We start from the raw sequence: 55,442 nt of genomic DNA on the forward strand, positions 1-55,442 counted from the left end.
GGTGTCGTAGAGTTCGCGGCCCATGCCGTGTTGTTGGGCGCCTTGGCCGGTGAACAGGAACGCGGTCTTCCCGGTCCGGACCTTTTCGTGGATGAGGTTGTTGGTGAGGGCGTGGCGGAGGTCGTCGATCGTGGTGCCGATGGCGGCGGCGCGGTGGTCGAAGTGGGTGCGGGTGGTGGCCAGGGAGTAGGCCACCTGGGCCGGATCCAGGTCCGGGTTGTTCTCGATCAGTTCCAACAGTTGTGCTGTCTGGGCTTGGAGGGCTGGTTCCGACTTCGCGGAGATCACCCAGGGCACGGGCGCACTGGTCGGTTCAATGGGTTCGGTCGGGTCTGCTGCGGGTGGTTGTTCGAGGATGAGGTGGGCGTTGGTGCCGCTGATTCCGAACGAGGACACTCCGGCTCGGCGGGGATGGCCGTTCTCGGGCCAGGGGGTGGGCTCGGTGAGGAGCGAGACCGCGCCCTGCGTCCAGTCCACGTGCGGGGTTGGTTCGTCCACGTGCAAGGTCTGCGGCAGGACGCCGTGCCGCATCGCCTCGATCATCTTGATGACACCCGCGACGCCCGCACCCGCCTGGCTGTGCCCGATGTTGGACTTGATCGAGCCCAGCCACAAGGGACGGTCCTCGGGACGATCCTGCCCGTAAGTGTTGATCAAAGCCTGGGCCTCAATGGGGTCGCCGAGGCTGGTGCCGGTCCCATGGGCCTCGACGGCGTCCACATCGGCAGGGGTGAGTTGGGCGTTGGCCAGAGCTTGCTGGATGACGCGTTCCTGGGACGGGCCGTTGGGCGCGGTCAACCCGTTGGAAGCCCCGTCCTGGTTGATGGCACTGCCCCGCACGATCGCCAGGACGCGGTGGCCGTTGCGTTCGGCGTCCGACAACCGTTCCAGCATCACCAGTCCGGCGCCGTCGGAGATCCCGGTGCCGTCCGCCGATCCCGCGAAGGCCTTGCAGCGACCGTCGAGGGCGAGTCCGCGCTGGCGGCTGAACTCCACGAAGGCGCCCGGAGTGGCCATCAGCGTCACGCCGCCCGCGAGGGCCAGGTCGCACTCACCGTTCCGGAGCGCCTGGATGGCGAGGTGCATCGCGACCAGGGAGGACGAGCAGGCCGTGTCGACCGTGACCGCCGGGCCCTCCAGGCCGAGGGTGTAGGAGAGCCTGCCGGACGCGACGCTGCTGGTCATTCCGGTGAGCAGGTAGCCTTCGAGGGCTTCTGGCGTCTCGTGGTGACGCGGGCCGTAGTCCTGCGCGATGACGCCGGTGAACACTCCAGTGCGGCTGCCGCGCAGGGTGTCGGCGCTGATTCCGGCGCGTTCGACGGTCTCCCAGGCGAGTTCCAGGAGGAGCCGCTGCTGCGGGTCCATGGCGGTCGCCTCACGTGGCGAGATCCCGAAGAACGCCGCGTCGAACTCGTCGGCGTCGTGCAGGAACCCGCCGACGTTGGCGTAGGAGGTCCCGGGGTGTTCGGGGTCGGGGTCGTAGAGCGCGTCGAGGTCCCAGCCGCGGTTGGTGGGGAACGGGGTGATCGCGTCGGTGCCGCCCGCGACCAGCCGCCACAGGTCGTCGGGGGTACGGACGTCGCCGGGGTAGCGGCAGGCCGTCGACACGATCACGATCGGGTCGTCGGTGGTGGCGCGGACCGGTGCCGGTGCCGCCGTGGCGGTGGCGGAGCCGCTGCCGAGGACGCGTTCCAGCAGGAAGTCCGCCATGGCCGCGACGGTCGGGTGGTCGAAGACGACCGTGGCGGGCAGCCGTAGGCCGGTGGCGGTGGTGATCCGGTTCCGGAGTTCGACCGCGGTCAGTGAGTCGAAGCCGAGGTCCTTGAAGGCGCGGGCCGGGTCGACCGATTCGGGGGTGGCGTGGCCGAGAACCGTGGCGGCGTGCGCGCGCACCATGGCGACGACCGCGTCGCGGCGTTCGGTGTCGGGCAGGTCGAGGACGCGCCGAGTCCACGCGGAGGCGCCTTCGGCGGCCGCCTGCGCCACGCGGCGGGACGGTGCCCGGACGAGGCCGCGCAGTGGCGCGGGCAGGGTGCCCGCCTCCGCTTGGGCGCGCAACGCCGTGTGGTCGAGTCGGACCGGTACGAGGGTGGCGTCGGGGGAGCCGAGGGCGGCGTCGAAGAGCGCGAGCCCTTCGGCGTCGGACAGGGCGGCGACGCCGGTGCGGCGCATCCGGGCGCGGTCGGTGGCGCCGAGCGGCCCGGTGGTGCCGCCGGTCTGCGACCACAGTCCCCAGGCGAGTGAGGTGGCGGGCAGGCCGTTCGCGCGGCGGTGGTGGGCGAGCGCGTCGAGGAAGGTGTTCGCGGCGGCGTAGTTGCCCTGCCCCGGGCCTCCGAGGGTGCCGGAGAGCGAAGAGAACAGCACGAACGCCGACAGGTTCAGGTCGCGCGTCAGTTCGTGGAGATGCCAGGCCGCGTCCGCCTTAGGGCGGAGCGCCGTGTCGATCCGCTCCCCGGTGAGGGACTCGATCGTTCCGTCGTCGAGCACGACCGCCGTGTGGACGACGGCGTCCAACGGATGCTCCGCAGGAATGCTGTCGAGCAGGCTGGCCAGGGCGTCGCGGTCGGCGATGTCGCAGGCGGTGATGGTGACGTTGGCGCCGAGTCCGGTGAGTTCGGCGGCCAGGTCGTGGGCGCCGGGTGCGTCGGGGCCGCGGCGGCTGGTGAGCAGGAGGTTGCGGGCGCCGTGTCGGGTGACCAGGTGGCGGGCGATGAGGGCGCCGAGGGTGCCGGTGCCGCCGGTGATCAGGACGGTGCCGTCAGGGTCGAGGGTCGGCGGGAGGGTGAGGGCGAGTTTCCCGACGTGGCGGGCCTGTTGCAGGAACCGGAACGCCTGGGGAGCCTGCCGGACGTCCCAGGACTTGATCTGCGGATGCTCGAACGCCCCCTCCTCGAAAAGGCGGACGACCGTGGTGAGCATTTCCTGGATGTGCTCGGGCGTGGGCTCAGCGAGATCGTAGGGGCGGTAGTGGATTCCGGGGTGGTGGGTTTCGATCTCTGCGGGGTCGCGGAGGTCGGTTTTGCCCATGTCGAGGAAGTGGCCGCCGGGTTTGAGGAGGGTGAGGGAGGCGTCGGTGAGGGGTCCGGCGAGGGAGTTGAGGATGGTGTCGAAGTCGGTGGGGAAGTGTTGGGTGAAGTGGGTGGTGCGGGAGTTGGCGATGTGGGTGGTGGGGTAGCCGAGGGTGTGGAGGGTGGGCCATTTGGTGGGGTGGGCGGTGGCGTAGGGTTCGGCGCCGATGTGGCGGGCGATGTGGGTGGCGGCGGTGCCGACGCCTCCGGTGGCGGTGTGGATGAGGATTTTGTGGCCGGGTTGGAGGTCGGCGAGGTGGATGAGGCCGTAGTAGGCGGTGAGGTAGACGACGGGGACGGTGGCGGCTTGGGTGTAGGTCCAGTCGTCGGGGATGGTGGTGATGAGGCGACGGTCGGTGATCGCCACCGGCCCGAACGACCCGGCGATGAACCCCATCACCCGGTCCCCGGGCGCCAGGTCCGTGACCCCTGGGCCGGTCTCCATGACCACCCCGGCTCCTTCGGCGCCGATCACCGGGTCCCCGGGATACATGCCGAGGGTGATGAGGACGTCGCGGAAGTTGAGGCCTCCGGCGCGCATGGCGACGCGCACCTCCCCGTCCGCGAGCGGGCGGGCGGAGTCGGGATCGTCCCGCAGGACGAGGTTGTCGATCGTGCCGATCTCGGTGACGTCCAGGCGCCACCGCGGGCTGTCGGGCAGTGACAGGGATTCGGTGTCCTGGAGGCGGGGGGTGTAGGTGGTGCCGTCGCGGAGGGCGAGTTGAGGTTCACCGGTCGCGACGGCGTCGGCGATCGAAACCCCCTGCGGGGCGTCCAGCAGGACGAACCGACCAGGGTGCTCGGCCTGCGCCGCCCGCACCAGCCCCCACACCGGAGCCTGCGCGGGGTCAACGTCCTCAACCTCGTCGACCGCCACCGCCCGATCGGTGACGATCACCAACCGGGACTCACCGAACCGCTCCTCGGCCAACCACCCCTGCACCAGGTCCAACGCCCGATGCGTCACCTCCCGCGCCGCGTCGGCGACGTCACCGCCACCGGACGGCACAGGGCAACGCACCGCCACCACATCCGGCACGGGCGAGCCACCGTCCGCCACGGCGCTGGTCAATGCCGCCAGGTCCGGGTGCTCGGCGGCGCCCGGCACCATGCCCGCCCCCGCGCCGAGGATCGCCCACTGGTCGGCGGCGCTCGGCGCGGGGGCGGTGGGCAGGCCGGTCCAGCCGAGGCGGTAGAGCGGCCGGTCGGCGGCCGGGGACGGGGCGGCGAGCCGGTTGGCGGAGACCATCCGGGTGACGAGGGACTCGATGGTCGCGACCGGGGCGCCGGTGCCGTCGGCGACGGTCAGTCGGAACGTGTCCGGTCCGGCGGGGGAGATCCGGACGCGCAGCGCGGTGGCTCCGGTGGCGTGCAGCCGCACCCCGCTCCACGCGAACGGCAGACCCACCTGCCCGTCGCCGAGCCTCGCCAGCACGCTGAGCACCAGCGGGTGGAGCGCGGCGTCCAGCAGCGCGGGGTGAAGGACGAACCCGGCGCCGGACACCGCGTCGGGCAACTCGACCTCGCCGTAGAGGTCGTCGCCGAGCCGCCACGCGCGGCGGAGCCCCTGGAAGGCGGGGCCGTACTCGTAGCCGGCGGCGGCGAGTCGCTCGTAGGCGCCGTCGGTCTCGACGGGGGACGCTCCGGGCGGGGGCCACGCCGGGCCCGGGTCCTCGGGCGTCTCGGTGTCGGCCGGTGCCAGGGAACCGGTCGCGTGCCGGGTCCAGGGGAGACCGCCCGGGTCCTGCGGGTCGTGGGGCCGTGAGTGGATCGTGACGGGACGCCGTCCCGCGCCGTCCGGGGCGCCCACGGCGACCTGGAGCTGTACCGCCGCGTCACCGGCGAGCACGAGCGGCGCCTCCAGCGTGAGGTCCTCCAGCAGTTCGCAGCCGACCCGGTCACCGGCCTGGACGGCCATCTCGACGAACGCGGTCCCGGGCAGCAGGACGGTGCCGAACGCCGCGTGGTGGGCGACCCACGGGTGGGTTCGTGCCGACAGCCGCCCGGTGATCAGGAGGCCGTCGTCGTCGGCGACGCCGACGACGGCGCCGAGCAGCGGGTGCTCGGCGGCCTCCAGCCCGGCGGACGACACGTCGCCCAGGCCGGGCGTCGTCTGCCAGTACGAGCCGCGCTGGAACGCGTAGGTCGGCAGGTCGACGCGCCGCGCGCCGGGCAGCAGCGCGGCCCAGTCGACGTGCGCGCCGTGCGCGTACGCCTCGGCGACGGAGGTGAGGAACCGGTCCCAGCCGCCCTCGTCGCGGCGCAGCGACCCGACGGCGGCACCGGGACGGTCCGCGTCGTCGAGGTTGTCCTGGACGCTCGTCGCGAGGACCGGGTGCGGGCTGACCTCGATGAACAGCCGGTGACCGGTCTCCAGCAGGGCGCCCGTCGCCGGGGCGAAGTGCACCGTGTCGCGGATGTTGCGGTACCAGTAGTCGGCGTCCAGGGCGGCGGTGTCGAGCGCCTCACCGGTCACCGTGGAGTAGAACGGCAGGTCGGACGTGACGGGCGTGACCGTGGCGAGTCCGGTGAGCAGCTCGTCGCGGAGTTCCTCCACCTGCGGGGAGTGCCCGGCGGTGGCGGTGGCGAGGATCTTGCGGACCCGGACGCCGTCGGCCTCCAACGCCGCCGCGAGCGCGTCGACCGCCTCCGGGTCGCCGGACACGGCCACCGACCGTGGTCCGTTGGCGGCGGCGACGGCGATCCGGTCCCGCCAGGGCTCCAGCCGCGGCAGGACCTCGTCCGCCGGAAGCGACACCGACAGCATCGCGCCGCGCCCGGCCAGCCGGGTCAGGGCCCGGCTGCGGACCGCGATGATCCGCGCGGCGTCGTCCAGGGTGAGCGCGCCCGCGACATGCGCCGCCGCGATCTCCCCCTGGGAGTGGCCCACCACCGCGTCGGGCCGCACGCCCACCGACCGCCACACGGCCGCCAACGACACCATGATCGCGAACAGGGTGGGCTGGACGACGTCGATGCGTTCCAGCGAGGGGGCGTCCGGCTCCCCGCGCAGCACGCCCTCCAGCGACCAGTCGATGTAGGGGGCGAGCGCCTCGGCGCACGCCGCCATGCGCTCGCGGAAAACGGGCGAGGAGTCGAGCAGTTCCAGCGCCATGCCCGTCCACTGGGAGCCCTGGCCGGGGAACACGAACACGGTCCTGCCGTCGCCCGCGGTGCCGCGCACCAGCCCCGGTGCGGGCTCGCCCTCGGCCAGCGAGGTCAGGCCGGCGCGGAGACCGGCCCGGTCCCCGGCCACGACGACCGCGCGTTCGGCGAAGGCCGCGCGTGTGGTGGCCAGCGAGAAACCGACGTCGGCGGGGTCCAGGTCCGGGTCGGCGTCGGTGAACGCGACCAGCCGCTCGGCCTGGGCGCGCAGGGCGGCGTCGGTCTTGGCGGACACCGGCCACGCCAGTACGGCGGGCGCGTCGGCTCCCTGGGCGGGGGCCTCACCGCCCGCCGTGTCGTCCGTCGTGTCGTCGGCCGGGGCCTGCTCCAGGATGAGGTGGGCGTTGGTGCCGCTGATCCCGAACGAGGAGACGCCCGCCCGGCGCGGGTGACCGTTCTCCGGCCAGGGCCGCGCGTCCTGGAGCAGCGCCAGGGCGCCCGAGCTCCAGTCGATGTGCGGGGACGGTTCCCCCGCGTGCAGGGTGCGCGGCAGCACACCCGCCCGCATCGCCATGATCATTTTGATCATGCCGCCGATTCCGGCGGCGGCCTGCGCGTGCCCGATGTTGGACTTGATCGAGCCCAGCCAGAGCGGCCGGTCCGGGGTCCGGTCCCGGCCGTAGGTGGCGAGCAGCGCGTGCGCCTCGATGGGGTCGCCGAGCGCGGTGCCGGTGCCGTGCGCCTCGACGGCGTCCACGTCCCCGCCCGACAGCCCGGCGTTCGCCAGCGCCCGCCGGATGACCTTCTCCTGCGCGGGGCCGTTCGGGGCGGTCAGCCCGTTGCTGGCGCCGTCCTGGTTGACGGCGCTGCCGCGGATGACCGCGAACACCGGGTGACCGGCCTCCCTCGCCCGCGACAGCGGCTCCAGCACCAGCACGCCCGCGCCCTCCGACAGCCCGGTGCCGTCGGCGCCCGCGCCGAACGACTTGCAGCGGCCGTCGGGGGCGAGGCCGCGCTGCTGGCTGACCTCGATGAACCCGGTGGGCGCGGCGAGCACCGTCACACCGCCCGCGAGCGCCATCGTGCACTCGCCGAGCCGCAGCGCCTGGCACGCCAGATGCACCGCCACCAGCGACGACGAGCACGCGGTGTCGACGCTGACGGCCGGTCCCTCCAGCCCGAGCGTGTACGCGACGCGGCCCGAGGCGACGCTGCCGGCGCTGGCGCCGCCGTAGTCGTGGTACATCACGCCGGTGAACACGCCGGTGGGGCTGCCGTGCAGCGTGCCCGGGTCGATCCCGGCGCGCTCCAGCGCCTCCCACGCGGTCTCCAGCATCAGCCGCTGCTGCGGGTCCATCGCGACGGCCTCGCGGGGGCTGATGCCGAAGAACTCGGGGTCGAACTCGTCGGCGTCGTAGAGGAACCCGCCCGTGCCGACGTAGGTCTTGCCGGGCCGTCCCGGTTCCGGGTCGAACAGGTCGGGGTCCCAGCCACGGCCCGTGGGGAACGCGCCGATCGCGTCGCTCCCGGCGGCGAGCAGGTCCCACAGCTCCTCGGGCGTGCCGGCGCCGCCGGGGAACCGGCAGCCGATGCCGACGATCGCGATGGGCTCGTCCGTCGCGGTGGCGGCGACCGGCACGGCCTCGGCGGGACGCGCCGCGGCGTCGCCCGGCACGTGGCTCAGCAGATGATCGGCCAACGCAGTGATCGTCGGATGGTCGAAGACCAGTGTCGCGGGCAGCCGCAGCCCGGTTGCGGCTCCGAGCCGGTTGCGCAGCTCGACGGCGGTGAGCGAGTCGAACCCCAGCTCCTTGAGCGCCCGCGTCGTGTCGATGGTGTCGGACGTCGCGTGGCCGAGCACGGTCGCGACCTGTGTCCGGACGAGGTCCACGGCGGCGTCGCGCCGGTCCGGTTCCGGCAGGGCGGCGAGCCGCTCGGCCCACGCGCCGGAGTTCCCGCCCGCGCCGGCCACCCCGCGGGTCGACGCGCGCACCAGGTCGCGGAGGACGGTCGGCAGCGCACCGGCCGCCGCCTGCCCGCGCAGCGCCGCGTGGTCGAGCCGGACGGGCACCACATGCGGGCGGGCCGCCGCGAGCGCGGCGTCGAAGAGCGCGAGCCCCTCCTCCGGGGCGAGGGCCGTGACGCCGGTGCGGCGGACGCGCGCCAGGTCGGCCCGGTCCAGGTGGGCGGTCATGCCGGTGGCGTTGGACCACAGCCCCCAGGCGAGCGACGTGCCGGGGAGGCCGAGGGCGCGGCGGTGGTGGGCCAGCGCGTCGAGGAACGTGTTGGCGGCGGCGTAGTTCGCCTGGCCCGACCCGCCGATCGTGCCGGAGAGGGAGGAGAACAGCACGAACGCGGCCAGGTCGTGGCCCCGGGTGAGGTGGTGCAGGTTCCAGGCGGCGTCGACCTTGGGGCGCAGCACGGCGGTGAGCTGCTCCTCGGTCATCGCGGTGACGACGCTGTCGTCCAGGACCCCGGCGGCGTGGACGACGGCGGTGAGGCGGCGGCCCTCCAGGACGGCGGCGAGCGCGTCCCGGTCGGCCGCGTCGCAGGCGGCGACCGTGACGTCCGCGCCCAGGGCGGTGAGCTCCGCCACCAGGTCCCCGGCGCCGTCGGAGTCGGGGCCGCTGCGGCTGGTGAGCAGGACGTGCCGGGCGCCGTGCCGGGTGACGAGATGCCGGGCGACCACCCCGCCGAGGGCTCCGGTGCCGCCCGTGACGAGCACCGTCCCGTCGGGGTCGAGGGCGGGACCGTCCCCGCCGGGCTCGTCGGCGACGCGGGCGAGCCGCGGCGCGAGGAGCGTCCCCGCGCGGACGGCGAGTTGCGGTTCGTCGGACGCGACGGCGGCGGGGATCAGCGCGCGTCCCGCGCCGTCGATGCCGTCGACGTCGAGGAGCGCGATCCGGCCCGGGTGCTCGGTCTGCGCGCTTCTGACGAGACCCCAGGCGGGGGCGGCGGTGAGGGCGCGCACGTCCTCGTCGGCGCCGGTGGCCACCGCGCCGGATGTCACCACCACCAGCCGGGCGGTGGCGAAACGGTCGTCGTCCAGCCAATCCTGGACGATCCCCAGCAGCCGCGCCGCCGACGACCGCACGGCCTCGGCCAGGTCCCCCGGCTCGCCGGGCTCGCCGACGTCGGGGGTCCAGGGCAGCAGCACGATCTCGGGGACCTCGGCCCCGTCGTCCATGGCCGCGCGCAGATCGTCCAGCCCGGCGTGCACCGGACCGCCCAGCCCCAGGTCGTCGTCGCCGAGGACGGCCGTGGCGGCGCCGTGGGCGGCGGGCGCGGTGACCTCCGTCCACCGCACGGCGTGCAGCGGGGAGGCGGGCGCGGTGAGACGCCGCGGGTCGACCGGACGCAACGCCAGACCTTCGGCGGTGAGGACCGGAGCCCCGTCCGGGTCGGTGGCGGCCAGTTCGTAGACACCGGCGCCGGTCGCGGTCAGGCGCACCCGCAGCGTCGTCGCGCCGGTCGCGTGCAGCCGCACCCCGCTCCAGGCGAACGGCAGGTCGAGCCGCCCCCCGGATTCCCCGGCCCCCGATCCGGCCGCGTCCAGCGCGAGCGTGTGCAGCGCGGCGTCGAACAGCGCCGGGTGGATCCCGAAGAGGCCGGGTTCGGCGTCCCCGCCGAGCCGCACCTCGGCGTACAGGGAGTCGTCGCCGCGCCAGGCCCCCCGCAGGCCCTGGAAGACCGGCCCGTACCCGTAGCCGAGGTCGGCGAGGCGCGGGTAGACGTCGGCGAGGTCGACGGCCCGCGCCCCGGGCGGCGGCCACGACGCCGGGGCGGACGGGTCGTCGGCGGGCCCGCCCTCGGCGAGCACGCCCGTGGCGTGCCGGGTCCACGGCTCGTCGACGGCGCCGGACGGCCGCGAGTAGACCGCCACGGAGTACTGCCCGTCCTCACCCGCCGGGGTGACGATGACCTGGACCGCGACCGCGCCGGTCGGGGGCAGCACCAGCGGCGCCTCCAGCGTGAGGTCGTCCACCAGGTCGCAGCCCACCTGGTCACCGGCCCGCAACGCCAGCTCGACGAAACCGGTGCCGGGGAACAGGGCGGTCCCGGCGACGGCGTGGTCGGACAGCCACGGCTGCGCGTGCCGCGACAGCCGTCCGCTGAGCACCCGGCCCTGCCCGTCGCCGAGTTCCACGACCGCGCCGAGCACCGGATGCCCGGCGGGGACGAGCCCGGCCGCGCCCAGGTCGGCGGTCAGCTCGGGGCCGCGCAGCCAGTACGGGCGGCGCTGGAACGGGTAGGTGGGCAGCGCGACGCGGCGCGGGTTCAGCCCTTCGAAGAAGCGGCCGAGATCGACGTCCACGCCGTGGACATGCGCTTCCAGCAGGGACGTGTGGAAGCGTTCCAGCGTGCCCTCGTCACGGCGCAGCGAACCGAGCGCCACACCCGGGGACTCCGCGTCCTCCAGGGCACCGGAGATGGCGGCCGTCATCACGGGATGCGGGCCGGTCTCGATGAAGACGCCGTGCCCGTGCGCGATGAGAGCTTGCGTCGCCTCATGGAACCTGACCGTGCCGCGAAGGTTCCGGTACCAGTAGTCGGCGTCCAGCCCGGTCGTGTCGAACCGGTCCCCGGTGAGGGTGGAGTAGAAGGCGACCTCGGCGGCCCGTGGCTCGATCCCGTCGAGCAGCTCCAGCAACTCGTCCCGCAACGGCTCGATGTGCGGGGTGTGCGACGCGTAGTCGACGTCGATGACGCGGGCGCGCAGACCGTCGTCCTTGCACGCGTCGACCAGGCGGTGGACCGGCTCGACGTCCCCGGCCACGACCGTCGAGGACGGCCCGTTCACCGCCGCGACGTGCACGGCCCCGTCCGCGTCGCCGAGCAGCTCCCGCACCCGCTCCACCGGAAGCGGGATCGATGCCATGGCACCGGTCCCGGCGATCGCGGTGATGGCGCGGCTGCGCAGCGCCACGACCTTCGCGGCGTCCTCCAGGGACAGCGCGCCGGCGACGCACGCCGCGGCGATCTCGCCCTGCGAGTGCCCGATGACGGCGTCCGGCCGCACCCCGTACGACCGCCACAGCCCCGCGAGCGACACCATGATCGCCCAGAGCGCGGGCTGGACGACGTCGACACGGTCCGCCGGAGGCGTTCCGGGCACGCCGCGCAGGACGTCGAGCAGGGACCAGTCGACGTGCGGGGCCAGCGCCTCCGCGCACCGGGTCATGTGGTCGAGGAAGACCGGCGAGGAGTCCAGCAGGTCGACGGCCATGCCGGTCCACTGCGAACCCTGACCGGGGAAGACGAACACGGTCCGGCCGCCCACGGCCGTCCCCGTGACGCACCCCGCCGGGACGTCCCCCTCGCTGAGGGCGCGCAGCGCGTCGGCGAAATCGACGCCGCCGCCCCCGACGACGGCGGCGCGGTGGTCGAAACGGGTGCGGGTCGCGGCCAGGGAGTACGCGACGTCCACGGGGTTCTCGCCGGACAGTTCGAGGAGCCGGGCGGCCTGCGCCCGCAGCGCCGGCTCGGTCCTGGCCGACAGCACCCACGGGACGGACACGTCCGCGGCGGGCCCGGCCGCCGGCTCGGCGGGCTCCGGCGCGGGCGGCTGTTCGAGGATGAGATGGGCGTTGGTGCCGCTGATCCCGAAGGAGGAGACCGCGGCGCGGCGGGGACGGCCGGTGGCTGGCCAGGGGGTGGCCCTGGTCAGGAGCTCGACGGTTCCTTGCGTCCAGTCGACATGGGAGGTAGGCCGGTCGACGTGGAGGGTAGAGGGCAGGGTGCCGTGTCGCAGGGCCATGATCATTTTTATGATCCCCGCCGCGCCGGCGGCGGCTTGGGTGTGTCCGATGTTGGACTTGATGGAGCCGAGCCACAGGGGCCGGTCGCCCGGCCGCTGCCGCCCGTAGGTGTTGATGAGGGCCTGGGCCTCGATCGGGTCGCCGAGCGCGGTCCCGGTGCCGTGCGCCTCGACGGCGTCCACGTCCGCGGGCGTCAACCGGGCGTTCGCCAGGGCCTGGCGGATGACGCGCTCCTGGGACGGGCCGTTCGGCGCGGTCAGGCCGTGGCTCGCGCCGTCCTGGTTGACGGCGCTGCCGCGGATCACCGCGAGCACGTCGTGGCCGTTGCGTTCGGCGTCCGACAGCCGCTCCAGCACCAGCAGACCCACGCCCTCGGCCCAGCCGAGACCGTCCGCGTCCGCGCTGAACGCCTTGCAGCGGCCGTCCGGCGCGAGCCCGCGCTGACGGCTGAACTCGATGAAGACCCCCGGCGTCGCCATCACGGTGACACCGCCCGCCAACGCCATGTCGCACTCGCCGTTCCGCAGCGCCTGCACGGCGAGATGCGCGGCGACCAGCGACGACGAGCACGCCGTGTCGACGGTGACCGCGGGCCCCTCGAAACCGAACGTGTACGACAACCGTCCCGACGCGACACTGCCCGCGCTGCCGGTGCCGAGGTAACCCTCGAACTCCTCCGGCGGCGGCGCCAACCGCGACGCGTAGTCGTCGTACATCACGCCCGTGAACACGCCGGTGCGGCTCCCGCGCAACTCGTCCGGGACGAGACCCGCCCCTTCGAGCGCCTCCCACGCGGTCTCCAGGAGCAGACGCTGCTGCGGGTCCATCGCCAGCGCCTCACGCGGCGAAACCCCGAAGAACGCCGGGTCGAACTCGTCGGCGTCGTACAGGAACCCGCCGGTGTTCACATACGACCGGCCCGCCCGCTCCGGATCCGGGTCGTACAGCTCGTCCAGGTCCCAACCGCGGTTCACGGGGAAACCGCCGATGGCGTCGCCGCCGGCGTCGACCAGCCGCCACAGATCCTCGGCCGAACGCACACCGCCCGGGAAACGGCAGCCCGTCCCGACGATCGCGATGGGCTCACCGGCGGCCTCGGTGAGCCGCCTGTTCGTCCGCCGCAGCCGCTCGTTCTCCTTCAGCGAGGCACGCAGCGCCTGTACGAGCTGGCCGTCAGAGTCCGGCATGGGAGTTCTCCTCAAGAAAGGTCGTCGTCCAAGGCCATGCGGATGAGGTCGTCGGTCCCCATCGCGTCGATGTCGTGCGCCGTGTCCCCGGCGTCGTCGGTGCCGTCGGTGTCGCGGGCGTCGTCGGCGTGGGCGTCCGCCTCGCCGTCCGAGCCGTCCCGGCCGTCGAACCCGAGCAGGTCGTGCAGATGCTGCGCCAGCGCGGTCGGCGTCGGATGGTCGAACACCAGCGTGGCGGGCAGCTGAAGGGTGGTGGCGGCCGCGAGCCGGTTGCGCAGCTCCACGGTCATCAACGAGTCGAACCCCAGCTCGCGGAACGGGCGGCCCGGATCGATGATGTGGGACGGATGGTCGGTGACCGTGGCGATCTGCCCGACGACCAGGTCCACCAGCCGCCGCTCCCGCTCCGGCGCCGGGACCGCGCGAAGCTCCGCGCCGAGATCCGCCGTCCGCGGCGCCGCCCGCTCCGCCGCCACCGGACGCGGGGCCCTGCGGACCAGGTCCTGGAGGAGCGCCGGAACCGCCGTCCCCGCGCCACCGAGCCGTGTCTCGTCCAACCGGGCGGGCATCACCGCGGGCAGGCCCGACTCCCGCGCCGTGTCCAGCAACGCCAACGCCTCCGGCGTCGGCAGCGGACTCATCCCGCCCCGCACGATGCGCCGCAGATCGGCGTGGTCCAGATGCGCGGTGATCCCGCTCGGCTGCTCCCACAGGCCCCAGGCCAGCGACAGGACGGGCAGGCCGAGCGCGCGCCTGTGGTGGGCGAGACCGTCCAGGAAAGCGTTCGCGGCGGCGTAGTTCCCCTGACCGGGACCGCCCAACACCCCCGCCGCCGCCGAGAACAGCACGAACTCCGCGACGTCCAAGTCCCGGGTCAGCTCGTGCAGATGCCACGCCGCGTCCACCTTGGGCCGCAGCACCCGGTCGAGCCGCTCGTCGTCCAACTCGGTGATCACCGAATCGTCGAGGACACCGGCGGTGTGCACGACCGCCGTCAGCGGACGGTCGGCGGGCAGCCCCGCCAGCAACTCCGCCAACGCGTCCCGGTCCGCGGCGTCGCAGGCCGCGACGGTCACCCGCGCCCCCAGCGACGTCAGCTCCTCCACCAGCGCGTCCGCGCCCTCCGCGGCACGGCCCCGGCGGCTCGTCAGCAGCAGCTCACGCGCGCCGCCGCGCTCCACCAGATGCCGGGCCACCAGCCCGCCGAGCGTCCCCGTCCCACCGGTGATCAGCACGGTTCCGGAGGGGTCGAACACGGGCGCCGGGGACGCCGCCGCCGTCGCGGGCACGCGCGCCAGGCGCGGCACGAACCCCTGACCGGCGCGGACCGCGAGCTGCGGCTCGGCCCCGACCGGAAGATCCGCCACCGCCCGCGCCGACTCCGGCTCCTCGTCGAGGTCGACGAGGGTGACCCGGCCCGGCTGCTCCGTCTGCGCGGAGCGGACCAACCCCCACACCGCCGACTGCGCCGGATCGACCCGCGTCCCGTCCCCCGGACCGGCGACGGCGCCACGGGTGACGATCACGAGCCGGGACGACGCGGTCTCCGGCGCCGCCAGCCACTCACGCGTCAACGCCAGCACCCGCCGGGCCGCCGCGTGCGCGGCCACCGCGCGGTCCTCGGCGGAACCTTCGGGCGGGACCTCGAACAGCACCGCGTCCGGTGCCCGCTCACCGTCGGCGAGCGCCCGCCGAAGCGAACGGAGATCGTCGTGGACGGTGCCGGGGAGGGCGGGATCGCCGCCGCCGATCCGCGCCCACGCCCGCGGCGCCCCGTCCGCCGCGACCAGCGGATTCCAGCCGACCTGGAAGAGCGACTCGTGCCGGGGCGCGGTCAACGAACTCCGCAACTGCTCCATCGAGATCGGCAACATGACGAACGACTCGATGGACGCGACCAGCCGCCCGGCGTGGTCGGCCAGCGTCACCGAAACCCCCTCCGTCGGCGAGACGACCATCCGGACCCGCAGCGCCCGCACCCCCTCGCCGCGCAGCCGGACACTCCGCCACGCGAACGGGATCCGGGGCCGCTCCCCGTCCTCGCCCGGGTCGGCGACCAGCGGCGTCAACTCCGCCGGGGCGTTCCGCAACCCGAGGGCGTGCATGGACGCGTCCAGGAAGGCCGGGTGCAGATCGAACCCGCCCGCGTCCGCGCCCTGCGGGAACCGCACCTCCGCGAACAGCTCCGCGCCGCGCCGCCACGCCGACCGCAGCGACCGGAACACCGGCCCCCACCGGTAGAAGCCCTGATCGGCGTACCGCTCGTAGAAGCCGCCGGTGTCGAGCGGCTCCGCGCCCTCCGGAGGCCAGACGCCCAACTCCGCCGGAGCCCGGTCGCCGTCCACCGGAACACCGGCCCCCAAGATCCCATGGGCGAGCGCCACCCACTGCGGACGCGACGTCGCGTCCTCCAGTCGGCAACGCAACGTCACCACCCGGCGGTCCGAGTCGTCCGCGGGCCCCAGGCGCAACTGAAGCTCGACCGTGCGGCCCTCGGGCAACATCAGCGGCGACTCGTGGGTCAGCTCGACCAACTCGTCGCAACCGACTTCACGACCGGCCCACGCGATGAGTTCCACCCACGTCGTGCCCGGCACGACCACATCACCGAAGACGACATGGTCGGCCAACCACGGCTGCGAACGCACCGACAGCCGACCCGTGTAGAGCAGACCGCCGTCGTCCAACTCGATGAGCTGGTCGACCAGGGGATGCTCGACCGTCCCGGCGGGATCGACACGATCCGTCGCCCCCGAGTCCAGCCAGAGCCGCCTCCGCTCGAACGGGTAGGTCGGCAACTCCACCGAAGCGCCGGTCCCTTCCCCGTAGAAGGCCGCCCAGTCGACGGGGATGCCTTGGGTGTGTGCGGTGGCCAGGGCGGTGACGGCGGTTTCGGCTTCTGGTTGGTTGCGGCGCAGGAGCGGGATGCCTGGCTCGTTGGTGAGTGCGGACAGGACCGCGTCAGGTCCGAGTTCCAGGTAAGTGGTGACGTCGTGTTCGGTCAGGGTGGTGGTGCCGGTGTGGAAGTTGACGGGTTCGCGGATGAGGCGTGTCCAGTAGCCGGGGGAGGTGAGCTGTTCAGCGGTGGCGATGGTCCCGGTCAGGTTGGACACGATCGGGATCGTCGGCGGATGGAACTGCACGCTTTGGGCGACCGCGTGGAAGTCGTCCAGGATCGGGTCCATGTGGGGGGAGTGGAACGCGTGACTGACCGTCAGGTTTCGGGTCTTGCGTCCTTGTTCGGCGAACCGTGCCGCTAGCTCGTGGACGGCGTCGCGGTCGCCGGAGATGACGGTGGAGTGGGCGCCGTTGATGGCCGCGATCGCGACATGGTCGCTCAGGTGCGGAGTGATTTCGTCGGGGGTGGCTTGGATGGCGGTCATGGCGCCGGTGGCGGGTAGCTCTTGCATCAGGCGTGCGCGGGTGGTGACCAGCCGTGCGGCGTCTTCGAGGGTGAGGACGCCTGCGGTGTGGGCGGCGGTGAGTTCGCCGATGGAGTGTCCGAGTAGGTAGTGCGGGGTGATGCCCCAACGCGAGAGGAGCCGGAACAGCGCGGTTTCGAGCGCGAACAGTGCGGGTTGGGTGTACTGGGTTTGGTGCAGCCGCTCATCATCGGGTTGGGCCCACATGACCTCGCGCAGCGGCAGGTCGAAGGCTGCGATGGCTTGGTCGAGGGCGTCGGCGAAGGCGGGGAAGGTGTCGTAGAGTTCGCGGCCCATGCCGTGTTGTTGGGCGCCTTGGCCGGTGAACAGGAACGCGGTCTTCCCGGTCCGGACCTTTTCGTGGATGAGGTTGTTGGTGAGGGCGTGGCGGAGGTCGTCGAGGGTGGTGCCGATGGCGGCGGCGCGGTGGTCGAAGTGGGTGCGGGTGGTGGCCAGTGTGCGCGCGACTTCCGCACGGCTCAGCTCGGGATTGGCTTCGATCAGGTCCAGCAGTTGCGTGGCCTGGACCTGAAGTGCGGATTCGGTTTTGGCTGACAGCACCCATGGGACTGGAATGTCGCTGGGTTGAGCGGGTTCGGTGGGGTCGGCTGCGGGTGGTTGTTCGAGGATGATGTGGGCGTTGGTGCCGCTGATCCCGAACGAGGACACTCCGGCCCGGCGGGGGCGTCCGGTCTCCGGCCAGGTGACCGGCTCGGTGAGGAGCGAGACAGCGCCTTGTGCCCAGTCCACGTGCGGGGTGGGTTCGTCCACGTGCAAGGTCTGCGGGAGGACGCCGTGGCGCATGGCCTCGATCATCTTGATGACTCCGGCGACACCTGCGGCGGCTTGGGTGTGCCCGATGTTGGACTTGATGGACCCGAGCCAGAGGGGGCGGTCGTCAGGGCGCTGCTGGCCATAGGTGTTGATGAGGGCTTGGGCTTCGATGGGGTCGCCGAGGGTGGTGCCGGTGCCATGGGCCTCGACGGCGTCCACGTCGGCGGGGGTGAGTTGGGCGTTGGCCAGAGCTTGCTGGATGACACGTTCCTGGGACGGGCCGTTGGGCGCGGTCAACCCGTTGGAAGCCCCGTCCTGGTTGACGGCACTGCCCCGCACGATCGCCAGGACGCGGTGGCCGTTGCGGTGGGCGTCCGACAACCGTTCGAGCAGGACGAGCCCGGCGCCTTCGCCCCACCCCGTGCCGTCGGCGGCTCCGGCGAAGGGCTTGCAACGTCCATCGGGGGCCAGGCCGCGCTGGCGGCTGAACTCCAGGAAGACCCCCGGAGTCGCCATGACGGTGACCCCGCCCGCCAGGGCCAGGTCGCACTCGCCCGAACGCAGCGCTTGACCGGCCAGGTGCATCGCGACCAGGGAGGACGAGCAGGCCGTGTCGATCGTGACGGCGGGCCCGTGCAGGCCCAGGGTGAAGGCGATCCGGCCGGATGCGACGCTGCCCGCCCCGCCCGTCGCGAGGTGACCGCCCGCCTCCTCGGAGGCGTGGCCGAGTCCGCCGCCGTACTCCTGCGCCCACGTTCCGGCGAAGACGCCGGTGTTGCTTCCACGTAGTGAGGTCGGGTCGATGCCCGCACGCTCGAACGTTTCCCAGGCGGTTTCCAGCAGGAGCCGCTGCTGCGGATCCATCGCCAGGGCTTCACGCGGAGAGATGCCGAAGAACGCGGGGTCGAAGTCCGCGGCGGTGTACAGGAACCCGCCACGGTCGGTGTACGAGGTTCCGGCATGCTCGGGGTTCGGGTCGTACAGGCGGTCGATGTCCCAGCCCCGGTCGGTCGGGAAGCTGCCGACCGCGTCGCCGCCTTCGACGACGAGCCGCCACAGCTCGTCGGCCGAACGGACCCCGCCCGGGAACCGGCAAGCCATCCCGACCACCGCGATGGGATCGTCGATGGGCGACGTGGCCGCGTGGAACACCGCCGGTGCGGCACGTTCGCCCGTCAGCAGAGCGTCCAGCCGCCGGGCGGCCTCGTCCGGGCTCGGATAGTCGAACGCGAACGTGGTGGGAAGGTCGAGACCGGTGGCGGCGACGAGCCTGCCACGGAGTTCGACGGCCATGAGCGAGTCGAAACCACGTGCGCGGAAGGGACGCTGCGGGTCGGACGTCTGTTCGTCGTCCCGCCCCGTGACCGCGGCGGTCTCCGCGTTCACCAACTCCAGAAGGCGTGCCCGCCGGTCCGCGGGCGGCAGGTCGGCCAGTCGGTTCCGCAGGTCCGGTTCGGCGTCCGACCGCTTCTCCTCGGTGGATCGTGCCTCGGGGAGTTCGTCCATGAGCGGGCGTGGGCGTGCGGCGGTGAAAGCGGTGAGGAAGCGCCGCCAATCCATGTCGGCGACGGTGACGGCGGTGTCGTCGTGGTCCAAGGAGTGTTGAAGCGCGGTGATGGCCAGGTCGGGGGCCATCGCGCGAATCCCGTACCGGTTGAGTCGTTTCTGGACGCCGCTCTGGGCGCCCATGCCCTCACCGGCCCACAGTCCCCAGGCCACCGCCGTCGCGGTGCCGCCCTGGGCACGTCGCCGCTCGGCCAGCGCGTCCAGGTGCGCGTTGGCCGCCGCGTACACGGCCTGGCCTCCGCTGCCCCAGACACCGGCGATCGACGAGAACAGCACGAACCCGTCCAGTTCCTCGCCGTCGAACAGGTCGCTGAGATGAGAGGCCGCGACGGCCTTGACGTTGACCTCGGTCAACTCGTCGACAGAGGTTTCGACGATCGGTGTGTCCTGAGCGAGCCCCGCCGCGTGGACGACCGTCCGGATCGGCCCGTGATCGGCTCGTACCCGATCGAGCAGGTCGCTCAGGGCGTCACGATCGGCGATGTCGCAGGCGGCGATGGTCACACCGCAGCCGCGATCCGCGAGCTCGGCCTCCAGGTCCGCCGCGCCGGGCGCCTCGGGCCCACGACGGCTGACGAGTACCAGATGCTCGGCCCCGGCGGTCGCCAACCACCGGGCGACATGGGCGCCCAGCCCGCCCGTGCCACCCGTGATCAGAGCGGTGCCATGGGTCGTCCACGTCCGGGGCATGGGAGCCGCGCCGGTCGCCGCGGGAATCAGGCGCCGCGCAAGGAGTCCCTGCGCGCGGACGGCCAACTGGTCTTCGCCGCCTGGCGCGGCCAGCGCCGACCGCAACCTCGCCAGAGCACGCGGCTCCACGGTCGAAGGCAGATCCAGCAGACCACCCCAGAACCGGGGATGCTCCAGACCGGCGGCTCGCCCCAGCCCCCAGATCTGCGCCTGCGCGGGATCCACCGGCTCATCGAGCCGACTCACGCTCACCGCGCCGTTCGTGACCAGCCACAACGGTATGGACGACTCGATATCGGCCATTGCCTGCACCAGGGACAGCGTCGCGGCCAGCGGTTCGTCCGCAAGGCCGAGCAGAGACACGACCCCCGAAAGGGACTGCTCGGCCATGGCGACGCGCAGGCGCTCCGCGAGGACGACGCGGTCTGTCTCGGCGGCCCCGAGCGTCAGCGGCACCACCTGAGCGCCGCCCTCGGTCAGACTCTCGGCCACCGCCGTGGACCACTCGTCCCGGGCATGCCCTGCCGGAACGAGAAGCAGCCATGTCTCGTCGGCGTGTGTCTCCGCCACGTCGCCGACCGGCCGCCAGACGATCCGGTATCGCCAGTCGTCGACGACGGAGCGCGCACGGTTCCGCTCGTGCCATTCCGACAGCAGCGGCAGGACTGCTTCAAGCGACTCAGCCGCGTCGTCAGTGACCCGCAACGTCCGCGCAAGGGACTGGAGATCCCCGTCGTCCACTGCGGCCCAGAACTGAGCCTCGTCAGAATTCGCCGTCGCCCCCACTGGGGAGGACCGAACCCAATAGCTCTCCCTCTGGAAGGGGTAGGTGGGCAGGTCGATGGTCGGGGCTTGGGGGAGGGCGGCGTCCCAGTTGACGGGGATGCCTTGGGTGTGTGCGGTGGCCAGGGCGGTGACGATGGTGTGGGTTTCTGGTTGGTTGCGGCGTAGGAGCGGGATGCCGGGTTGGTCGGTGAGCGCGGACAGGACCGCGTCCGGGCCGAGTTCTAGGTAGGTGGTGACGTCGTGTTCGGTCAGAGTGGTAGCGCCCGCGTGGAACTGGACGGGTTCGCGGATGAGGCGGGTCCAGTAGCCGGGTGAGGTGAGTTGCTCGACGGTGGCTACGGTCCCGGTCAGGTTGGACACGATCGGGATCGTCGGCGGATGGTACTGCACGCTTTCGGCGACCGCATGGAAGTCATCCAGGATCGGGTCCATGTGCGGTGAGTGGAACGCATGACTGACCGTCAGGTTCCGGGTCTTGCGTCCCTGTTCGGCGAACCGGCCCGCTAGTTCGTGGACCGCTGCGGCGTCCCCGGAGATGACGGTGGAGTGGGCGCCGTTGATGGCCGCAATGGCGACTCCGTCACCCAGGTGCGGAGCGACTTCGTCGGGGGTGGCTTGGATGGCGGTCATGGCGCCCGTGGCGGGCAGCTCTTGCATCAGGCGTGCGCGGGTGGTGACCAGCCGTGCGGCGTCTTCGAGGGTGAGGACGCCTGCGGTGTGGGCGGCGGTGAGTTCGCCGATGGAGTGTCCGAGTAGGTAGTGCGGGGTGATGCCCCAATGCCGGAGCAGGTGGAACAGTGCGGTTTCCAGGGCGAACAGTGCGGGTTGGGTGTACTGGGTCTGGTGCAGCCGCTCATCGTTGGGGTCGGTCGCCCACATGACCTCGCGCAGCGGCAGATCGAAGGCTGCGATCGCTTGGTCGAGGGCGTCGGCGAAGGCGGGGAAGGTGTCGTAGAGCTCGCGGCCCATTCCTAGGCGTTGGGCGCCTTGGCCAGTGAACAGGAACGCGGTCTTCCCGGTCCGCCTCATGTCCTGCACGAGGTTGTTGGTGAGGGCGCGGCGGAGGTCGTCGATCGTGGTGCCGATGGCGGCGGCGCGGTGGTCGAAGTGGGTGCGGGTGGTGGCCAGGGAGTAGGCCACCTGGGCCGGGTCCAACTCCGGGTTGTTCTCGATCAGGTCCAACAGTTGTGCGGCCTGGGCCTTGAGGGCTGGTTCCGACTTCGCGGAGATCACCCATGGGACTGGGACGTCACTGGGTTCGGGTGAGTCGGTGGGTTGTGGGATCGGTGGTTGTTCGAGGATGAGGTGGGCGTTGGTGCCGCTGATCCCGAACGAGGACACTCCGGCTCGGCGGGGATGGCCGTTCTCGGGCCAGGGGGTGGGCTCGGTGAGGAGCGAGACAGCGCCTTGTGCCCAGTCCACGTGCGGGGTGGGTTCGTCCACGTGCAAGGTCTGCGGGAGGACGCCGTGCCGCATCGCCTCGATCATCTTGATGATCCCGGCGACACCTGCGGCGGCTTGGGTGTGTCCGATGTTGGATTTGATCGAGCCCAGCCACAAGGGACGGTCCTCGGGACGATCCTGCCCGTAGGTGTTGATTAGCGCCTGGGCCTCGATCGGATCCCCCAGAGTCGTACCCGTCCCATGGGCCTCGACCGCGTCGACTTCGTGCGGGGCCAGCCGGGCGGCGGCCAAAGCCTGGTGGATGACGCGTTCCTGGGACGGGCCGTTGGGCGCGGTCAGCCCGTTGGAGGCGCCGTCCTGGTTGATGGCACTGCCCCGCACGATCGCCAGGACGCGGTGGCCGTTGCGTTCGGCGTCCGACAACCGTTCGAGCAGGACGAGCCCGACGCCGTCAGAGAAGCCGGTACCGTCGGCGGCCCCGGCGAACGACTTGCAGCGGCCGTCGGGAGCGAGCCCCCGCTGACGACTGAACTCCGTGAACACCAGGGGCGTGGCCATCACGGTGGCGCCACCGGCGAGCGCCAGGTCGCATTCACCGTTCCGTAGCGCCTGTGCCGCCATGTGGGTGGCCACCAGCGAGGACGAGCAGGCGGTGTCGATGGTGACCGCAGGACCTTCGAGGCCCAGAAGGTAGGACACCCTGCCCGAAGCGACGCTGCCGGTCATTCCGGTGAGCAGATAGCCGTCGAGGGCCTCGTCGTTGGGCCGCGACGCGTAGTCCTGGGCGACGACACCGGCGAACACACCCGTGGCGGTGCCGCGCAGGGAGGTCGGGTCGATGCCCGCGCGTTCGAAGGTCTCCCAGGCGGTTTCGAGGAGAAGCCGCTGCTGCGGGTCCATCGCGAGGGCCTCGCGTGGGGAGAGACCGAAGAAGTCGGGGTCGAACCGGGCGGCGTCGTAGAGGAACCCTCCGGTCGACGCATACGTCGTTCCGGGACGCTCGGGATCAGGGTCGAGCAGCGTGTCGAGGTCCCAGCCGCGGTCGGTGGGGAACACGTCGACGGCGTCGGCGCCCTCCGCGACCAGCCGCCACAGAGCCTGCGGGGAGTGCGCCCCGCCCGGGTAGCGGCACGCCATCCCGACGACCACGATCGGGTCGTCGTCCACCTTCACCGGGGCAGTGGACGCCTCGCCTCCGCGTGCCCGCGCGCCCATGGCCGTGCTCAGCAGGAACTCGGCGAGCGCGGTGGTGGTGGGGTGGTCGAAGATCAGGGTGGCGGGGAGCTGAAGCCCTGTCGCCGCGGCCAGGCGGTTGCGCAGCTCCACGGCGGTGAGCGAATCGAAACCGAGTTCTCTGAAGGCCCGCTGCGGGTCGATGGTGTCCACCGCGGAGTGTCCGAGGACGGCGGCCGCGTGCGCGCGGATGTCGGCTTCGGCCGCCTGCCGGCGTTCGGATTCGGGCAGCGCCGTGAGTTTCCGGGCCCAGGTCGACGCGCCGTCCGCGGTCCTTCTGGAGATCGCACGGTTCGCGGGGACGAGATCGCGCAGGACCGGCGAGACGGTCTGTGCGCGGAGGGCGTCCCGGTCGAGGGGGGCGGGCATCAGCTGGGCGTGGCCGGACGCGAGCGCCAGGTCGAAGAGCGCCAGGCCGTCTCCGGCGGACATCGGGCTCAACCCGGTTCGGCGGAGCCGGGCTAGGTCGGCCTGGTCGAGGTGACCGGTCATGCCGCTGCTGTCGGACCACAGTCCCCAAGCGAGTGAGGTGGCGGGCAGGCCGTTCGCGCGGCGGTGGTGGGCGAGTGCGTCGAGGTAGGTGTTGGCGGCGGCGTAGTTGGCTTGTCCGGGGTTGCCGAGGGTGCCGGCGGCGGAGGAGAACAGGATGAACGCGGCCAGGTCGTGGCCCTGGGTGTGGTGGTGCAGGTTCCAGGCGGCGTCGACCTTGGGTCGGAGCACGGTGTGGAGTTGCTCGGGCCGTAGGGCGGTGATGGTGGCGTCGTCCAGGACCCCTGCCGCGTGAACGACGGCGGTCAACCGGACGCCGTCGAGTAGGTCCGCTAGGGCGTCGGGGTCGGTGGTGTCGCAGGCGGTGATGGTGACGTTGGCGCCGAGTCCGGTGAGTTCGGTGGCGAGGTCGTGGGCGCCGGGCGCGTCTAGGCCGCGGCGGCTGGTGAGCAGGAGGTTGCGGGCGCCGTGTCGGGTGACCAGGTGGCGGGCGACCAGAGCGCCGAGGGTCCCGGTACCACCGGTGATCAGGACGGTGCCGTCAGGGTCGAGGACGGGCGGCAGCGTCAGGGCGAGCTTCCCGACGTGGCGGGCCTGCTGAAGATGACGGAACGCCTCCGGTGCCCGCGCCACATCCCAGGTCGTGACCGGTGGCGCCTCCAACGAGCCGTTCTCCAGAAGCGCGACGACCTCGGTGAGCATCCGCTGGATGAGATCCGGCCCGGCCTCGAACAGGTCGTAGGGGCGGTAGTGGATTCCGGGGTGGTGGGTTTCGATCTCTGCGGGGTTGCGGAGGTCGGTTTTGCCCATGTCGAGGAAGTGGCCGCCGGGTTTGAGGAGGGTGAGGGAGGCGTCGGTGAGGGGTCCGGCGAGGGAGTTGAGGATGGTGTCGAAGTCGGTGGGGAAGTGTTGGGTGAAGTGGGTGGTGCGGGAGTTGGCGATGTGGGTGGTGGGGTAGCCGAGGGTGTGGAGGGTGGGCCATTTGGTGGGGTGGGCGGTGGCGTAGGGTTCGGCGCCGATGTGGCGGGCGATGTGGGTGGCGGCGGTGCCGACGCCTCCGGTGGCGGTGTGGATGAGGATTTTGTGGCCGGGTTGGAGGTCGGCGAGGTGGATGAGTCCGTAGTAGGCGGTGAGGTAGACGACGGGGACGGTGGCGGCTTGGGTGTAGGTCCAGTCGTCGGGGATGGTGGTGATGAGGCGACGGTCGGTGATCGCCACCGGCCCGAACGACCCTGGGACGAGGCCCATGACACGGTCGCCCGGCGTGAACTCCGTGACGTCCGCGGCGACCTCCAGCACCACGCCCGCACCCTCCGAGCCGATGTCGGCCTCACCCGGATACATGCCGAGTGTGAGGAGGACGTCGCGGAAGTTGAGGCCCCCGGCGCGCATGGCGATCCGCACCTCCCCGTCCGCGAGCGGGCGGGCGGAGTCGGGATCGTCCCGCAGGACGAGGTTGTCGATCGTGCCGGGTTCCGTCACGTCGAGCCGCCACGGCCCTTCGTCCGGGACGAGAAGCGAACCGCTCGACGCGATGTTCTGGAGGCGGGGTGTGTAGGTGGTGCCGTCGCGGAGGGCGAGTTGAGGTTCACCGGTCGCGACGGCGTCGGCGATCGAAACCCCCCGCGGGGCGTCCAGCAGGACGAACCGACCAGGGTGCTCGGCCTGCGCAGCCCGCACCAGCCCCCACACCGGAGCCTGCGCGGGGTCGACGTCCTCAACCTCGTCGACCGCCACCGCCCGGTCGGTGACGATCACCAACCGGGACTCACCGAACCGCTCCTCGGCCAACCACCCCTGCACCAGGTCCAACGCCCGATGCGTCACCTCCCGCGCCGCGTCGGCGACGTCACCGCCACCGGACGGCACAGGGCAACGCACCGCCACCACATCCGGCACAGGCGAGCCGCCGTCCGCCAACGCGGCACGCGCGGCGTCCAAGTCGGCGTGCACGGACGGTTCGGCGGCACCGGATGGCGTGTCGACGGGCCGCCAGGCCAGGCGGAACAGAGACTCGCGGGCGCTCCCCGCGCCGTCCGCCGTGAGGCGACCGGCGGCGGGACGCAGGGTCAGCGACTCCACGGTCAGGACCGGCTCGCCCGACGCGTCCACGGCGTGGATCCGGAACGAATCCGTACCGGTGCGGGTCAGCCGGACGTGCAGCGACGTCGCGCCGGCCGCGTGCAGCCGCACACCGTTCCACGAGAACGGTAGCTCGACCCCGCCGCCCGGTTCCGCGTCCAGGAGCAGCGCGTGGAGCGCCGCGTCCAGCAGCGCGGGATGGATGCCGAAGCCCGAGGTCGGCGCGTCCTCCGGCAGGAGCACCTCGGCCCACACGTCGTCGCCGAGGCGCCGGGCGGACCGGAGCCCCTGGAACAGGGGGCCGTACTCGTAGCCCGCGTCCGCGAGCCGCGCGTAGGCGTCGGACAGGTCGGCCGGGACGGCTCCGGCGGCAGGCTCCGCCGGCGGCCCCGCGGACGCGGGCGCGTTCTCGGCGCGGGTCAGGAAACCCGTGGCGTGCCGCGTCCACGGCTGTTCCTCGTGCGGCCGGGAGTGGACGGTGAGCCGCCGCCGCCCGGTCTCGTCGGGCGCCTCCACGGCCACCTGGACGTGTCCCGTGGCGCCGTCCGGCAGCACCAGGGGGTTTTCCAGGGTCAGTTCCTCGACCAGGTCGCAGCCGACACGGTCACCGGCCTGGATCGCCATCTCCAGGAACGCCGTGCCGGGCAGCAGGACGGTGCCCTGGACGGCGTGGTCCGCCAACCACGGCTGGACGTCCGGGGACACGGCGCCGGTGAGGACGAGCCGGTCGCCCTCGGCCAGCGACATCACGCCGCCGAGCAGCGGGTGGTCCACGGACGTGAGGGCCGTGCCGCCCGCCGTGTCCGTTCCGGGCCTCGCGCCCGCGTGCCAGTACCGCTCCCGCTGGAACGCGTACGTCGGCAGGTCGGGGACGGTTCCGTGCGGCCCGGGGAACACCCGTTCCCAGTCGGGCGCGGCGCCGTGCGCGTGGGCGTCGGCGAGGGACGTGAGGAACCTGGCGGGGCCGCCGTCGTCGCGCCGCAGGGTGCCGAGGGCGGCGCCGTCGACGGCGTCGCCCGTGAGGTTCTCCTGGACCGCGACCGTGAGGACCGGGTGCGGGCTGGCCTCGATGAACAGCCGGTGTCCCGACTCGAACAGCGCGTGGCAGGCCCGCGCGAACAGCACCGGGTTCCGCAGGTTCCGGTACCAGTAGTCGGCGTCGAGTTCGGTGGTGTCGAGCCGGTCGCCGGTGAGCGTCGAGTAGAACGGGATCTCCGCCTGCCGGGGGGTGACGCCGGAGAGACGTTCCAGCAGTTCGTCGCGCAGGCCCTCGACGGCGGGCGTGTGGGACGCGTAGTCCACCTCGATCCTGCGTGCCCGGACGCCGTCCGCCTCGCAGGACTCGACCAGTTCGGCGACGGCGGCGGACTCGCCGGCGACGACCGCGAGGGCCGGGCCGTTGAGGGCGGCCACGTGCAGCCGTCCGTCCCAGCGGGCGAGGCGCTCGGCGAGCCGGTCGGCGGGCAGCGGCACCGACGCCATGCCCCCGGTCCCGGCCAGGCGCATGATCGCCCGGCTGCGCAGGGCGACGACCCGGGCGGCGTCGTCCAGGGACAGCGCGCCCGCGACGTGCGCGGCGGCGATCTCGCCCTGCGAGTGGCCGAGGACGGCGGCGGGTTCGACCCCGTACGCCCGCCAGACCCCGGCGAGGGACACCATCATCGCGAACAGCGCGGGCTGCACGACGTCGGTGCGGCGCAGCAGTTCGGCGGACTCGGGGCCGGTGCCGGTCAGGACGTCCAGCGGCGACCAGTCCACGTGCGGGGCGAGCGCGTCGGCGCAGGCGGTGAGATGGTCGCGGAACACGGGGGAGGCCGCGGCGAGTTCGCGGGCCATGCCGGTCCACTGGGCGCCCTGGCCGGGGAACACCAGGACCGTCCCACCCGACGCCGCCTCGCCGCGCAGCACGTTCCCGGCGGGGGACCCGTCGGCGAGCGCCGCCAGACCCGCCAGCAGTTCGGCGCGTCCGGTGCCGGTGACCGCGGCCCGGTGCGCGAACGACGTGCGGGTCGTCGCGAGCGCGAACCCGACGTCGGCGGGCCGCAGCCCGGGACGTTCCTCGACGAAGTCGCGCAGCCGCGCGGCCTGGTCCCGGACGGCGTCGCCGGTCGCGCCGGAGATCACCCAGGGGAGCGCGCCGCCGTCCCCGGTCGCGGTGTCCTCGTCGGCGGGCTCCGACGGCAGGGGGTCGCCCGCCTCCAGGATCGCGTGCGCGTTGGTGCCGCTCACACCGAACGACGACACCCCCGCGCGGCGGGGGCGGCCGGTGTCCGGCCACGGGCAGGGCTCCGTCAGCAACGTCACCGCCCCGGCCGACCAGTCGATGTGCGGGGACGGTTCGTCCACGTGCAGCGTCGCGGGCATCACGCCGTGCCGCATCGCCATGACCGTCTTGATCACGCCGGCGAGCCCGGCCGCGGCCTGCGCGTGCCCGATGTTGGACTTCACCGAACCCAGCCGCAGCGGCCGTTCCGGCGGGCGCGCCCGGCCGTAGGTCGCCAGCAGGGACCGCGCCTCGATCGGGTCGCCGAGCGTGGTGCCGGTGCCGTGCGCCTCCACCAGGTCCACGTCGCCGGGTGACAGGCCCGCGTTGGCCAGCGCCTGCGCGATCACCTGCCGCTGCGACGGTCCGCTCGGCGCGGTCAGGCCGTTCGACGCGCCGTCGTGGTTGATCGCGGTGCCGCGGACGACCGCCAGGACCTCGTGCCCGTTGCGGCGGGCGTCCGACAGCCTTTCCAGCAGGACCATGCCGGCGCCCTCGGCGAGCCCGAACCCGTCGGCGGACGCGGCGAACGCCCTGCACCGCCCGTCGGGGGACAGCGCGCGCTGGCGGCTGAACTCCACGAACATGCCGGGCGTGGACATGACGGTGACACCGCCCACCAGCGCCATCGGGCACTCCCCGTTCCGGACGGCCTGGGCCGCCAGGTGCAGCGCCACCAGCGACGACGAGCACGCGGTGTCGACCGTGACGGTCGGGCCCTCAAGCCCGAACGTGTAGGCGAGCCGGCCGGACGCGACGCTGCCGGTCGTGCCGGTCAGCACGTAGCCCTCCTGCTCGGCGGGCGCGCGGTCCATCGGCGGGCCGTAGTCCATGGTCATCGCGCCGACGAACACGCCGATCCGGCTGCCGCGCACCGACGCCGGGACGATCCCGGCGCGTTCGAACGCCTCCCACGCGGTCTCCAGCAGCAGCCGCTGCTGCGGGTCCATCGCGGCGGCCTCGCGCGGGGAGATCCGGAAGAACGCCGGGTCGAACGCGGTGACGTCGAGGACGCCCGCCTCCCGCTGGTAGAACGAACCGGGCTCCGCCGTCCCCGGGTCGCCGAGCGCGCCGAGATCCCAGCCACGGTCGCGGGGCAGGGCGCCGACCGCGTCACGCCCGTCGGCGACCAGCCGCCACAGCTCCTCCGGGCTGTTCGCGCCGCCGGGGAAACGGCAGCTCATCGCCACGATCGCGACGGGTTCGCCGGGGTCGCCCGCCGGACGCGCCGCGACCGCCGGGGCGGCCTCCTCCTCGGCCTCGCCGAGGGTCTCCGCGCGGAGCCGCGCGGCCACCGCCGCCGGGGTCGGATGGTCGTACAGCAGCGTCGCGGGCAGCCGGAGGCCCGTGGCGGCGTTGAGCCGGTTCCGCAGCGTCACGGCCGTCACCGACTCCAGTCCCAGTTCCCGGAACGACGCGTCCGCCGGGAGGTCGCCGGGCCGGTCCAGGTCGAGCAGCGCCGCCGCCTGGGCCCGCACCAGATCGAGCAGGACCCGCTCCTGGTCGGCGGCGGACAGACCGTGCAGGCCGTTCCACGCGTCCCCGGCGTGCCGGAACGGGTAGGTCGGCACGGCCACGGAACGGGCGTTCCGGCCGTCGTAGGCCGCGGCCCAGTCGACGTCGACGCCGCGGACGTGCAGCTCGGCGAGCGACGCCGCGATCCGGTCGGGGCCGCCGTGGTCGCGTCGCAGCGTCCCGACGACCAGCGCGTCCACGCCCGCCCGCGCCGCGACGTCCTCCACCGCGACGGTCAGCACCGGATGCGGGCTGACCTCGACGAAGACGTCGTGACCGGCGTCCATCAGCGCGGCCAGGGCCGCGCCGAACCGGACCGTGCCGCGCAGGTTCCGGTACCAGTACTCGGCGTCCGTCTCGGCGCCGTCCACCCAACGCCCGGCGGTCGTCGAGTAGAACGGCGTCCGCGGAACCCGCGGCGTGATCGGGGCGAGCCCCTCCAGCAGTTCGGAACGCAGCCCCTCGATCTGGGCGGAGTGCGCGGCCAGCCCCACCGGGATCAGCCGCGCCCGCACCCCGCCGGACCGCAGCCGCGCCGCCAACTCCCCGACCGGGCCCGGGTCGCCGGACACCGTGACCCAGCCCGGCCCGTTGACGGCCGCCACGTCCACCCGGCCGTCGAACTCCGCCAGCAGCGGCTCGACGCGCTCCACCGGCGACTGGATCGAGAGCATGTCGCCCCGCCCGGCGAGGGTCGCCTGCGCGCGGCTCCACAGGGCCGCGACGCGGGCGGCGTCGTCGAGCGACAGGGCGCCCGCGACGCACGCGGCGGCGACCTCCCCGAGGCTGTGGCCCACCACCGCGCCGGGCCGCACGCCGAGATCCCGCCACACGTCGGCCAGCGCGACCATCACCGCGAACAGCGCCGGTTGGACGACGTCCGCGCCGTCCAGCGGCGGTGCGCCCGCCGCGCCGTGGAGGACGTCGATCAGCCGCCAGTCCACGTACTGTTCCAGGGCCCGCCCGCACTCCTCGACGCGCTCCGCGAAGACGGCGGACGACTCCAGCAGCTCGGTCGCCATGCCCGGCCACTGCGGGCCATGACCGGGGAACACCATGACGGGCGTGCCGGACGCGACGCCCGCCGTCCCCTTCAGGACGTTCGCCGCCGGTTCGCCGTCGGCGAGGCTGCGCAGCGCGGGCAGGAGGTCGGCACGGTCCCGGCCGAGGATCGCGGCCCGGTGCCCGAAGGCGGTACGTGTCGTCGCCAGCGAGTAGCCGATGTCGATCGGCCGGTCGTGCGGCCTGTCCACGAGGTGGTCGTGCAGCCGCGCGGCCTGCGCTCGCAGGGCGCCTTCCGTCCTGGCGGAGACGAGCCAGGGCAGGCCGAGCGTGCCGCCGTCACCAGCGGCGGGCTCCTCCGGGGCGTTCCGCTCGCCCGGGTCTTCAGACGCGCGGATCGTGTCGACCAGCGTGCGGATCGAGGTCCGCGCGGCGTCCTCGGCGTCCTCGGGGAGGAGACAGCGGATCGGCGCGCCGACCTCCACCGCTCGTGACCGCGGCATGAGGACGAGGACCGCGCCGCCCGCCGTGTCGGCGGCGACGCCTCCGGCCAGGGCGAGCGCGGCCCGCCCTCGGCGCAGGTCCGCGCAGGCCGCCCGGACCGGATCGGCGGCGGCGTCCGGTTGGTCCCGGTCGTCGGGGGCGGCGTCCGGCATCCGCAGGCCGAGGAGGCGCTCCAGGGGGCCGGACACGTCCTCGGGCGACCCCGGAACGCCGGTGCGCACCGCCACGGCGGTGCCGCGCAGGTCCGCCGGGACGACCCGGGCGTCCTCCAGCGCCGTCCAGGCCAGCTCCAGCATGAGCGTCAGGCCGCCCGGCGCGGGCGCGCCGGGCGGCAGGCCGAAGAACTCCCGGTCGAATCGGTCGGGGAGGCCGCCGGAGTCCGGCGCCTCCGCGAACCGGGACGCCAGCCCGACCACGGCGATCGGCTCGTCCCCCGCATCCAATGGCAGCATCACCCTGCCATTTTGTGCGGAGCTACTTAAGCACCCCTTTGCGACCGCTAAAGCGCTATTCGGCGGCGTCGAACGAAATTGCGGAGGACGGGCAGAGATAAATGGCTTCGCGGATTTGGTCGTGGGTTTCCGTGGGGGGATCGGGCCGCAGGACGACGACGGTGCCGTCGTCGTCCTGGTCGAAGACGTCCGGTGCGCTGCGCGCGCACTGCCCCGCGCCGAGGCAGCGGTCCGGGTCGGCGGAGATCCGCGGCGGCCCGCCGCCGTCGCCCGCGCTCACCAGGTCACCGGAAGCTCGAAGACGCCCTGCGCGCCGCCCGCCGGTTTGATCTCCAGCTCCTCGACCGGGACGGCCAGCCGCAGGGTCGGGAGCCGCTCGAACAGCCGGGAGAAGACGATCTCCAGTTCGAGGCGCGCGAGGTGCTGGCCCAGGCACTGGTGCACCCCGTACCCGAACGTGTTGTGGTGCCGGACCGGTGAGCGCCGGACGTCGAACCGGTCCGGGTCCGCGAACGCCGCCGCGTCCCGGTTGATCGCGGCGTTCGGCAGGATCACGCCGTCCCCGGCCCGGATGACATGCCCCGCGATCTCGATGTCGGCGGTCGCGACACGGCTCATCGTGTCGGCCACCGCCGTGTACCGCAGCAGCTCGTCCACCGCCCCGGAGATCAGCTCCGGGTCGGCGCGCAGGGCGTCCAGCTCGGCGGGATGCCGCAGCAGCGTCACCGTCCCCAACGCGATCATGTTGGCGGTGTTCTCGTGCCCGGCCAGCAGCAGCACGATCGACGTGAGGATGATCTCCTCACGGGTCAGGTTCCCGGGCCGCAGCTGCGACTCGATCAGCTCGTCGAGCAGACCGTCGCCGGGATCCTCCTCCTTGGACTTCACCAGCCCGTCGAGGTAGCCGAACAGCTCGCCGAGCGCCGCCATGGCGTCCGTGCGGTCGTTGGCGGAGATCGCGATCCGCCGCGTCTGCCGCTCGAAGAACTCGTGGTCGTCGTAGGGGACGCCGAGCAGCGCGCAGATCACCATCGACGGCACCGGAACCGCGAACTCGCTCACCAGGTCGAGCGGTGGCCGCCGCGCGGTGATGCCGTCCAGCAGCTCGTCCACGACCCGCTCGATCGTGGGCCGCAGCGCGTTGATCTTGCGCAGGGTGAAGCTCGGAATGAGCATCCGCCGGTGCACGTCGTGCTCGGGCGGGTCCATCGTCACGATGGTCCGCTGCCGGGTGGTCGCCGCGCGGGCCTGGCTGAGGAACGGGAAGTCGGGGTTCTGCGTGTCGGCGGAGATGCGGGAGTCGACGAGCAGCGAACGCGCCTCGGCGTGCCCCGTCACCACCCACGCGGTCCGCCCGTCGAACAGCGTGATCTTCGACAGCGGGCCCCTCTCCCTGAGTTCGGCGTAGCCCGGCGGCGGCTCGTACGGGCAGGTCCGCTCCTGCGGGAACGCGGGGGCGTCCAACGCCGCCCCGGTCTCTTCGTTGATCATGCCGGTGTCTCCGTTGTCGTCGATGGCTCTTCGGCTGAGGCAATGAGCAGGAATTCGGTCAGCGCGTCCGGCGTCGGATGGTCGTAGACCACGGTCGTCGGCAATTCGAGGCCGGTCGCCCGGCACAATTGGTTGCGCAGTTCTATCGCGGTGAGCGACGTGAATCCGACCTCCAGGAGCGGGTCGTCCACGGCCACCCCCTCGGGGCCCTCGTGGCCGAGCAGCGCCGCGGCCTTGCCGCGGACGACGTCCAGCAGGATCCGCCGCCGCCCGTCCAGGTCCTCGCCCGCCAGCCGGTCCCGCAGCACGGCCGCCTCGTCGTGGTCCGGGTCGGCGGCGCCGTCCGCGTCCGGTGCCGCCGCGGGCGGGTCGGCGATGACATGGGCGGCGCCGCCGCCGAGCGCGCGGGGCAACCCGTCCAGGGCGTACCGGGGGAGGACGGGACGGTCGCCGTGCAGGTCCCAGCTCAGCGACGTTCCCGCCAGCCCGTCCGCGCGGCGACGCGCGGCCACGGCGTCGTGGTAGCCGACGACCTCCGCTCCGGGGCCGGCGCCGGCGGCCGGACCGGACAGGACGAACGCGCCGGGGGCCCAACGCGCCGTGAGTTCGTGCAGGTTGCGGGCCGCCGCGGCGTTCACCTCCTCGGCGGCCTCGTCCCGGGCGGTGTGGAACACGCCTGTGACGGGACGGTCGTCGGGGACGTCCCCGAGCAGCGCGGCGAGCGCGTCCCGGTCCGCCGGGTCGCATTCGGCGACCGTGACGGTCACGTCCGTCCCCGTGGAATCGCCGGTGGCGCCGAGGTCGGACAGGCCCGTCCCCGGCCGGACGGTGAGCAGGAGCCGCCGCGCGCCGTTCCGGACGAGCCAGCGGGCCACCTCGCCGCCGAGCGCCCCGTCGGCCTCCGTCACCAGCACGGTCCCGTCGACCCAGGAGGCCCGCCCCTGCCCGTCGCCGCCGTGGACGGCGACGAGGCGGCGCCGGTGGAGCCCGTCCGGCCGGACCGCGACATCGTCGTGGCGCCCGGCCAGCGCCCCCGCCACCGACGCGGCGGAGCGGTCGTCGAGATGCTCCGGAAGATCCAGGACCCCGACCCGGCGGGCCGGATACCGCCGCCCGAGCCGATCGGCGAGGCCCCGGCCCCGGGCCCGGTCGGGGTCGGCGACGGGATCGGCCGGTCCCGTGGACACCGCGCCGCAGGTCAGGACCCACAGCGGCGCGTCCGGTCCCAGCGTGTCGAGCGCCTCCTCCACGCCGGGGACCCGCGCGGTGAAGGCGGCGACGAGCACCCCCTCGACGGCGGCGGCGTCCGGCAGGGCGGCGTCGAGCCGGTCGGGTCCGGTGCCGTCCACCTCGACCGGCACGACCTTCGCGCCGCGTGCGGCCAACGCCTCGGTGACCGCCGCGACCGCGGGCCCGGCGTGGCCCGCCGGAACGATCAGCGGCCACACCCCGGAGAACGCGGGCGGCGGCCCCGCCGCCACCAGCTCCCACGCGACCCGGTGCCACCACGAACCGCTGCGCCGCCACGCCGACAGCGCGGGCAGCACCGACCCGAGGACCCGGCGCTGCTCGTCGCCGTCGAGCTGGAGCGCGTCCGCGAGGGCCGCGAGGTCGTGCCGCTCCACCGCCGACCAGAAACCCGAGTCCCGGCCCGCCCCTTCCGGCCCGCGCCCGGACTCCGGCGCGGTGATCCAGTAGCGGCGCCGCTGGAACGCGTAGGTGGGCAGGTCCACCCGGCGGCCACCGCCGACGACCGCCGCCCAGTCGGGGCCGCGACCGCGCAGATGCGTCCGCGCGAGCGCGCCGAGCAGCCCCACCGTCTCCGGCTGCCGACCGTGCGTCACGGGGATCACCGTGGCGCCGTCGCCGAGCGTGTGCGTCGTCGGCTGGGTGAGCGCCGGCTGCGGCGCCAGCTCCACATGGCAGGTGACGCCCTGCCCCGCGAGATGCCGGACGCCGTCGACGTAACGGACGGTGCCGCGCAACTGCGCCACCCAGTAGTCAGGCGAGCAGATCTCCTCCGGCTCGGCGAACCCGCCGGTGCGGTTCGACACGATCGGGATGGCCGGTGGACGCAGATCCAGCCCGGCGACCACGGCCCGGAACTCGTCGAGGATCGGATCCATGTGCGGCGAGTGGAAGGCGTGACTCACCCGCAGTCGCCGGGTCCGCCGACCCCGCTCCGCGAACCCCTCCGCGATCTCCCCGACCGTCGCCTCGTCACCGGACACCACCACCGAGCGCGGATCGTTCACCGCCGCGACGCTCACCAGATGCTCCCGGCCCTCCAAAACCGGCAGCACCTCGTCCTCCGCCGCCTGGATCGCGACCATCGCCCCGCCCGGCGTCGCGGCCTGCATCAGCCGCCCACGCGCGGCGACCAGCGCGCACGCGTCCGGCAGCGACAGGACCCCGGCCACGTGCGCTGCGGTCACCTCGCCGACGGAATGCCCGAGGAGGAAGTCCGGGGCGAGCCCGAAACCGTCGAGCAGCCGGAACAGCGCCGTCTGGAACACCAGCAGCGCCGGTTGCGTGTAGCGGGTCTGATCCAGCAGCGCCGCCTCGGAACTGCCCGGATCGGCGAACATGACGTCCCGCAGCGGCGTCTCCAGAAGCGGATCGAGCACCGCGCACATCTCGTCGACGGCCTCGGCGAACCGCGGATGGGCCTCGTACAGGCGCCGCCCCATGCCGGGACGCTGGCTGCCCTGCCCCGACAGCAGGAACGCCAGCCTGCCCGAATGCGCCGGCGCGACGCCCTGAACGAGTTCCTGCGCGGGCTCGCCGCGGCTCAGCGCGCGCAGCCCGGCCAGCAGTTCAGTCCGGTCCCGGCCCATCACGACCGCGCGGTGCGCGAACGCGGTACGGGTCACGGCGAGGGAATGGGCCACGTCGACGACATCGGCGTCCGGCCGGGCGTCGACGAAGGCGAGCAGCCGCGCCGCCTGGTCCCGCAGCGCCGCCCCCGTCCGCGCGGACACCGGCCACGGCACCGGCGCCGGAAGAACCGCGGAGGCCGGCGGCCCACCCCGCGGATCGCCCTCCTCCTCCACCGGCTCCGGCCCCTGTTCGAGGACGAGGTGCGCGTTGGTGCCGCTGATCCCGAACGACGAGACCCCGGCGCGCCGCGGGTGACCGTTGACCGGCCACGGGACCGGTTCGGTGAGCAGCCGCACCGAACCCGCCGTCCAGTCGACATGCGGCGACGGCGCGTCCGCGTGGAGGGTCGGCGGGAGGACCCCGCGCCGCATCGCCTCCACCATCTTGATGACCCCGGCGACACCCGCCGCGGCCTGCGTGTGCCCGAGATTGGACTTGACCGAACCGAGCCACAGAGGCCGCTCGTCGGACCGGCCCTGCCCGTAGGTACTGAGAAGCGCCTGCGCCTCGATCGGGTCACCGAGGGTGGTGCCGGTGCCGTGCGCCTCGACCGCGTCGACGTCACCGGGGGACAGCCGCGCGTTGACGAGCGCCTGCCGGATGACGCGTTCCTGCGACGGACCGTTCGGCGCGGTCAGACCGTTGGACGCGCCGTCCTGGTTCACGGCACTTCCCCGGACGACCGCCAGGACACGGTGACCGTTGCGTTCGGCGTCCGAAAGCCGCTCCAGCACCAGCATCCCCACCCCCTCGGACAGTCCGGTGCCGTCGGCGTCCGCCGAGAACGCCTTGCACCGTCCGTCGGGGGCGAGACCCCGCTGCCTGCTGAACTCCACGAACACCGCGGGAGTCGCCATGACCGTCGCCCCGCCCGCCAACGCGAGATCACAGTCCCCGTTGCGCAGGGCCTGCCCCGCCAGGTGCATCGCGACGAGCGACGACGAACAGGCCGTGTCGACCGTGACGGCCGGGCCCTGAAGCCCGAACGTGTACGCCACACGACCCGAGGCGATGCTGTTGCTGTTGCCGGTCATCAGGAAGCCGTCCAGATCCTCGGGACGGCTCTCGAACAGGTGGACGCCGTAGTCGCCGCCCATCAACCCCGTGTACACGCCGGTCTTCGTGCCGTGCAACGACCGCGGATCCAGGCCCGCGCGTTCGAACGCCTCCCACGTGGTCTCCAGGAGCAGACGATGCTGCGGGTCCATGGCGACCGCCTCGCGCGGCGAGATGCCGAAGAACGCCGGATCGAACTCGCCCGCGTCGTCCAGGAAACCGCCGCTCGTCGTGTAGACCTTGCCCGAACGGTCGGGGTCCGGGTCGTAGAGGTCGTCGAGATCCCAACCCCGGTCGGCGGGAAACGACCCCATGACGTCCGCGCCGTCCGCGACGACCCGCCAGAGATCCTCCGGCGACCCCACCCCGCCCGGATACCTGCACGCCATCCCCACGATCGCGATCGGCTCGTCGGCGGACGGGGCCGTCGCCGCGGCGGGGAGACCGGAGCCGGCGTCCCGGGCGCCGCCGACCAGCTCGCCCAGCAGATGATCGGCGAGCGCCGTCGCCGTCGGATGGTCGAAGACGACGGTCGGCGCCAGCCGCAGCCCGGTCGCGGCGCCCAACTGGTTGCGGAGCTGGACGGCGGTGAGCGAGTCGAACCCCAGTTCCCGGAACGCCTGCTCCGGCTCGACGGCCTCCGGCTCGGCGTGCCCGAGAACCGCCGCCACATGCGCCAACACCAGATCCAGGACGACCCTCCGCCGCTCGGGCCCCGACCGCCGCGCCAGATCCCGGGCCAGCGACGATGGGTCCGCGCCGTGCGCCAACCGGCGCACCGGAACGCCCGCCAGCCGGTGCAGCAGCCGCGGCAACGCCCCCGTCTCCGCCTGCGCGCGGATCGCCGCCCTGTCCAGCCGCACCGGAACGACCGTGGGAGAACCGGCGGCGAGAGCGGCGTCGAAGAACGCCAGGCCGTCCTCGGCGCTCAACGGAATCATCCCCGTCCGGCGGAGCCGGGCGAGGTCGGCCTGGTCGAGGTGGCCGGTCATGCCGCTGCTGTCGGACCACAGTCCCCAGGCGATGGATGTGGCGGGGAGGTTGTTGGTGTGGCGGTGGTGGGCGAGTGCGTCGAGGTAGGTGTTGGCGGCGGCGTAGTTGGCTTGTCCGGGGTTGCCGAGGGTGCCGGCGGCGGAGGAGAAGAGGATGAACGCGGCGAGGTCGTGGTTTTGGGTGTGGTGGTGGAGGTTCCAGGCGGCGTCGACCTTGGGTCGTAGGACGGTGTGGAGTTGTTGGGGTGTGAGTGCGGTGATGGTGGCGTCGTCCAGGATTCCTGCGGCGTGGATGACGGCGGTCAACTGGATGCCGTCGAGTAGGTCTGCTAGGGCGTGGGGGTCGGTGGTGTCGCAGGCGGTGATGGTGATGTTGGCGCCGAGTTGGGTGAGTTCGGTGGCGAGGTCGTGGGCACCAGGCGCGTCGAGGCCGCGGCGGCTGGTGAGGAGGAGGTTGCGGGCGCCGTGCCTGTTGATCAGGTGCCGGGCGATGAGGGCGCCGAGGGTGCCGGTGCCACCAGTGATAAGGACGGTCCTGTCAGGGTCGAGGTCGGGCGCCTGCTGGTCTTTGCTGGTGGTGGGGGTGAGGCGGGGTGTGTGGAGGGTGTGGTTGCGGATGGCGAGTTGGGGTTCGCCAGTGGCCAGGGCTGCGGGGATGAGGTCTTTGTTGTCGGGATGGTCGGTGTCGATGAGGGTGATCTGCTCGGGGTGCTCGTTTTGTGCGGTGCGCAGCAGACCCCAGGTCGCTGCGGCGGGCAGGTCGTGGATGGGTTCGTCAGGTGTGGTGGCGATGGCGTGGTGGGTGAGGATGATCAGGCGGGTGTCGGGGTTGTTTTGGATGAGGGTGAGGGCTTGTTCGGTGAGGGCGTGGACGTGTTCGGGGTCGTGGGGGCCTTCGCCTTCGGCGCGCAGGGTGACAATCTCCGGCTCGGACGCGTCGCCGCCGTCGGTGGTGGTGGGGATGGGGATCTCCACCCACTCCACCTGAAAGAGCGGGTCGCGTCCGGCTTGGTCGGGTTTCAGCTGGTCGGCCGTGACGGGACGTAGGGCCAGAGACTCGACCGTCGCGACGATCTCTCCTTGCGGGTCGGCGAGCGTCAGCCGGAACGTGTTCGCGCCGGAGGGAGAGACATGGACGCGCAGCGCCGACGCTCCGACCGCGAACAGCCGCACGCCCGTCCAGGCGAAGGGCAACCGGATCTCGTCCGAACCGCCGTCCGCGCTGACGGCGATCGTGTGGAGCGCGGCGTCCAGCAACGCCGGATGGAGACCGAAACCGTCGACGGGAGTGTCCTCCGGCAGACGCACCTCGGCGTACAGGTCGTCGCCCGCCCGCCAGGCGGCCCGTAGCCCCTGGAAGACGGCGCCGTAGCCGTAGCCCGCGTCCGCCAGGCGCGGGTAGAGGTCGGTGACGTCGACGGGTTCCGCTCCGGGCGGCGGCCACGCCTCCGCCGGTGCGCCGCCGGGCGCGGCGGTGGCCGTGGCGGTGGGCGCCATCGAGCCGGTGGCGTGCCGCGTCCAGGGATGCTCGTCGGCGGCGTCGGCCGGACGGGAGTAGATCGCCACCGAGTGGCGGCCCTCGTCCCCTTCGGCGATGGCGGTGACCTGGAGCGTCACCGCCCCGGACGCGGGGATGACCAGGGGGCTTTCGAGCGTGAGTTCTTCGAGGTGGTCGCAGCCGGTGTGGTCGCCCGCGCGCAGCGCCAGTTCCACGAACGCGGTTCCGGGCAGCAGGGTCGTCCCGCCCGCGGCGTGGTCGGCCAGCCAGGGCTGTGCGCGGAGGGACAGCCTGCCGGTGAGCACCGCGCCCGTTCCGTCGCCGAGTCCGAGTGTCGCGCCGAGGAGTTCGTGGTCGGCGGTGGCCAGGCCCGCCGCCGTGACGTCGCCCGTGCCCGCCGGGGCGTCCAGCCAGTAGCGGCGCCGTTGGAACGGGTAGGTGGGCAGGTCGACCGGCCGGTCGTGGGAGGTGTCACGGCCGGGTTCCCAGTCGACGGGGACACCGCTGACCAGCGCTTCGGCGAGCGCGGTGGTGAACTGGGCGGGGCCGCCGTGGTCGCGGCGGAGCGTGCCGATGGCGCGGCCCGCCACCTGACCGGAGTCGATGGTCTCCTGGACCGGGACGGTCAGCACCGGATGCGGGCTGACCTCGATGAAGACCGTGTGACCCAGCTCGGTCAGCGTCTTCGTCGCGTCCGCGAACCGGACCGGGTGACGCAGGTTCCGGAACCAGTACTCGGCGGTCAGTTCGCGCGGGTCCAGCCAGTCGCCGGTCACGGTCGAGAAGAACGGCACGTCGCCCGGCCGCGGGCTGATCGGCGCGAGGTCGCGGAGGAGCGTGTCGCGGAGCTCCTCGACGCCGGGCGCGTGGGAGGCGTAGTCGACGGCGATGCGTTTGGCGCGCACCCCGTCGGCCTGGCACGCCTCGACCAGGGCGTCCAGGGCGTCGTCGGCGCCGGAGACCACAGTGGCGGACGGGCCGTTCACCGCGGCGACGTCGATCCGTCCGGCCCACGGTTCCATCCGGGCGGTGACCTCCTCCGCGGGGAGGGGCACGGAGGCCATCCCGCCGCGGCCGCTGAGCGCGGTGATGGCCTTGCTGCGCAGCGCCACCACCCGGGCGGCGTCCTCCAGCGAGAGCCCGCCCGCGACGCACGCGGCGGCGATCTCGCCCTGCGAGTGGCCGACGACGGCCGCGGGTTCGACGCCGTGCGCCCGCCACAGCCTCGCCAACGCCACCATGATCGCGAACAGGGTGGGTTGGACGACGTCGACGCGTTCCAGCGCGGTGGCGTCGTCGAGGACGTCGAGGACCGACCAGCCGGTGTGCGGGGCCAGCGCCTCGGCGCACGCGGTCAGGCGGTCCCGGAAGTCGGGCGAGGCGCGCAGCAGTTCCGTCGCCATCCCGGTCCACTGGGATCCCTGCCCGGGGAACACGAAGACGACGTTGCGGGCGTTCTCCAGGACGGTGCCCGTGACGACACCGGCGCCGGGCAGTCCACGGCCGATCAGGCCCAGTCCGTCGAGGAGACCGTCGCGGTCGTCGGCGACGACCGCGGCCCGGTGCTCGAACAGCGCCCGCGTCGTGAGAAGCGACCGGCCGATGGTGGCGGGCCGGAGTTCGGGCGCGGCCTCGGCGAAGGCGTGCAACTGCTCGGCGCGGGCCCTTAGCGCCTGCTGCGACCGTCCCGAGATGACCCACGGCAGCGCGAGAGGGCCCGGATCGGCGGAGGCGGCGGGCTCCGCGGGCTCGCCGGCGGGCGGCCGTTCGAGGATGACGTGGGCGTTGGTGCCGCTGATGCCGAACGAGGAGACGGCGGCGCGGCGGGCGCCGTCCCGCTCGGGCCACGGCGTCGGCTCGGTGACCAGCGACACGGCGCCCTGCGACCAGTCGACATGCGGTGACGGGGTCCCGGCGTGGAGGGTCGGCGGCAGGGTCCCGTGCCGCATCGCCTCCATCATCTTCAGGACGCCCGCGATGCCCGCGGCGGCCTGGGTGTGCCCGATGTTGGACTTGACGGAGCCGAGCCAGAGGGGCCGGTCGTCGGGACGATGCCGCCCGTAGGTGTTGAGGAGCGCCTGGGCTTCGATGGGGTCGCCGAGGGTGGTGCCCGTCCCGTGGGCCTCGACGGCGTCGATGTCGGCGGGCGTGAGCCGGGCGTTCGCCAGGGCCTGCCGGATCACGCGTTCCTGCGACGGGCCGTTCGGCGCCGTGAGGCCGTTCGACGCGCCGTCCTGGTTCACGGCGCTGCCGCGAATGATCGCGTGGACGTGGTGGCCGTTGCGTTCGGCGTCCGACAGCCGTTCCAGCAGCACCATGCCGACGCCCTCGCCCCAGCCGGTGCCGTCGGCGTCCGCCGAGAACGCCTTGCACCGGCCGTCGGGCGCGAGACCGCGCTGCCTGCTGAACTCCACGAACACCAGTGGGGTGGCGACCATCGTCGCGCCGCCCGCCAACGCCATGTCGCAGTCGCCGTCGCGCAGGGCCTGGCACGCCAGGTGCAACGCCACCAGGGAGGACGAGCAGGCGGTGTCGACCGTGACGGCGGGGCCCTGCAACCCGAAGGTGTACGCGAGCCGTCCAGACGCGACGCTCGTGCTGTTGCCGGTCATCAGGAAGCCTTCCAGCTCCTCCGGCGTGTGGTGGAACAGCCGGGCGGCGTAGTCGGTCCCGACCAGACCCGTGAACACCCCGACGGACGACCCGCGTGCCGAGTCCGGGTCGACGCCCGCGCGTTCGAACGCCTCCCAGGCCGTCTCCAGCAGCAGGCGCTGCTGCGGGTCCATGGCGATCGCCTCACGCGGAGAGATGCCGAAGAACGCCGGGTCGAAATCTGCCCCGTCGTGAAGGAAACCGCCCTTGAGCGTGTACGTCTTGCCCGGCTTCTCCGGGTCGGGGTCGTAGAGGTCCGCGAGATCCCAGCCGCGGTCCTCCGGGAAGTCGCCGATGGCGTCACCGCCCGACCCGACCAGCCGCCACAGATCCTCGGGGGACGTCACACCGCCGGGGAACCGGCAGCCGGCGCCGACGATCGCGATCGGCTCCCGCTCCGCGGAGTCGACCTCCCGCAGCCGCTGCCGCGCCTCGTACAGCTCGGCCGTGACCCGCTTGAGGTAGTCGAGGAGCCTCTCCTCATTCGCCATCGCGATCAGCACTCCTAAGGCGTTCCGAGCTCGTTGTCGATGAAGTCGAAGATCTCCTCGCCGGTCGCCGCCCGGAGCCGTTCGGCGACGTCCACGCCCGGCTCCGGGACGTCCGCGCCGTGCTCGGTCCCGTTCACGAGCCGCCGCACGAGGTCCTGGAGGCGTGACGCCACCTCGGCCCGGGTCGCCGGGTCGCCCTCGCCGCCGGCGATCGCGTCGGACAGGAGGTCGAGCCCGGCGAGCAGCGGCGAGGCGGCGCCGGTCGCCGCCGCGAGTTCGTCGCGTAGCCGTTCGGCGAGGGCGATCGGGTTGGGATGGTCGAAGACCAGCGTGGCGGGGAGTTGAAGCCCGGTCGCCGTGCCGAGCTGGTTGCGGAGCTGCACGGCGGCGAGCGAGTCGAAGCCCATCTCCTTGAACGGCTGCGTCGCCGTGACCGCGCCGGGCGTGTCATGACCGAGGACCATGGCGACGTTGGCGCGGACGAGATCGAGCAGCAGGCGCTGCTGTTCGGGCACCGGCCGTCCCGCCAGGCGCCGCGCCCACGCGGCCGTCCCGTCCCCCGCCGATCGCGCCGCCCGGCGCCTGCCGCCGCGCACGAGCCGCCCCAGCACGGCGGGCAGCATCCCGATCTCCTGCTGCGCACGCAGCGCCGGCCCGTTCAGACGCGCGGGGACGACGACCGGCAGGCCCGTGGAAAGCGCCGCGTCGAACAGCGCGAGTCCCTCCTCCGACGTGAGGGGGGTGACGCCCGTCCGGCGAATCCGGGCCAGACCGGCCTGGTCGAGCCGCGCGCTCATGCCGCCGTCCCCGTCCCAGGGGCCCCAGGCGATGGATGTGGCGGGGAGACCGTTGGAGTGGCGGTGGTGGGCTAGCGCGTCGAGGTAGGTGTTCGCCGCGGCGTAGTTGCCCTGCCCGGGAGCGCCGATGATGCCCGACAGCGAGGAGTACAGGACGAACGCGGCCAGGTCGTGGTCTCGGGTGAGGTGGTGCAGGTTCCACGCGGCGGCGACCTTGGGGCGCAGGACCGTGGCGAGCTGCCCCGGGGACATCTCGGTGATCACACCGTCGTCCAGGACACCGGCGGCGTGCACGACGGCGGTCAGACGATGCCCGCCGATCACCCGGGCGAGCGCGTCGCGGTCGGCCGCGTCGCACGCGGCGACGGTGACCTCCGCCCCGGACGCGGTGAGCTCGGCGGTGAGGTCGGCGACCCCCGGGGCGTCCGTTCCGCGGCGGCTGGTGAGCAGGAGCCGCCGGACGCCGTGCCGGGCGACCAGATGGCGGGCCAGGAGCGAACCGAGCCCGCCCGTCCCACCGGTGATCAGCACGGTTCCGTCCGGATCGAGGGGACGGGTTCCGGCCGCGGCCGTCGACGCCGGGACCGGCACGAGCCGCGGCGCCCAGAACAGGCCCGCGCGGACGGCGAGCTGCGGCTCCGCACAGGCCAGCGCCCTCGCGACCGGCGAACCGGTCGCCGCGTCGGCGTCAACGAGATCGAGCAGCGAAACCCGGTTCGCGTGCTCGTTCTGCGCGGACCGGACCAGACCCCAGACCGGCGCGGCCGCGAGATCACGGATCCCGTCGCCGTCGCCGTCGCGGGCGGCGACCGCGCCCGAGGTCAGGACGACCAGCCGCGCGTCCGCGAGCCGCTCATCCGCGAGCCAGGAACGCAACAGCGTGAGCGTCTCGACGAGACGCGTCTCGGCGGCGCCCGACGCTTCCGATGCCGGGGCGACACGGTGGATCACGATCCGCGGAGCCGGCTCACCGGCGTCGAGCGCCGCGCGCAACTTCTCCAAGTCGTCGTAGGCCGTACCGGGCAGATCGGGCAACGGCTCACCCAAGACCGCGAACGGCCCCTCCACCGGTTCGTCCGGGGGTGTCACCTCGATCCAGTCGAGGTGGTACAGCGAATCCAGCGAGCCGTGGGTCTCCCTCTGCCGCTCCTCCGGCAACGGCGCCACCGTCAGCGATTCGACCGTCAGGACCGGTGCCCCCGCCGCGTCCAGCGCGGTGAACCGGAACCGGTCCTCGCCTACGGGCGAGAGGCTTGCGCGGAGCATGTCCGCCCCGACGGCGTGCAGGCGTACCCCCGTCCAGACGGACGGCCAACGCGTCCGGTGCTCCTCGTCCTCGTCCTCGTCGAGGAGCAGTGGCTTGATCGCCGCATCGAGGAGAGCGGGGTGCAGACCGAACCCCTCCGCCCTGACCCCGTCGGGCAGCCGGACCTCGCCGAGAGGCTCACCATCGGTGCTCGGGGGTGTGGCGGAGCTGTCGGATCCGGGGGACAGGGTGGCGGTGGCGTGGTGGATCCACGGACCTTCGTCGTCTCCCGCTTTCCGGGAATGCACGGTGAGCGTCCGACCGCCGTCCGTCTCGGGCCTCCCGGTGAGAAGCTGAACTACTACGGCACCGGAATCCGGAAGCGCGAACGGACTCTGTAGGACGAGTTCGTCGACGACCTCGAACCCCAGATGATCGGCGACGTACAGCACCAGTTCGACCAGCACGGTTTCGGTCGTCTCCGCCAACCACGGATGGGTGTGCTTCGACAACCGCGCGGTGAACAACTCGCGCTTGTCGTCGGCGAGTTCCGCCCCGGCCCCCAACAATGGATGTCCGACATCTCTCATCCCCAGCCCACCGGGATCACCGGCCTGAGCGGCCACGGCCCAGTAACGCTGACGTTGGAAGGGATAAGTGGGGAGGTCGATGGTCGGGGCGTTGGGGAGGACGGTGTTCCAGTCGACAGCGACGCCTTGGGTGTGTGCGGTGGCCAGGGCGGTGACGGCGGTTTCGGCTTCTGGTTGGTTGCGGCGCAGGAGCGGGATGCCTGGCTCGTTGGTGAGTGCGGACAGGACCGCGTCCGGGCCCAACTCCACATAGGTGGTGACGTCGTGTTCGGTGAGGGTGGTGGTGCCGGTGTGGAAGTTGACGGGTTCGCGGATGAGGCGTGTCCAGTAGTCGGGTGAGGTGAGTTGTTCGGTGGTGGCGATAATTCCGGTGAGGTTGGACACGATCGGGATCGTGGGCGGCCGGTATTGCACGCTTTCGGCCACGGTTTGGAACTGGTCCAGGATCGGGTCCATGTGGGGTGAGTGGAATGCGTGGCTGACGGTCAGGTTTCGGGTCTTGCGTCCTTGTTCGGCGAACCGTGCGGCCAGTTCGTGGACGGCGTCGCGGTCGCCGGAGATGACCGTGGAGTGGGCGCCGTTGATGGCCGCGATGGCGACTCCGTCACCCAGGTGCGGAGTGACTTCGTCGGGGGTGGCTTGGATGGCGGTCATGGCGCCGGTGGCGGGTAGCTCTTGCATGAGTTGGGCGCGGGTGGTGACCAGCCGTGCGGCGTCTTCCAGGGTCAGGACGCCTGCGGTGTGGGCGGCGGTGAGTTCGCCGATGGAGTGTCCGAGTAGGTAGTGCGGGGTGATGCCCCAACGCGAGAGGAGCCGGAACAGCGCGGTTTCGAGCGCGAACAGTGCGGGTTGGGTGTACTGGGTCTGGTGCAGCCGCTCATCATCGGGATCGGTCGCCCACATGATGTCCTGCAAGGGCAGGTCGAAGGCGGAGCACGCTTCGTCGAAGGCGTCGGCGAAGGCGGGAAAGTTGTCGTGAAGTTCGCGGCCCATTCCTAGGCGTTGGGCGCCTTGGCCAGTGAACAGGAACGCGGTCTTCCCGGTCCGCGTGCTGCCCTGGACGAGGTTGTTGGTGAGGGCGCGGCGGAGGTCGTCGATCGTGGTGCCGATGGCGGCGGCGCGGTGGTCGAAGTGGGTGCGGGTGGTGGCCAGTGTGCGCGCGACTTCCGCGGGGCTCAGCTCGGGATTGGCTTCGATCAGGTCCAGCAGTTGGGCGGCCTGGGCGTGTAGGGCTGGTTCGGTTTTCGCGGAGATCACCCAGGGCACGGGCGCAGTGATCGCCTCGGCGGGTTCGGTGGGTTTTGGGGTTGGGGGTTGTTCGAGGATGATGTGGGCGTTGGTGCCGCTGATTCCGAACGAGGACACTCCGGCTCGGCGGGGATGGCCATTCTCGGGCCAGGGAGTGGGCTCGGTGAGGAGCGAGACCGCGCCCTGCGTCCAGTCCACGTGCGGGGTGGGTTCGTCCACGTGCAAGGTCTGCGGCAAGACGCCGTGCCGCATGGCCTCGATCACCTTGATGACTCCGGCGACACCTGCGGCGGCTTGGGTGTGTCCAATGTTGGATTTGATCGAGCCCAGCCACAAGGGACGGTCCTCGGGACGACCCTGCCCGTAGGTGTTGATTAGCGCCTGGGCCTCGATCGGATCGCCCAGAGTCGTACCCGTCCCATGGGCTTCGACCGCGTCGACTTCGTGCGGGGCCAGCCGGGCGGCGGCCAAAGCCTGGTGGATGACGCGTTCCTGGGACGGGCCGTTGGGCGCGGTCAGCCCGTTGGAGGCGCCGTCCTGGTTTACGGCGCTGCCTCGAATGACGGCGTGGATGCGGTGGCCGTTGCGTTCGGCGTCCGACAACCGTTCCAGCAGGACGAGCCCAACACCGTCAGAGAAGCCGGTGCCGTCGGCGGCCCCGGCGAACGACTTGCAGCGGCCGTCGGGAGCGAGCCCCCGCTGACGACTGAACTCGACGTACAGGCTGGGGGTGGCGGCGACCTCGACCCCTCCGGCCAACGCGAGGTGGCAGTCGCCGTCGCGCAGGGCCTGCGCGGCCAGGTGCATCGCCACCAGCGACGACGAACACGCGGTTCCGACAGTGACGGCCGGGCCTTGAAACCCCAGGTTGTAGGCGACTCGACCGGCGATGACCGCTGGGAGGTTACCGGTGCCCAGGTAGCCTTCCACCTCTTCGAGGAGGCCGGTCAGGAGGACCGCGTAGTCCTGGTCGCTGGTGCCCACGTAGACGCCGGTGTCGCTGCCTCGAAGAGAGTCCGGGGCGATACCCGACCGCTCGAACGTCTCCCAGGCGGTTTCGAGGAGAAGCCGCTGCTGCGGGTCCATCGCGAGGGCTTCCCGTGGCGAGATCCCGAAGAACGCGGCGTCGAACTGGTCGGCGTCGTGAATGAACCCGCCCTTGAGGCTGTAGGTCCTGCCGGGCCGGTCCGGGTCCGGGTCGTACAGTGCGTCCAGGTCCCAGCCACGGTTGTCGGGGAAGTCGCTGATCGCGTCGACGCCTTCGGAGACCAGCCGCCACAGATCGTCCGGGGAACGCACGTCACCCGGATACCGGCATCCCATGCCCACGATCGCGATCGGTTCGGCACCGGCGGACTCCACCTCGACGAGGCGTTTGCGTGTCTGTCTGAGCTCGGACGTCACACGCTTCAGGTAGTCCCGGAGCTTTTCTTCGTTCGTCATGCGACGTAGGCACCCTTGGAAGTCGGATCAGGAGATTCCGAGTTCGTCCTCGATAACGCTGAAGATCTCCTCATCGGAGGCCGAGGAGAGGTCATCGCCGAGTGCGTCATCGTCGGTCTCGGAAGGATCGCCGCTCCATTTCCGGAGCAGCGTTTGCAGACGTGCGGTGATCGTCGGTCGTGCCCTGTCGGCGACCTCGGCCGCGGTGAGCGCCGCCTCCAGTTGGTCTATTTCGGCGAGGAGGGCCGCCGCCGTGTCGGCCGCGCCCGGCGCGAGCCGGGCGAGCAGGTGATCGGCGAGAGTGTTCGGATTGGGGTGATCGAAAATGAGGGTCGCGGGGAGGCGCAGGCCGGTGGCGGCACCGAGCTGGTTGCGGAGTTCGACGGCGGCCAGCGAGTCGAAGCCGAGTTCCTTGAACGCGTGCTCGGGGTTGAGCGTGCCGGCCGTTTCGTGGCCCAGGACGGACGCGGCGTGCTCGCGGACGAGGTTCCGCAGCAGGTCCCGCTGTTCCGCTGCCGGAAGGCCGGTCAAACGCTGCCGGAGCGACTCGGAGGCGGCGGCCTGAGCGGCTTGCCTGCGCGCGGAGAACAATCCGTGCAGGACCGGGCTGAGCGTCCCCGCGGTGGCCTGCCGCCGGAGAGTCGCGTCATCGAGCCGGGCGGGCAGCAGCGTCGGACGGTCGAGCCGGAGGGCGGCGTCGAAGAGGTCGAGTCCCTGCTCGGCCGGGATCGGGGCCAGACCGGTCCGATGCAGCAGTGTCGCCTCGGCGTGGTCGAGGAACTGCGCCATCATCGTGGTCGCCTGCTCCCAGACACCCCAGGCGAGAGAAGAGGCGGGCAGCCCCTGCGCGCGGCGATGGTGGGCGAGGGAGTCGAGGAAGGTGTTCGCGGCCGCGTAGTTGCCCTGACCCGCGTGCCCGAGCGTGCCCGCGACCGACGAGTACAGGACGAAGGCGGACAGGTCATGGTCGAGCGTGAGCCGGTGCAGGTTCCACGCCGCGTCGACCTTGGGACGCAGGGTGATGTCCAGGTGCTCCGGCGTCAACGAGCCGATCGTGGCGTCACGGAGAACCCCGGCCGTGTGGATGACCGCGGTGAGCCGCCGCCCCGCGAGGACGTCGGCGAGCGCGTCGAGGTCGGCGGCGTCGCAGGCCGCGATGGTGACCTCCGCGCCCAGGCCCTTGAGTTCGGCTTCGAGTTCGGCGGCGCCTTCGGCGTCGGGACCGCGTCGGCTGGTGAGCAGAAGGCTCCGGGCGCCGTGCCGAGCGACCAGATGCCGCGCCAACAACGAGCCGAGGATTCCGGTCCCTCCGGTGATCAGAACCGTCTTCTCCGGATCGAAGGCCGGACGGTCCGGGGCGTCGGGCGGGTCGACGCGCACGAGACGAGGCACGACGAGCCCCTCGGCACGGACCGCGAGCTGAGGTTCGTCACCGGCCAGTGCCTCGGGGATCCGTCCTTCGGCGCCTGCGGCGACGTCGATGATGACGATCCGGCCCGGGTTCTCACTCTGCGCGGAACGGGCGAGCCCCCACGCTGTGGCGGCGGCTGGATCGGTCACCTCCTCGGCCTCGGCGACGGCGACCGCGCCGGAGGTGACGACGGCAAGGCGTGTGTCCGCGAGCCGCTCGTCGGCGAGCCAGCCCTGAAGCACTGCGAGCAGATCCAGGGAGATCGTGCGGGCCGCGGCGGGCACGTCTTCTCCGGAGCCACGACACGGTACGACGATCACCTCTGGCGCGGACTCACCCTCGTCGAGCGCACGGCGAAGCGCGTCCAGATCCCCATGGACCGCGCCTGGTAGACCGGAGATCGCGTCCCCCAGCACGGCCCATGCAGGAGCGTCCGGCGGCTTCACCGAAGCCTTCGCCTCGTGCCACACGAGTTCGTAGAGCGGCCCAGATCCGGACTCGTGAAGCCTGAGATCCTCCGCGGTGACGGCTCGCAACGAGAGCGACTCGACGGTCAGGACCGGTGCACCGGCGGGGTCGACGAGCGTCAGGCCGCCTGCGGGGGAGAGCCGGGCCCGCACGGTCGTCGCACCGGTCGCATGAAGGCGTACGCCCTTCCAGATGTGGGGAAGCTCCGGCGCCCCGGAGCCATCCCCTGTGTCCCTGACGGCCATTTCGAGAAGAGCGGGGTGAATACCGAAGCCCTCCGTCGCCACGTCCGTGGGAAGCCCTACCTCGACTGAACGGCTCTCGTCGTCGATCTCCTGCGATTCGGCCGTTCGCGGTGTGAGGTGTGCTTGAGCAAGCCGCACCCATTCCGCACCGGCATCATCGGCGGGACGGGAGTAGAACGTGAGGGTCCGCCTTCCGTCGTCCTCGGCGGGTCCGAGAAAGAGCTGCAAGGCGGTCTCGCCCACGGTAGGGACGATCAGAGGAGAGTCGACCACGAGTTCGTCGACGTGATCGAGACCAAGCTGGTCCGCCGCGTGCAGAGCCAGCTCGACAAGAATGGACACCGGCGCCAGAAGAACGTCCTCGAAAGCGAAATCACTCAGCCACGGATAAGCGCGCTGAGAAAGCGTCGTGGTGAACAACACCCCTTGCCCATCGCCCAGGCCGATCGTGGCGCCCAGCATCGGATGATCGGCCGCACTGAGCCCCACCGCGATCACATCGGCACTGTCAAAGTCCGACGCGTCGAGCCAGTAGGTCTCCCTTTGAAAGGGGTAGGTGGGCAGGTCGATGGTCGGGGCATGGGGGAGGGCGGCGTCCCAGTCGACGGGGATGCCTTGGGTGTGTGCGGTGGCCAGGGCGGTGACGGCGGTTTCGGCTTCTGGTTGGTTGCGGCGTAGGAGCGGGATGCCGGGTTGGTCGGTAAGTGCGGACAGGACCGCGTCCGGGCCCAACTCCACATAGGTCGTGACGTCGTGTTCGGTGAGGGTGGTGGCGCCGGCGTGGAAGTTGACGGGTTCGCGGATGAGGCGTGTCCAGTAGCCGGGTGAGGTGAGTTGCTCAGTGGTGGCGATGGTCCCGGTCAGGTTGGACACGATCGGGATCGTGGGCGGCCGGTATTGGACGCTTTCGGCCACGGTTTGGAACTGGTCCAGGATCGGGTCCATGTGGGGGGAGTGGAATGCGTGGCTGACGGTCAGGTTTCGGGTCTTGCGTCCCTGTTCGGCGAACCGGTCCGCTAGTTCGTGGACCGCTGCGGCGTCGCCGGAGATGACGGTGGAGTGGGAGCCGTTGATGGCGGCGATGGCGACTCCGTCACCCAGGTGCGGAGTGATTTCGTCGGGGGTGGCTTGGATGGCGGTCATGGCACCGGTGGCGGGTAGCTCTTGCATCAGGCGTGCGCGGGTGGTGACCAGCCGTGCGGCGTCTTCGAGGGTGAGGACGCCTGCGGTGTGGGCGGCGGTGAGTTCGCCGATGGAGTGTCCGAGTAGGTAGTGCGGTGTGATGCCCCAACGCGAGAGGAGGTGGAACAGCGCGGTTTCCAGGGCGAAGAGTGCGGGTTGGGTGTACTGGGTCTGGTGCAGCCGCCCGTCGGTGGGGTCGGTCGCCCACATGACCTCACGCAGCGGCAGGTCGTCGAAGGCTGCGATGGCTTGGTCGAGGGCGTCGGCGAAGGTGGGGAAGGTGTCGTAGAGTTCGCGGCCCATTCCTAGGCATTGGGCGCCTTGGCCGGTGAACAGGAATGCGGTTTTCCCGGTCCGCGTGCTGCCCTGGACGAGGTTGTTGGTGAGGGCGTGGCGGAGGTCGTCGATCGTGGTGCCGATGGCGGCGGCGCGGTGGTCGAAGTGGGTGCGGGTGGTGGCCAGGGAGTAGGCCACCTGGGCCGGATCCAGGTCCGGGTTGGTCTCGATCAGATCCAGCAACTGTGCGGCCTGGGCCTGCAACGCGGATTCAGTCTTGCCTGACAGCACCCATGGGACTGGAATGTCGCTGGGTTGAGCGGGCTCGGTCGGGTCGGCTGCGGGCGGCTGTTCGAGGATGATGTGGGCGTTGGTGCCGCTGATCCCGAACGAGGACACCCCGGCCCGGCGGGGGCGTCCGGTCTCCGGCCAGGCGGCCGGCTCGGTGAGGAGCGAGACAGCGCCCTGTGCCCAGTCCACGTGCGGGGTTGGTTCGTCCACGTGCAAGGTCTGCGGCAGGACGCCGTGCCGCATCGCCTCGATCATCTTGATGATCCCGGCGACGCCCGCGGCGGCCTGGGTGTGTCCGATGTTGGATTTGATCGAGCCCAGCCACAAGGGACGGTCCTCGGGACGATCCTGCCCGTAGGTGTTGATTAGCGCCTGGGCCTCGATCGGATCGCCCAGAGTCGTACCCGTCCCATGGGCCTCGACCGCGTCGATGTCGGCCGGGGTCAACTCGGCGTTGGCGAGGGCCTGTCGGATGACACGTTCCTGCGATGGGCCGTTGGGCGCTGAGAGTTGGCTGGTCGTGCCGTCCTGGTTGATGGCACTTCCCCGGATCACCGCGAGTACGGTGTGGCCGTTGCGTTGGGCGTCCGACAGCCGCTCCAGGACCAGCAGTCCGACGCCCTCGCCCCAGCCGGTGCCGTCCGCGGCCCCGGCGAACGACTTGCAGCGGCCGTCGGGAGCGAGCCCCCGCTGGCGGCTGAAGCCGACGAAGACCATCGGTGTGGCCATGACCGTGGCGCCCCCGGCCACGGCCAGGTCGATCTCTCCGTTGCGAAGTGCCTGCACCGCGAGATGCGCGGCGACCAGGGAGGACGAGCAGGCCGTGTCCACGGTGACCGCGGGCCCCTGCAGGCCGAACGTGTACGACAGCCGCCCGGACGCGACGCTCGCCGCGCTGCCCTGCCCGAGGTAGCCCTCGAGTTCGTCGGGTGGCCTCCGCACCCGGGAGGCGTAGTCGTCGTACATGATCCCGGTGTAGACGCCGGTGCGGCTGTCCCGGAGTGTTCGGGGCGGGATGCGCGCGTCCTCGAACGCCTCCCAGGTCGTCTCCAGCAGGAGCCGCTGCTGCGGGTCCATCGCGATGGCCTCGCGTGGCGAGACGCCGAAGAACGCGGGATCGAACTCGGCGGCGTCGTGCAGGAAACCGCCGTCGATCGAATACGTCTTCCCTGCGCGCCCGGGTTCGGGGTCGTACAGTTCTTCGGTGTTCCAGCCGCGGTCGTCCGGAAAGCGGGAGATCGCGTCCACGCCGTCGGACACCAGGTCCCAGAGGCCCTCGGGGGATTTCACGCCACCGGGATACCGGCAGGCCATGCCCACGACGGCGATCGGCTCACGCCGACTTGAGGCGAGTTCGCCCATCTGGCGTTTCGCCTCGACAAGGTCGGATGTCACGCGCTTCAAATAGGCGCGCAGTCTTTCCTCATTCGCCACCGGGCTCGGCTCCCATCAGCGCTGCTCCCAGAGCAGGGGGTACTGCTACCAGTCGACTCAGCGAGGCTAGGTCGGACGGCTAACGGTGCCCTTATCCCGGTCTAAAGCTCGGTTCTGTCAGCTGATGGATGTGAGATGAATCAAAGTCATCTTTTAGGGACCGGTGGCATATTGGGGAGTGGCGAGCGGCGGTTCCTCAGCGGGAATGCCGAGGACGCAGCCCGTCGAAGACGACCGCGAGAGTTCGAGCCTGAAGGTCGGGCCCCCAACTGGTGTGGAGGGACGCTTGGCAGACGCCGATGATCAGGGCCATCGCCTCGGGGACGCGGACGTCCTCCCGTACGGTGCCCGCGCGCTGGGCGTTGGCGAGGAGCTCCTCGATGGCCTGCCGCAGGGCATGGATCGGTTTGGCGGCGGTGACGTCGATGCCCGCGTCGGCGAGCAGGTCGACCACGGTCTTCTTCTCGGCCGACTGTTCGACCATCCGGGTGAAGAACTGGAAGAACGCGGTGGCGGGATCGCCGGTTTCGACGAGGGCGCGGGTCTCCTCGGCCAGCCGGTCCGCGAGCGCTTCGAGGATCGCCTGGAGGAGCGCCTCCTTGGTCGGGAAGTGCCGGAAGACGGTGCCGTGCCCGACGCCGGCCTTGTGGGCGATCTCCTCGGTGGAGGCGGCGGAGCCCTTGGCGGCGAAGACGGCCTCGGCGGTCTGCAGGATGCGGGCCCTGTTCCGCCGCGCGTCGGCTCGGAGCGCCCTGCCCGTGCCGCCCGGCGGCCCGCCGTGAGTGGGAGTGGGGTGGTCGTACGAGGTCATCGGTCTGCGTCTCCCCGGGCTTCGGTTGACTTCCGGAGTGTTCACTCCGTAAACTTTAAGCAGAGTGTGTACTCCGATTCTAGGGCCTAAGGCTTCCTTGGGGGCGACGAGATGTTCGAGAGGTTCACCGATCGTGCGCGGCGTGTTGTCGTCCTGGCCCAGGAGGAGGCCAGGATGCTCAACCACAACTACATCGGCACCGAGCACATCCTGTTGGGCCTGATCCATGAGGGTGAGGGTGTGGCCGCCAAGGCTTTGGAGAGCCTGGGGATCAGTCTTGAGGCGGTGCGCCAGCAGGTCGAGGAGATCATCGGTCAGGGGCAGCAGGCGCCGTCGGGGCACATTCCGTTCACTCCGCGCGCCAAGAAGGTTCTTGAGCTGTCGTTGCGTGAGGCGTTGCAGCTCGGTCACAACTACATCGGGACCGAGCACATTCTGCTGGGTCTGATCCGTGAGGGTGAGGGTGTCGCGGCGCAGGTGCTGGTGAAGCTGGGCGCCGATCTGAACCGGGTGCGTCAGCAGGTCATCCAGTTGCTGCACGGCTACCAGGGCAAGGAGCCCGGTGCCGCGGCCGAGCGCACCGAGTCCGGCCCGGCGACGTCGCATGTCCTCGACCAGTTCGGCCGTAGCCTCACGCAGGCGGCGCGGGAGGGCAAGCTCGATCCGGTGATCGGTCGTGGCAAGGAGATCGAGCGGGTCATGCAGGTCCTGTCGCGCCGGACCAAGAACAACCCGGTGCTGATCGGTGAGCCCGGCGTGGGTAAGACCGCCGTGGTGGAGGGCCTGGCCCAGAAGATCGTCAAGGGCGAGGTGCCCGAGACCCTCAAGGACAAGCACCTTTACACGCTCGACCTGGGTGCGCTGGTCGCCGGTTCCCGCTACCGCGGCGACTTCGAAGAGCGCCTCAAAAAGGTGCTGAAAGAAATCGGTGCCCGGGGCGACATCATTCTCTTCATTGACGAGCTGCACACCCTGGTCGGCGCGGGCGCCGCCGAAGGGGCGATCGACGCCGCATCGATTCTCAAACCCCCGCTGGCCCGGGGTGAATTGCAGACGATCGGTGCGACGACGTTGGACGAGTACCGCAAGTATCTGGAGAAGGATGCGGCGTTGGAGCGGCGGTTCCAGCCGATCCAGGTGGCCGAGCCGTCGTTGTCGCACACGATCGAGATCCTGAAGGGGCTGCGGGATCGGTACGAGGCGCACCACCGGGTGTCGATCACCGACAGCGCGTTGGTCGCGGCGGCGCAGTTGGCCGACCGGTACATCTCCGACCGGTTCCTGCCCGACAAGGCCATCGACCTGATCGACGAGGCCGGCTCCCGGATGCGGATCCGGCGGATGACCGCGCCGCCGGACCTGCGCGAGTACGACGAGAAGATCGCCGATGTGCGGCGGGAGAAGGAATCGGCGATCGACGCCCAGGACTTCGAGAAGGCCGCCGCGCTGCGCGACTCGGAGAAGAAGCTCCTCGGCCAGAAGGCCCAGCGGGAGAAGGAGTGGAAGGCCGGCGACATGGACGTGGTCGCCGAGGTCACCGACGAGCTGATCGCCGAGGTGCTGGCCACCGCGACCGGGATCCCGGTGTTCAAGCTGACCGAGGAGGAGTCGACCCGGCTGCTGCGGATGGAGGACGAAC

General features: G+C 72.2%; 9 protein-coding genes. 1 reads left to right on the forward strand and 8 read right to left on the reverse strand.

Features of this window, described 5'->3' with window-relative positions; genetic code table 11:
- From D0T12_RS36895 to D0T12_RS33995, 8 genes are all read right to left on the reverse strand, one after another.
- Positions 1-13,119 (reverse strand): type I polyketide synthase (locus tag D0T12_RS36895; protein WP_117405113.1); only part of this gene is annotated, 13,119 nt, incomplete at its 3' end.
- 11 nt (positions 13,120-13,130) lie between these two features.
- Entirely contained in the window at positions 13,131-31,301 is an 18,171-nt protein-coding gene (locus tag D0T12_RS36900) for a type I polyketide synthase (protein ID WP_233526467.1), read from the reverse strand.
- Between the two features lie 55 nt (positions 31,302-31,356).
- Entirely contained in the window at positions 31,357-31,581 is a 225-nt protein-coding gene (locus D0T12_RS33970; protein WP_117405115.1) for a ferredoxin, read from the reverse strand.
- Entirely contained in the window at positions 31,578-32,792 is a 1,215-nt protein-coding gene (locus D0T12_RS33975; RefSeq protein WP_117405117.1) for a cytochrome P450, read from the reverse strand. The genes D0T12_RS33970 and D0T12_RS33975 overlap by 4 nt, the downstream gene beginning before the upstream one ends.
- Positions 32,789-42,361 carry a type I polyketide synthase gene (locus D0T12_RS36905; protein WP_147339741.1) on the reverse strand — a complete coding sequence of 3,191 codons (9,573 nt, stop codon included), beginning with the start codon at positions 42,359-42,361 and terminating at the stop codon, positions 32,789-32,791. The genes D0T12_RS33975 and D0T12_RS36905 overlap by 4 nt, the downstream gene beginning before the upstream one ends.
- Positions 42,362-42,375: 14 nt before the next feature.
- A complete protein-coding gene (locus tag D0T12_RS33985) occupies positions 42,376-47,685 on the reverse strand; it encodes a type I polyketide synthase (RefSeq protein ID WP_117405121.1) in 5,310 nt (1,769 codons plus the stop codon).
- Positions 47,686-47,712: 27 nt separating this feature from the next.
- Positions 47,713-52,992 carry a type I polyketide synthase gene (locus tag D0T12_RS33990; RefSeq protein ID WP_267900434.1) on the reverse strand — a complete coding sequence of 1,760 codons (5,280 nt, stop codon included), beginning with the start codon at positions 52,990-52,992 and terminating at the stop codon, positions 47,713-47,715.
- Positions 52,993-53,188: 196 nt separating this feature from the next.
- Entirely contained in the window at positions 53,189-53,803 is a 615-nt protein-coding gene (locus tag D0T12_RS33995) for a TetR/AcrR family transcriptional regulator (RefSeq protein ID WP_158581729.1), read from the reverse strand.
- Positions 53,804-53,914: 111 nt separating this feature from the next.
- Here D0T12_RS33995 and D0T12_RS34000 point away from each other — a divergent pair.
- The coding region (locus D0T12_RS34000; RefSeq protein WP_117405127.1) for a Clp protease N-terminal domain-containing protein at positions 53,915-55,442 on the forward strand (1,528 nt) is incomplete at its 3' end.

Source organism: Actinomadura spongiicola, from assembly GCF_003432485.1.
GTDB lineage: Bacteria > Actinomycetota > Actinomycetes > Streptosporangiales > Streptosporangiaceae > Spirillospora > Spirillospora spongiicola.

What these genes read in the sequence shown, in the direction of transcription:
- D0T12_RS33975 (WP_117405117.1), bottom strand. Translation starts at nt 32,792, where the DNA reads ATGATCAACGAAGAGACCGGGGCGGCGTTGGACGCCCCCGCGTTCCCG.
- D0T12_RS36900 (WP_233526467.1), bottom strand. Translation starts at nt 31,301, where the DNA reads ATGCTGCCATTGGATGCGGGGGACGAGCCGATCGCCGTGGTCGGGCTG.
- D0T12_RS33995 (WP_158581729.1), bottom strand. Translation starts at nt 53,803, where the DNA reads ATGACCTCGTACGACCACCCCACTCCCACTCACGGCGGGCCGCCGGGC.
- D0T12_RS36905 (WP_147339741.1), bottom strand. Translation starts at nt 42,361, where the DNA reads ATGGCGAATGAGGAGAGGCTCCTCGACTACCTCAAGCGGGTCACGGCC.
- D0T12_RS33985 (WP_117405121.1), bottom strand. Translation starts at nt 47,685, where the DNA reads ATGACGAACGAAGAAAAGCTCCGGGACTACCTGAAGCGTGTGACGTCC.